Raw genomic sequence first — 57,671 nt, forward strand, 5'->3', positions numbered from 1 at the left:
TAACTCACCCGAAGCACCCTTACTGCAGCACCCCGTGGCATGGCGCGCATTATAGGGCGTTTTGAAACTCGTGCAAGTGGTAAAATACGAAAAACAAACCTTTAGCGTCTGATTGCCTACAAAATCATCTTTTTGCATATTTTAGCAACAAATATGTGGAAATTGGTTGTCTGTTAATGGTTGCGGTTTATTATCCAACCGCTAAGATAAGGCTGCTTTAAGTTGATAAAGCATTCCGATAAATAGAATAAGTGCTTAGGATGTTATTATGTTACCCACTTTACGTGTTTCTTTGCCGTACACACTAGCGCTCGCTGTGTTAGTTTATTTGGGCTTTACTTTCCTGCCTGTACTTGGGCTTGCTCAGGAAATTCTCGTTGTAATAGGTGTATTGTCGGCTGGCATACTTGTGCCACTGTTAGTAGATGTAAAAGGAAATATTAGTGAACCAAGCTCTGAAGCAAAATCAGTAGCTGAGTATAAAGGTGAAACCACCACTTTATATGTAGGTAATTTACCCTACCGTGCTAACGAAGATGCCGTGAAAGAGTTATTCCAACGTTTTGGCGTTGTTATTAATGTACGTTTAATGAAAGATCGACAAACCGGTCGCCGCAGAGGCTTTGGCTTTGTTGAAGTTGCCGCCAAAGACGGAACTAAGATGATTCAGAAGTTAAATGATTTTAATTTTCAAGAGCGTACCTTAAAGGTACGTGAAGCTAAAGAGCGTCAGGATAACGACGACACGGACGAATAACAGCGTTTAACATCTAAAAAAGGAAGCATTTGCTTCCTTTTTTGTCTTTATAAGCCTCAATTGATATTGAAGGTTGGTTCTGGGTTCAGTCTGGCTTAAAATAGCGGTTTTGATTTGGCAGAGTGATACATGAGCGTAGGTCAGGTTTTCCCAGAGCACTATCCACAACAACTGGCAGATAAGGTATCAAGTGTACAACTGCTACTTAATGACTTTAATCACCCTGAACCAGAAGTGTACCCATCTTCTCCCTCAAACTATCGCTTAAGAGCAGAGTTTAGAATTTGGCATGATGCCGATGACATCTACCATGCGATGTTTGATCCACAAAGCCGAGACAAGGTTCGTATAGATCACTTCCCTGTGGCTTGTAAAACAATCGCAGACTTCATGCCAGTGTTATTAAAGCATATTCAGTTTAATCATGAGTTACGATATAAATTGTATCAAGTAGATTACCTTGCCACTCTTTCAGGTGAGTTACTTGTGTCACTTATTTATAAACGACCTCTCACCAACAGTTGGCTGGATCAAGCAAAGCAGCTCACTGACACACTGGCAGATAACTATAACGTGAAGTTTATTGGCCGTTCGCGCAAGCAAAAACTTATGGTAAGCACCGATTACGTTACAGAACAGTTTGATTTAGATGGACAGGTTTTACAGTATCAGCAAGTAGAGGGCAGTTTTACTCAACCAAATGGTAGTGTTAACCTGAAAATGCTTACCTGGGCAAAAGGCATTGCAGCTGGATTATCCGGTGATTTATTAGAGCTTTATTGTGGTAACGGTAATTTCTCTATCGCGCTTACGCCTTTTTTTGACAACGTTGTTGCAACTGAAATATCTCGCACTTCCATTAAATCGGCGCAGTATAATATTAGCTTGAATAATGTGAGCAATTTACAAGTGCTACAAATGTCTGCTGAAGATGTATCAGCTGCATTACAACAAGGAAGCAAGCTTAAGCACATTGATTTAGCCAATATGAATCTCAATACCGTATTGGTTGACCCGCCACGCGCAGGCTTAGACTCCGATACCGTGCAATTAGTAAGTCAGTTTAAAGATATTATTTATATTTCCTGTAACCCCGAGACATTAGCTCAAAACTTAACAACATTAACGACAACGCATGACATTGTAAAATTAGCGGTGTTTGATCAATTCCCTTATACCCATCACATTGAAACGGGTGTTTGGCTGCGTAAACGTTAGTCTTTTAATTTACGGCCGTAACTGGACGCACCATGGGCCAGCCAGCGCAACTGGGTAATAGTGCGGCTGGTCAAATAAGCATATTGATCTGCAGGCGCATCTAAGGCATCTGCTCCGGTATGAAAGACTAAGGTAACCATTGCTTCTGCCTGCGCTCTGGCTAAGCCGTCCGGGCAGGTTGTTTCTTTACGAAGATACTCGGCCAGTTCTGCAACAAAATGTTGTATCTCTCTGGCTACAGCACTTCTAAAAGCAGCAGAGGTGCCTGACCTCTCTCGTAACAATAAACGAAAAACATTACTGTGCCCGGTAACAAACTCCATAAAGGTTTCAATAGATGTACGGATCACACTACCATTTTTCTCTATGCGCTGCCTTGCCTGACGCATTAACTGTCGAAGCATTAAACCCGCCTCATCTACCAACGTAAGTCCAAGCTCATCCATATCTGAGAAATGGCGATAAAATGAAGTAGGCGCTATCCCAGCTTCTCTGGCAACTTCACGTAAACTCAGGCTGGCAAAACTTTTGTCAGCACTAAGTTGAGAAAACGCTGCATTAATTATCGCTCGCCGCGTACGCTCTTTTTGTTCTGCTCTGGACACGGATATCCCTTTTTTCACCGTAAAGCTTTACTTTATACCTTGACCGGAATAATTCGGCCAGTAGAATGAGCGAACACTTGTAAGCTAAGCGGCCCTATATGAAACAAGCACCGATTATCTGGACGAACGTCCTAGTGTTCTCTATTACCACCTTGGTTGCTGCCATCGGCGTACCATGGTACGCATTCACAATTGGCTTCGGTTGGGCCGAAGTCATAGCTACTATTATATGCTTAGGTTACTGCGGAATGTCCATCACAGCGGGATATCATAGGTTATGGGCACATAAAACCTATGATGCACATCCAGCACTACAATGGTTATATGCAATTGGGGGCGCTTTCGCACTGCAAAACAGCGCTTTACACTGGTCGGCAGATCACCGTGTACACCATCGCCACGTTGATCATAATGACAAAGACCCTTACTCTGCAGGACGAGGCTTTTGGTATAGCCATATTGGGTGGATGCTGCGTGATAATTCTGAAGTAAATAAAACTGACTATAATAATGTCCGTGACTTACAGAAAAACCCCATTGTTATGTGGCAACACCGTAATTATCTGTGGTTAACTATTTCAACCAATTTTGGTATCCCGTTGATATTGGGCGTTGTCAGCGGGAATATATTAGGCATGCTATTATCTGCCGGTTTTCTTCGGTTAGTGTTAAGCCATCATTTTACCTTTTTTATTAATTCTCTCGCTCACATATGGGGAAAGCAGCCCTATACAGATCAAAATTCCGCTAGAGATAATGGCTTTCTTGCTTTATTAACCTACGGCGAAGGCTACCATAACTTTCATCATATATTTGAGTCTGACTATCGCAATGGCGTGAAGTGGTATCAATTTGATCCAACAAAGTGGTTTATTAAAACAGCGTCATGGCTGGGTCTAACCCATAATCTTCGCATAGTACCTGAAGAACGTATTGAGCAAGCGAAAGCTAAAATGCAACTTCAGCGCGCCATAGCAAGCGTAAGTAAAAGACCCAACGCAGAGCAGCTGTTGCAAGTGCTTGAACACGAATATGAATTGCTATTAGCAAGAATGCAGGATTACTACCAGCTGAAGAAACAACTGTTGCGACAACGTAAAGAGGAATTAGTTGCACAATACCAAGCTGCAGACTTTAAAGTGCGTTATCGGGAATTTAAACACCATATGCAGATACAGCAACAACACTGGCAGCGACTCGTTACAGCATTTAGTTAACAGTAAAAAAGAGACTTCAGTCTCTTTTTTTGTGGCTGATACCTGATATGCTCAAAGTAACTGCAGTAATAACAGTGAGAATAGTTGCGTGAGCGGAAAGAAGACGTTACCGAAAAAAAACAACTTTGATTTTGATGCTATTGTGATTGGCACTGGGCCGGGAGGTGAAGGTGCCGCTATGTACCTGGCCAAAAGTGGTTTAACAGTAGCTGCAGTTGAACGTTATCAGTCGGTTGGCGGTGGTTGTACTCATTGGGGAACCATACCCTCAAAAGCGTTACGTCACTCAGTAAGCCGCCTAATTGAATTTAAAGAAAATCCATTATTCCAGCTAGATGATCAACATACCAAACTTACCTTCTCTCAAATTTTAAAGCATGCAGCAGGTGTCATTCGTAAGCAGGTTCGTTTAAGAACAGGTTTTTATGACAGAAACCAGGTTAAGTTATATCAGGGTGAGGCTAGATTCCTCGATAAAAATACCTTGCGTATCACCAGTGATGACGGCAGTACGTTTGAATTATCAGCAAAGACAATCGTAATTGCCAGCGGGTCAAGACCGTACCGACCAGCAGAAGTAGACTTCTCTCATAGCCGTATCTATGATTCTGATACAATTTTATCGCTACAACACGACCCCAAGCATATTATTATATATGGGGCAGGAGTTATTGGTTGTGAGTATGCGTCTATCTTCCGCGGCTTAGGCGTAAGAGTGGATTTGGTTAATACCCGTGACAGATTATTGTCTTTTATGGATACCGAGATATCAGACTCGTTGAGCTACCATTTCTGGAACTCTGGCATGACCATTCGCCATGGCGAAGAATTCGACCGTATCGAAGGTACCGATGACGGCGTTGTATTACATTTAAAGTCTGGCAAAAAAATGAAGGCTGATTGCTTTTTGTTTGCCAATGGTCGTACCGGCAATACTGACATGCTAAATCTTGCGTCAGTGGAACTTCAATCTGACAGCCGTGGGTTGGTTAAGGTAAATAACAAATACCAAACCAATGTAGAAAATATATATGCGGTTGGCGATGTTATTGGCTATCCCAGCTTGGCAAGCGCTGCTTACGATCAAGGCCGATTAGCTGGCGAAGCCATTGTGAAGGGTAATCTTGATGGCCACCTTATCGCTGACATTCCTGCTGGTATATACACCATCCCAGAAATGAGCTCGGTAGGTAAAACAGAGCAGGAGTTGACGGCAGCCAAAATTCCGTATGAAGTAGGCAGGGCGCAATTTAAGCACTTAGCACGTGCTCAAATAGCAAATACCAATGTTGGCAGTTTAAAACTGCTGTTCCACCGTGACACGCTAGAAATTTTGGGAATTCATTGTTTTGGTGAACGCGCTGCAGAAATTGTCCATATTGGACAAGCCATTATGATGCAGAAAAATGGCGGAAACACCTTAGAGTATTTTGTTCATACCACTTTCAACTATCCTACAATGGCCGAGGCTTATCGGGTAGCGGCTCTAAATGGGCTAAACCGGCTTTTTTAGGTAACACATTGATATTACTAAAGATAATAAACAGTTATTTGCTGCAATATTTATTTTTGTTTTGCTTGATAAATCGTTGTAAACTCAAATACATAATAATTAAATAAAACGTTTTTTGGAGTTATCTATGGTACAGCTTCGGTACAGTTTGATGCTGTTGTGGTGCGCGCTATCATGGCAAGCTCATGCGGATTTCCCCACGGCAAAAAGCCTGTTCGAGCAGCAGGAATATGCCCTGGCAAAACCTCAGTTAGAAACCTTGGCTGAATTGGGTCACCTGGAAGCCCAGTTTTTAATGTCACGGATGTACGCTGAAGGACTGGGCGTTGAACCCGATGTTAATCTGGCATATGCGTGGGCATTGATTGCGCGAGAACGCAATCATCCGCTTGCAGAAAAACAGTATAGAGAATTGCGAACGAAGCTACCTTCTCGGATGGAAGGTAAGGAAGTATTCACTAGCCTTAATAAACAATTTGGTAAAGATGCATTAGACGGCAATCTATATCCCACGGCTAATCGTTATGTAGTAAAAAATAACCGCGTCAAAGTTATTAGCCAGCAAGATCCCGAATTCCCCAACTATTTCGAGAGAGCGGGCGTATCCGCTTGGGCTGTTGTACATTACGATATTACAGAAGACGGTATAACAGATAATATCAACATTGTTGCATCCTTCCCCGTTGATGCAATCACTGAATATGTGAAGGAAGCCGTACAAAGTTGGCGCTTTGAGCCGCCTAAAGACATCTACGGAGATGCTATAAGGTTGGAAATGCAGTCGCATACTTTCCAAATTAAAGCGTCCTCTGGTAGTAAATCTCGTAAATTTGATAGAGAGAACGAGGAATATCTAGCAGCAATACTAGCAGCCGCAAAGGCAGAGTCGGCTAAGTATCAGTATCTTTATGGGCTTTTGATAGAGAATAGAATCGTGACTGACACCGATGCGTTATCTTGGTATCTGCAAGCGGCAATAAATGGGTATCCTCAAGCCCAATATAAACTTGCCCAATGTCTTGTATCTGGCAACGGTTGTGATCGGGACCAAAATAAGGCAGTAAATTGGCTGGCAATATCGGCAGACAGTGGCGATCCGAAAGCTGCCTATTTGTTGGCGCAGGAATTACTCGACAGCAACAATGTAAATTACAATCCTCGTAAAGCAGCTGGTTATCTGGAAGTTGCCGCGCTGAAGGAATATATGCCTGCTATTGCTGAGTACGCGGCATTACTTGCTATGTCTGACGACCCAACACTTCACGACCCGCAAAAAGCGATTAGATTGGCGGAGCAAGGGCGGACTATTGACGCTAATAATCCAAATTTATTGTCAACGCTAGGGGTTGCCTTTATTGAACTAGGGCAACAAGGACGTGGTGAGTCAATGCTACGTCAAGCAGTAGAAGAAGCCAGAAAAAGAAACTGGACTATAGAGAACTTTGAAGACCTACTGGCTGACTACCAAACGGCTGCAGCTGACAATAACTAAAAAAACACCCCGGCTTTGCCGGGGTTTGTTTATTTATTCGGTAATCTCTGAGCTCATATGGTACATACGGCTGAATGAGTGTACCGCATCAATAAATACACTCACCCGTTCAGGATCTACGTCTGGTGTTATACCATGACCTAAATTAAACACGTGTCCAGAGCCTTGGCCAAAACCGTCCAATATCATTTGAACTTCTTGCCTAATTCGTTCAGGAGAGCCTAATAATATAGATGGGTCCATATTTCCTTGCAGTGCAACTTGGTTACCAACTCTGGCCTTCGCATCACCAATATTAATGGTCCAATCCAAACCCAGCGCATCACAGCCTGTATTGGCTATTGCTTCAAGCCACATTCCGCCGTTTTTAGTAAACAATGTGACAGGGACTTTACGTCCATCAGCTTCGCGAGTTAAACCATCAACAATCTGCTGCATATAGCCTAGCGAAAACTCTTGATAGTCGCGCGGCGTTAATACGCCTCCCCAAGTATCGAAAATCATCACAGATTGCGCGCCTGCAGCAATTTGTGCATTAAGATAAAGCACTACACTCTGGGCTAGTTTATCTAACAACAAATGCAGACTTTCCGGCTCACTGAACATCATTTTTTTTATGATGCCAAATGTTTTACTACTACCGCCTTCAACCATATAAGTAGCCAGTGTCCAAGGACTACCAGAGAAACCGATCAAAGGGACACTACCATCTAACTCACGTCGAATCGTACGTACAGCATCCATTACATACCGTAACTCTTGTTCTGGATCAGGTACTGGCAAGTTAACAATATCGATAAAATCGCGCACCGGTCGCTGAAATTTTGGCCCTTCACCCTCACCAAAATACAAACCCAGCCCCATTGCATCCGGAATGGTTAAAATATCACTAAATAAAATTGCAGCATCCAGCGCATAGCGTCTTAATGGTTGCAATGTCACCTCACATGCCAGCTCAGGGTTTTTACAAAGTGACATAAAATCACCAGCCACTGCCCGCGTAGCACGATATTCCGGCAAATAACGGCCCGCTTGGCGCATCATCCATACCGGCGTGCGATCTACCGGTTGTTTTAATAAAGCCCTGAGATACCGATCATTTTTGAGTTGCATAGTTTGCCCGCCATTCACAAAATTGTAGTCATTTTAGCATCGTGTCAGCGCTGCGCCTATATTTTCACTGTAAATGCTATGTTCAGGTTTTTTGTGTTCAATGCTTGTCTTCAATAATGACATCTGCTATAACATCCCTGCGCTAGTGAAGAATAACAAGTAAGAAGCTCGTTTTAACGGGACCTTGATACAGTTTAGTTAAGCCACATTATGTGGCTTTTTTATTGTCTGCCATCCATGCCACAAACCACTAAGGCAAGTCCCTAGCATTGCAAAAATCTCTGAAAGATTTTTATTTGCCTGCTCTTTGCTTTATCTGGGCAATTATTTGCCCAGATAGCGTTTGCAGGGGAGGTACTTCAGGTAAGTCATCAAGCGCAAACCAGTCTGCCTCTTCAATTTCTTGCGGTTGACAAACAATATCTCCAGCCACGTAATCCGCAATAAAGCCGGTCATTAAAGAATGTGGAAAAGGCCAGGGTTGGCTGCCAACGTATTGCAAATTGGTAATATCGACACCTACTTCTTCTTTCACTTCACGTATTGCTGCTTGTTCCAACGTTTCTGCCGATTCAACAAAACCAGCCAATATAGAGAAAAAACCAGTACGGTGCCGACTTGATCGTGCCAATAAGATTTTGTCATCTTTTACGATACCCACCAGTACACAAGGTGCAATACGCGGATAGCAACGATGCCCACACTTATTACATAGTGCAGCCAATTCCCAGTTGACCAAAGCCATTGCACTACCACATTGGCCACAAAAACGGTGTGTTTGCAAAAATAGTGCAACCTGCACCGCTCTGGCAGCAAACTGAAACAGCTCCTCCTCCATATTCAAAAATTCTCGTGCAGATACCCACTCATCTTCATTAGCGATATGATCGTGATTAATAAGCAAATACACTTCTTCAGCCCCTCGCCGGCCCAACCAACATATCTGCTCAGGCTCAGCTGACAAATTTAAACTGCCATATTCACCCTGGGGAAGTTGACCAACGGCATTTAACCAAATGCGGCCACGGTTAATAACAAACCACAGTCCCTGCTGATTCGGCCTTAAACTAATACTATGTTTGATCATAAGTGCTTCTCTGAGGTAACCTGTCAAGATTGGCTATCATAATGCCGTTCACAGAGCTGACCAATAAAAAAACGGTTGATCTTTGCTGCGAAATTCATTTAATTAGACATTACAGCAGCATGGTCGCTGCACCTAAGGAGAAGGCAATGTACACTCGTGTGCATACAGCGCGACAAAAATGGGGTGGCTCACTTACCGCCATCGACAACTGGTTGGATGAGCGTCAACAGCTTATTGTAAGTTACTGTAAACTTGCTGCCCTGCCACCATTTGACAACAAACGTACCACCTTACCAGATCAAGCAGCTGTGCAGTCTTTTTGTCAGTTATTAGTTGATTATCTGTCTGCAGGGCATTTCGAAGTGTACGAACGTATCGTATCGGAGTGTGCCGTAAATGGTACTGACAGCAGAAAGCTAGCAGACAGCTTATATCCTAAGATAGCGATATCAACCGATTTAGCGCTAAACTTTAATGATTTGTACGCGGATCATCTTAGTACCCGACATAGTGGCGCCTTTGATCGTGAATTATCGGAACTGGGCCAGGCGCTGGAGGATCGCTTCGAATATGAAGATCAATTAATCGATACGTTATACGAAAAGCATACCGATACCACAGTTTCTATGTAGTCTTCGGGCAATAAAAAAGCGGCTGACGCCGCTTTTACTATTTTTACAAACTTATTATTGCGCTTCAGCTGGAGCTGTCTCAACAATTTCCAGTAATTCAACTTCAAACACCAACACGCTGTTAGGCTTAATTACGCCCATATCACGTTCGCCGTAAGCTAGTTCAGCTGGGATAGTGAATTTAAAGCGAGACCCTACATTCATTAACTGTACGCCTTCAGTCCAGCCAGCGATAACGCGATTTAACGGGAACTGAGCAGGTTCACCACGGTCAACCGAGCTATCAAATTTGGTGCCATCAGTTAACGTACCGGTGTAATGTACTTTTACCGTATCAGTTGCTGCTGGTTTAGCACCTTCAGCCGCTTGTAGCACTTCATACTGTAAGCCTGATTCTGTTACCGTAACGCCTTCTTTCTTAGCATTTTCTTCTAAGTAAGTCTTACCAGCTTCAATAGCTTTTGCTGCTTCAGCTTCAACCATAGCGGTTTGTTTTTCACGGAACTTTTCTTCCAGCGCAGTCATCATAGCCTGCACCTCTTCATCCGACAGTGAAGCTTTATTAGCCACGGCGTCTTGTACGCCACGTAAAATTAATTCGCGATCTACAGTCAAACCCAACTTGCTATAGTCTTCCAGTGTGCTGTCCAAATAACGGCCTACAGACACACCTAAACTATAAGATTGTTTTGCTTCATCAGTGTCTAGTACGGCAGGTTTCTGCTCTGCTTCTTTTTGACAGGCAGCAAGAGTCATAACGGCCATGGCGACCAGAGACATTTTTGTAACTAAGCGCATTCGGTTCTCCAATATTTACGCAGCCACGCTGCAAAAGTATGTTTTAATAGTGTCCAATGAACTGGCCTATACTAACGGTTTGTGCTCTGGAGGTTAACACCCGACATGAAATATCCTGCTTTTTTTCTGCTATTACTGCTAACGAGTTGTGAAAAACTCAATTCAGAAGCCCCCTTGCAACAATTTCCGCATGTTGCTCAAGGGAGTTACGCGGCAGCACTATCAGATGATGGCCAATTTGCTGCAGTGTCTTCTATTCAAGATGGTGTAGCACTGTGGGATGTAAAAAATAATGCGTTAAAATTTCAGTGGAAGCATCAGGATAATGCCGAAAATTTAGTCTTTAGTCTGGCTATTAGCCACAATAACAGTCACGTCTTTACTGCTGACCAAAATACCTATGCGCTGTGGAGTATAGCAACAGGCAAAAACCAGGGTTTTTGGCAGCTTGACGCGGCAACTGTGCGGGATATAGCTGTGTCTGACAACGGGGCTCATCTTCTCATTGGTAAAAGTAATGGCGGCGTACAACATATTACGCTCGCATCCGGCAGGCGGTTGGAGTTTTTAGGCCATACCGAACGCATTAACAGTGTCGCGATGTCTCCGAATGGCCGCTATGCACTAACAGGCGGAAATGATTATAAAGCTCACTTGTGGGACACCCAAAGCGCGCAGATTATTTACAGCTTTAGCCACCCAAGCCGGGTTACCAAGGTAGCGTTAGATCCACAAGGGCGTTATGCCTTTACCGCTGACAGCCAAAACTTGGCGCAAATTTGGGATATCCAAACCGGCAAGTTGGTTAGTGCTTTACAGTTTAACGCCCGGCAACAAGTATTTAGTGCGGTTAATTTCAGTGCAGACGGCAAATACCTGGCAACAGGCGCACCAACGCGTAAGTTGGCTTTATGGGATGTACAAACCGGTCTGGAACTACAACAATGGCAAGTATCTGTAAGGCCTGATAGCCGCCCTGCCAGTGCTGTAGTGCATGCCGTGAGCTTTTTAAACAACAATCAACTTATTAGCGAAAGCTCCAGTGGCATAGCCGAAGTATGGGAGATTAAACATGACAGCAAATGAGAAAGACCTGCAGCTACACATTGTAGAGTTGGAAAACAAACTGGCCTTTCAGGAAGATACGGTTAATTGCCTGAGCAATGAACTGTTGGAGCACCAGAAAAAAATCGAACGCTTACATCAGCAAGTTATGTTACTGGCAGAGAAGTTACGTAACTTGCCAGATGATCAAGGCATACTTCGTCCTGAAGAAGAGCCACCACCGCCGCATTATTAATATTTGCATAGATAATGATTAAACAGCCACAGCATTTGCAAAGAAAATAAGCAACGAACAGACGCCCTATGACTCTGGTATGAACTTCATCCCTGAAGTTCTACCTTTGGACTATCAGGATTGTGGAAATTGGCTATCTGTTACTTTTCACCGCCCAAGCTTTTACAGAGTAGGGTAATACGGGACATTTACAACAGAGTGCTATTTACTCTGGCTTAAAAACGCCTATAACTTGCTCGGCAGCACGGCTGGCTTTAGATATTTGTGCTTCGGGCTGTACCATCTGATGGCCACATTCAACACATTCTACCTTTTCAACATTGTTTTCCAAGAACAACATCATCGTGTCCACAGCTTTGCATTTTGGACAGCTTGCGCCAGCTATAAAGCGTTTCTTTTTACGTATTGTCATTGTGTTCACCATCCGTTCGTCGCAGCTATTTTACAGGCCAAGCCTTGGTTTGTTAGCCTTATACGGTTAAATTAGCAGCCTAATTCAGTATTACAGGTAAAAGCATGATTCAGTTACAGCAGGTTGAACTGCGCCGCGGCCCACAGGCCTTATTTAGCAACGCCGATCTTACCGTATTTCCAGGACAAAAAGTGGGAATAATTGGTGCTAATGGTTGCGGTAAGTCCAGCTTGTTTGCCATGTTGCTTGGAAAACTGCATGCCGATGCCGGCAACATTAATATTCCAGAACGTTGGGTCATCTCTACTGTTGCACAAGAAACACCGGCGCTGGACTGCAGCGCCATGGATTATGTTTTACAAGGCGATGAAAAGCTGTTCCCGTTGCTATTAAAAGCCCGAAGCCAGTGTAGTGAAAGTGATTTAGCCACAGTACATTTGCAAATAGAAGCGTTGGATGGCTATCGGGCAGAAGCAAAAGCCGGCATTCTGCTCGATGGCCTTGGTTTTAGCGGTGATGCTCAGCAGAAAGCTGTAAAGTCATTCTCCGGCGGTTGGCGCATGCGCTTAAACCTGGCCAAAGCATTAATGCAGCGTGCTGAATTACTGTTATTGGATGAGCCAACAAACCACCTCGATTTAGATGCCGTGCTGTGGTTGGAGAAGTACCTGAGTAATTATCAGGGCACCTTGTTGCTTATAAGCCATGACCGCGATTTTCTTGATGCAGTAACCGATAACATCGTGCATATCGAGCGACAAACCTTAACGTTATACAAGGGCAACTACAGTCAATTTGAACGTCAGCGTGCTGAACAATTATCACAACATCAGGCTAATTTTGATAAACAACAACGGCAAGTCGCACATCTGCAAAAATTTATCGACCGTTTTAAGGCGCAGGCAACCAAAGCCCGGCAAGCACAAAGCCGGATAAAAGCGCTGGAACGAATGACGATACTGGCGCCAGCCCATGTTGATTCCCCCTTTAGTTTTAGTTTTCGCGAGCCAAAATCGCTGCCAAACCCGCTGCTGAAAATGGAAAATGTGCAGGCTGGTTATGCAGATCACGTCATTTTAAGTCAGATTAAGTTTCAACTACTCCCTGGCAGCCGTATCGGTTTGTTAGGGCGCAATGGTGCCGGTAAATCTACCCTAATTAAACTGCTGTCGGGCAGCATGCAGCCGCAAAGCGGGGATATCTGGTATGCCAATGGCGTAAGCCTGGGGTATTTTGCCCAGCACCAGCTGGAAACCCTGCGCCCGCAAGATTCACCATTGCAGCATTTAGTGCGGCTGGACCCTTTAGTGCCCGAGCAAAAGCTACGTGATTTTCTCGGTGGCTTTGGTTTTCATGGCGACAAAGCACTGGAAGCCTGCGCACCGTTTTCTGGTGGCGAAAAAGCGCGTTTAGTTCTAGCGCTGATTGTCTACCAACGCCCGAACCTGCTGCTACTTGATGAACCGACCAACCACCTTGATTTAGATATGCGCGAAGCCATTGTGATGGCATTGCAGGAGTTTGAAGGCGCTATCGTTATTGTCTCGCACGATCGTCATCTGCTAAGCAGTTGTACTGATGAATTTTACCTTGTAGCCCACGGCCGGGTGGCCCCGTTTGACGGCGATTTAACGGATTATTATCAATGGCTGCAGCAAGATGCCCGGCAAAGCACCAGTAATGCTCAGGTCGATACACCTGCCAGCAGCAATGTTGTTCGTAAAGATCAGAAACGACTGGAAGCCGACTTACGCAATTTACTCAGGCCACTGAAGCAAAAAGTGGAAAAGCTGGAGCAGCAGCAGCAAAAGTTGACCGAGCAATTGGCCACTTTCGAACAGCAGTTGGCTGATGCTGATATTTACAGTGCTGAGCGTAAAGCAGAGCTTACTGCTTTGCTCGCCAAACAAGCTACCGCCAGCAGCAGCCTAATCAGCATTGAAGAAGACTGGTTTATGGCACAGGATGAGCTGGAGCAGCAAACCGAGCTGTTCTGGAAAAACAATGGCTGACAGCGGCAACATCATAACAACAGCACCAACTGAGCAACAGCTATGGCAGTTCAGCCTGGCACTGTATCCAAAAGTACAGCCACTCTGTCTGGAGTGGCAGGATAACTTAGGCGTGAATATCAATTTGCTGTTGCTGTTGTGCTATCTGGAGCAACAGCAGCTTAGTCTCACTCAGCCGCAACTGTTGCAGCTGACTGCAGAACTTGAGCAATTTAGTCGCCAGTTTACCCAACCATTGCGCGCCTTGCGCCGAAAAAGCCACTTAGCAACGCTCTCACTCACCCAGCAACAGCAGCTAAAACAGACCCTGCTCCAAGCTGAATTAGAACTGGAAAAACTTGAACAACAGCTATTACTGCAGCACTGCCCTGCACTAACTCGTGTTACCTCACCACTGCTTGATCACTATCTCGCATTACTTACAGATAACACCATAAGCTATCAGCAGCCTTTATTTGATCTGCGTCAAGCTATCTCCCAACTGGCATAAACCCCTAGCCAATATTTGATCTAAGTCAGTTAATAGTTTACTGCCGTTATCTACACTGAGCATATCAATTTAGTGTGAGGATTTGGCTATGAATATATGGCAGCAGTTTATTAACGACCCGGTAATCTTTATTTCTTTTACCGGCTTAGCCGTTGTAATTGGCTTATGTGCATTTTACGCCATCTACTTTATTTACAAAGTAGAGCACGATACGCCAGACTCGGAGCAAAACTGAGCCTGACGTTAACATTAGGGTACAGACTTTGCAGTGGCATAAAATAATAGCTCGCCCGGACAGGGATCATTGTTTTCCGGTTGCTCAGCAGGCACCAACTGTTGCAAGTTAAACCCCAGATTAACTAACCAACCAGGTAACGCTTGTGGCGTTATACCTGATACGAACCGCTCACCGCTGATTGCCAGCGCCATATCGGCCAACCAGCCCTGCTGTGAAAAGCGGGGCTTGCCATGCTGGTCTAACTGCATCTGACTGGCGACAAGCTGAAGCGGAGCATTCACACTCTGCCGCATTTGCTGTAACAGGTTATTAATTGCCGTCTCTGGCAAGTACATCAGTACACCTTCAGCTAGCATCAGCGTTGGCCGTTCTGCCGAAAACTCGGCAGTATCCGCTAACAGTTGCGCCAGACTGCAACGGCCAAGATCAGCCGCTTTCAAACACAGATTTGGCCGCAATGCATGTAGCTGCCGCAGAACGTCCTGCTTTATATTGATGGTAGCGACTTTGTCAATTTCTACTACCTGTAGTTGCCTGTATTTTGCACTCAACATAGCACCTAACCCATCAAAACCCGCACCAACAATGACTAACTGCTGGGTATTTTGCTGTTCAATTTGTTGTTCAATCCATGACACAATATGCTGTTTTCGCCACCCGTAATGGGCCATAATTCCAGGCAAGCTAAACTGCAACAGGCCAGTGAGTAAAGCTCTGCCACCCCGCCATCCTTGCAGGGCCAGTAGCACTCGGCCACGCCAGCCACTGCGCTGTAAAACCTGCTTAGCCAGCTGCTGGCTAAGACTATTAGCTGGCGATCCTGGCCAGCACTGGCTGGCACAAATAAGTAAACTGGTATTGCTCATGTTAATTCCTCACTGAACAGCGCACTGTAGTGTTGGTACCAGTTACTTTGAAATCGCAACGCCGGATCGTAGCGACGTTTTTGCCGCAAAAATTCAGCAAACTGTGGATAGCAGGCAAGGACTTGCTGCTTAGTCGCAAAAGGATGATATGTCAGGAAGTAACTGCCCTGATAACGGATGGCAATATCAATTAAGCGCCGAAAATGTGTCGCAGCGATAGCCACAGCCTCAGGCTGATGATCAATATGCAAATTAAAGATGACACAGGCATAGTCTTGCTGCGCCCAGGCCAAAGCTGTTTCAGCATCGCGCCGGATAAACCGCACTGTGCCATAAATTAAATCGACCTTGTGTTGTCGAAAATCTGCCGCACAGTCCGCCATAAATTGTTCCAGCGCCGGTAGCGGCACATAAAGCTCGGTAATCATTTCGCTACCGGCACAACCGCGGGCTAACTGTTGGTCTAAGGCTACATGATAATCATCAAGGTAAATACTCAACTGATGACTATCTGACCAGTAGCGCTGATCATTGGATGCCAGATAAAACTCGGAAAAGCGCTTGAAGGCTTCAGCTTTATTCGTATGAGCCAGATACAACAACTGTTGCCAACTGGCTTTACTCAACCTGAGTTGTTGCTTCGCTATCGCGGCTGTCTCTACCGGACGGTAGCAGGAAAATACCCCATGGCGTAAAAAGCCAGCAGAATCAGGAGCAGTCTCAAACTGAAAATCGCCATATAAATATCCAGATGCTTTTCGGTGCGGTAACGCCTCGATCATTTCAGCCAAGCTACACAGCTCAACCTCACGAACAACCTGTTGACGCGGTGCCAATTGCAGGGTTGCGGTGACAACAATACCAAATAAACCATAGCCGCCAACCACTAGCCGGAATAACTCAGCGTTGCTCTGCCGGCTACAATGCAATAGCTCGCCATCAGCATTAACCAACTCAAAGCTGATAACATCCGCTATAAAAGGTGCCATATCCAACCCCCGGCCATGGATATTTGCCGCTATTGCACCGCCAATACTTAAACGATCCGCACCGGTTTGCTTCTGCCTTATACCCCAGGGGTTGGCACAGCCATGTTGCATAACATGCAGTTTACGCATTAAGTCCGGCCATTGAATACCAGCCTGTACGCTGACCTGCCCCAGTTCAGCGTCAAAATGCTGCAACTGATTTAACTTGCTCAGGTCCAGCAGCACACCACCAGTTACAAATTGCTGCCCCCCCATGGCATGCCGGCCACCTGCGACACTTATCATGCTGCCATCTTTATTTGCTTGCTGCACAACCTTGATTACCTCTGCTATGGTTTCTGGCTGGATACAGCGCTGCATAACTGTTGAATTGAGTTTGGCATGCACATCATTAACCCTGATTACGTGTTCTGGCTTTTGGCACATAAAAATAAGTCCTGCTGCTTGTTTGTGGGCCAACACTAGCTGACAGGCATTACATTATGCTATACAAATAAACAGAGTATTATATTACGCTACCTATAGCGGCAGATAAGGCGACTTTGATGAACCAGACCAGTCAATTGATTACAGCATTAAAGCGCAGCCTTAAAACTAAAGGCATGAGTTATCGTCAGCTCGCCGAGCAACTTCAATTAAGTGAGGCCAGCGTTAAGCGTATATTTGCCCAACAGAATTTTACCCTGAGCCGGCTGGAGCAAATTTGCCGGGTTTTGGATACCAACCTGTATGAACTGGCGAAAAGCAGCACATTGGCAAAGAACAGTCTGCCAAGGCAATTAAGTATGCCGCAGGAGCAGGCGCTTGCAGATGACCCAACGCTACTGACGTATTTGTACCTGCTGTTAAACGGTTGGCAATTTGAAGATATTAATAGCCAGTACCAGCTGGACGAGCTTAAAGGCATCCGGCTGCTGGCCACACTGGACCGCTTGAAATTGATAGAACTTCAGCCTCATAACAAAGTGAGGTTGCTGGTAGCACGCGATATACAATGGCGACTAAATGGCCCGGTGCGACGGCGCTATGAACAGCAGATAAAAATGATGTTTATTGATAATAGTTTTACCGCCCCCGAACATTGGTTACGATTGGAAACAGCCGAGTTATCCAGTGCCTCTATCAGTATTCTGCAGCGCCGCTTAAACCAATTAAGCGAGCAGTTTGCCGAACTGGCAGAGTTAGATATGACAACCGGGCCAGCAGATAAAAAAGGGGTAGGATTACTGGTAGCATTAAGGCCCTGGGTATTTGATATGGTACTAGCACCACCTGCTAAGCGCTAACCGGGCTATTCCAATTCCAGATATTGCAGTTTATCAGGCACGCCATTCCAACTATCTGCATCAGCAGGCGCCGCTTTAACGTCAATGATATTTGGCCAAACGTCTGCCAATTCAGCGTTAAGCTGAATAAAGCCATGCTGCTCTGGCGGCACCTTATCTTCCTGCACTATGGCATTGGCAGGGCATTCTGGCTCACATAATCCACAATCAATACAAATGGTTGGGCTTATTGCCAGGAAGTTAGGCCCTTCAAAAAATGCATCTACAGGGCATACCGCCACGCAGTCGGTGTATTTACACTTGATGCAATTATCCAGTACCACAAAAGCCATAAAGTCACAGTTTCCAGACGTTTTAAGGTGAGGATCATACTGCAGCACAAAGAAAAATCAAATAGCTGAAAAAACCTTTACGGACAATCAAGCTAGCTTGGCGTAAAATAGCGCCATCTTGTGAGCTACTGGCCTGATGCCAGTATGCAATGACACCGATACGGAACCCTTATGCTGCGTCTTACCGAAATAAAACTGCCGTTAAACCATGACGAAAATGCGATTAATAGCGCCATTGTCGAAAAGCTAAAAATTAAACCGGAGCAATTACACAGCGTTAATGTGTTTAAACGCGGCTTTGACGCCCGCAAAAAAACCGATATTCATCTTATATATACCTTGGATATTGAAGTAGATAACGAAACCGCATTACTGAACAGCTTTGCCAAAGATCAGCATGTTAAGCCAGCACCGGATACCAGCTACAAATTTGTTGCCAAGGCGCCAGCCACGTTAACCGAGCGCCCTATTGTTATTGGTCTTGGCCCCTGCGGCTTATTTGCCGGTTTATTGTTAGCGCAAATGGGCTTTAAACCGATTATTTTAGAGCGTGGCAAAGAAGTACGCGAGCGCACCAAAGACACCTTTGGCTTCTGGCGCGGCAAAGAACTGAACACCGAGTCTAACGTACAGTACGGCGAAGGTGGCGCGGGTACTTTTTCTGATGGCAAGCTGTACAGCCAGGTAAAAGACCCTAAACACTATGGCCGCAAAGTAATGAGCGAGTTTGTTGCTGCCGGCGCACCAGATGAAATTATGTACGTGAGTAAACCGCATATCGGCACCTTTAAACTGGTGGCAATGGTAGAAAAAATGCGGGCTAACATTATTGCCTTAGGCGGCGAAATACGTTTTAGCAGCCGGGTAGATAAACTACACATCGACAATGACCACTTGACAGGTTTAACCCTCTCAAGTGGTGAGCAACTTAACAGCAAACATGTGGTGCTGGCAGTTGGCCACAGTGCGCGGGATACCTTTCAAATGCTGTATGACGAGGGCGTTTATGTCGAAGCTAAACCATTCTCAATTGGTTTTCGCATTGAGCATGAACAATCAATGATTGATGAATGCCGTTTTGGTCCCAACGCCGGTAATCCTATTTTAGGAGCGGCCGACTATAAACTGGTGCATCATTGCAATAATGGCCGCACCGTTTACAGCTTTTGCATGTGTCCGGGCGGTACAGTGGTCGCAGCAGCATCGGAACAAGGCCGTGTTGTTACCAACGGTATGAGCCAGTACTCCAGGCATGAACGCAATGCCAATAGCGCCATCGTGGTGGGTATTGACCCTGAGCGCGATTATCCTGGCCATCCATTGGCAGGTATTGAGTTACAGCGCCAGCTGGAAGCATTGGCCTTTAAACTGGGCGGCGAAAATTATCATGCGCCGGCACAGTTAATTGGTGATTTTTTATCTGGCAAGCCTTCTGCTGAACTGGGTGATGTTAAACCCTCTTATACTCCTGGTATTACACTCACAGACCTAGCACAAGCATTACCTGACTTTGCCGTTACCGCCCTGCGTGAGGCCATACCGGCATTTGATCGACAAATTAAAGGCTTTGCCAAAGCAGACGGTTTACTTACCGGAGTTGAAACCCGCACCTCTTCACCTATTTGTATTAAGCGCGGTGCCGATTATCAAAGTGTTAATATCAAAGGTCTTTATCCTGCGGGCGAAGGCGCAGGTTATGCTGGCGGTATTTTATCAGCCGGTATCGATGGCATTAAAGTAGCCGAAGCGCTGGCATTGGCTATGCTGGATGCCAACAGCGCGCCGTCAGTTTAAAAACTGTGTCCGCCGCACTGCGCAAACAATACTATCGTAACGGCCCGCCACACCGGGCCGGTGCTGATGTCAGCTTTGGTGATTTAGTTAAAATATTTGGTTTTAACAGTATTCATATTGGCCGCTGGGTTAACGCCGCTGAGCAGCAACACGCGGCGAATTTGTTTTTCGATGCGCTTTGTGACCTACAGTTATTGTTGCAAGTGCCTGAACAAGTTATTTCACTCAACGGCAGCCTGGCATTAACTTTCGGCATAGGGGGCCAGCGTGGGGTTTGCGCCCATTACCAGCCACAGGGCCGTATTTTAGCCTTAGCAAAAAATGCCGGCGGCGGTAGTTTGGTCCATGAGTGGTTTCATGCGTTTGATCACTATATCGCCAGCAAATTGTTTCGCCAGCAGCCGCCCGCCAATCAATTTGCTACTCGCTGTTGGCTGGAGTCCATGCCAGTGCATCCTCATCCATTAAATAACCTGCTTGAGCAAGCGTTTATGGCATTATTCTTATCTGAGGATGGTAAAAGTGAGAGTGCTTTTTTCCGCCATTGTCGACAGCTTGATGAAAAACGCAAGCAATTTTATTTGGCCATGCCGGAAGAAATAGCCGCACGCGCTTTTGAAAAAGTGCTTCAGTGCCAACCTGTTAAAAACAGCTTTTTAGTCGCGGGCACCTTAAAAAGCGAGGCTGCCAAATTGGGGATATACCCTGATGAACATATCACTACAACGCTAAGTACGTTGTGGCTACGTTATTTTCAACACTTAGGCCAGAGCTTACGCAAAAAAACGATTTAACGCCGACACTAGCGTGTTTCAATCCTCCCTGCACTAAGCACAACCTGGTTACCACCAGCATTTTTTGCCAAATACATCGCATTATCCGCACAGGCTATTAAGGTTTTAGCGGTGGCACCGTGCTGTGGATATAAAGCTACACCAATACTAGGCAACACCGTTAACTGCTGCCCCGATAAATAAAAAGGTTTGCTCAGAGCGTCGCGGATTATTTCAGCAAGTTGCAGTACCACGGCGTCAGAATCAGTATCTGGCAGTAAAATAACGAATTCGTCACCACCAAAGCGGGCAACTGTATCCGTTTGTCGCAAACAAGCCTGAGTACGCTGCGCCGTATGTTGCAATAATTCGTCACCCATGTGGTGGCCGAAATTATCATTTACTTGTTTAAAGTTATCTAAATCTAAATACAGCAAAGCAAACTTGTGCTGCTCCCGCCCGGCATGCATCATTGCTAAACGTAACCTGTCATGAAATAACTCACGATTGGGCAGCTGTGTTAACTGATCATACAGCGCACTTCGCTGCAATCGCTCTAGCACTTGCTTACGCTCTATCGCCACAGCAACCTGCACAGATACAAACTCCAGTAACTCTACTTCACTGTTACTGTAAGCATTAGCATCACCTGCGTTTTGCAGCATAAGTACCCCAATAACAGCGCTATGGGATTTTAGCGGTACGCCTAGCCAATTCGTAGCTTGCTTGGCTATCAAAGGCTTCACTCTCGCGGGTAGGTCACTGACATTGTTGTCTGATATCAAGATCGTTTCTGAGCGACGGATAACTTCCGCACACAAGGTCAGTACATCCAAATTTGCAATATCGTCTGTTAGCGTTTGTAACGCCGCATTGTGGCCAAAAATCAACTCATCTGTATCGCCATCTTTTAGCACGATAGCAAAGCGCCACATTGGCATTAATCCGGCAATAATATGTTGAATACTTTGATACAACGCCTTTAGGTCATCGCTGGCAAACGCCGCTTCAGAAATGGCATACACCGCAGACTGGCGCGCTTCTATTTGCTTACTACAGCTTATATCTCTAGCTACGGCTACACGGCGCTGATCAATGTCCGACCAGCGCGCTGACCACAACAAGTGCACTATTTGGCCATCTTTGCGAATATAGCGGTTCTCAAAATCCACTTTCAACACACCGGCATTTATATCATTAGCGGTATTTAAAGTGCGCTCACGATCATCCGGATGAACGAATTCAATCATTTGCCGCCCCAGCATTTCTGCCGGTGTATAACCAAAAATACGTTCAGCGCCAGCACTGACAAAATCAAACCTGCCATGTCTGTCTACAACACAGATGGCATCTAGCAGTAAGTCTATGTAATTACTTAACGATTCGTAGCTTTTGGCATTCATAAAACAGTAAACGCACTACAGGAAATATACTGGCTAAACTTTAGCATGCTTCTGTCGCTATAGCCGATATTATTAACTGATTTTCTTATCAAAAATGGGGGTACTAACCAGCCTTCATCCTAACGACTACTATCCACGCTGGTATTGAATTTGTTAAGCAATAAATGGCAATTGCGCCACACCAGCGCATAGATCGTGAGCTGCGGGTTTGCGCCCAAACTGGTGGGTAAAATAGAGCCATCAAATACTGATAAATTTTTCAGTTGATGATGACGGCCATCCTGGTTTACGACACCTTTCGTTGGCTCTGCGCTCATATTACAACCGCCCATCACATGCGCCGACACCACGGTTTGACGCAGCTTTTCCATCGGCAGTGCGGCAATAGCCGCTTTTGCTTCTGGCCAGCTGTTATAGAGTTTGGCATCGTGATGAATAGGCAGTACTTGTTTTGCTCCGGCGGCAAATTGCAGTTCAGCCATTGATAATAATGCCTCGCGCATACCCTGCCAGACATAGTCACTGATAGGATAATCTAATACCGGTTGTTGTTGCTGATCTAACTGCACTGTACCGCCCTGGCTTTGCGGATGAAAACCGTCGCGCTGCAAGGCAATAACAACCTGTAACTGATTAAAATTTTGCATTAGCGCCGCGTGTTCTGCCCCGGTGCCAATAAGTTTGGTTGCCATTAGCACGGGGTGCAACGGCGGCACCTCCAGTTTATACCCTGGCTTGTTGTCAGTGTCTGGCCAAACAAATTGGTCGGAGTAAATACTTTGTGGTGCGCCACTATGGCCGTTAATGTCATCAGCAAACAACGCACCAGAAATCACCGTAGGGTGCAAATACGTGTGCTTACCTAAACGGCCTGAGGGGTTGGGTACTTTTGAACGCAGCAATAAGGCAGGTGAACCAATAGCGCCAGCTGCAACAATATAGTGTTTTGCCACGATGCTGACATGAATATCCTGCCGTGGCTGAAAATGACTATCAACCGGTACCGCATCAACGCCGGTTATACGGTCGTTTTGCCAGTGCAGCTTGCGCACCGAAAGCCGCGAAATCAGTGTGGCTCCCTGCGCCAGCGCCGCAGGTATGGTACTCACCAGCATCGACTGTTTAGCATTAATCGGACAGCCCATACCGCAGTAACCCAAATTGGCACAGCCATTAACATTGCGTTTTATTACCGTATATTGCCAACCCAGCTTTTCACAGCCTTGTTGCAGCTTGGCGTTGTTAGCATTGGGTGGTACTGGCCATTGATGAATATTTAACCGTTGCTCGGCTTTTTCAAAAAACGGCGTTAAGTCGTTTTCATTGCTAAAATCTAAGCCAAATTCACGCTGCCAATACTCTAATGTAGGCTGGGGGGTGCGAATTGATGTGGTCCAGTTAACGGTGGTAGAACCGCCTACGGTGCGACCTTGTAGAATACCAATGCTTTTATCCAACGTTTTACGCGCAGCACCTTCCTGATATAAGTTGGGATAGGCCCAGCGCTCTTCCATGACAAAATTATCGCGGGTGTAATAAGCCCCTTCTTCGAGTAATAACACCTTATAACCGGCTTGCGTGAGTTGCTCTGCCGCAATACCGCCACCGGCACCAGAGCCAATAATAACAATGTCGGTTTCAAAATGTCTGTCGCGGTTAAATTGGCTGGCGTCAAGCTGGTTAGTCGTCATGACGTATTCTCATTAGCGAAATTTAGGCGCAGTATACGCCAGCGGTTGCCAGTGTTCTGGCTGGCCATAATAAGCGCCGTACAATAGCTCTCTAAGGCCATGATAGGCCTGCTGCAACGTAGTAAGATAACTGTCACGCCACTGTTGTAATATGGCTAAGCGCTGGCTGATACTCAGTGCAGGCAGGGTTGTAAAGTGCCCTGTAAAAGCTAATTCAGTGATGCGCTGCGCTAACAAATTAAACAGTTGTTGCAGCTCTTGCTGCTGACTCAGCGGTAAAAAAGCGATAAAGTCCGTTATGGCGGTTTTACTGCGCTGTAGTTGGGCCATAGCCAGGGTCGTATCTTCTGGCAAAGCGTCGTACAATAGCGCTGGCAATATTGCTGACAGCACCCAATCGCGGTTATCACTGTTAGGCTGAACACTGTAATGCCAGCCAGCAACACCCAAGCTTGCTGCTGCGCCTAAAGCAATGCCGCTGATTAGAAATTGTCGTCGATCCATTTAACGCTGTCCGCTGTAAAACGTTAACCCATTGTTTATCAGGAAAACCTAATTTGCAAGCTCAAGTCAGACCAGTGATCTCGTCCTCTTTTAAGCCCGCCTGGTGGCTAAAGCACCCGCACTTGCAAACTATCTTTGCCAAATACCTGCGCCCGCGTAAAAAGCAGAAGACGGTTGCAGAAATATTTACCTTGCCTGATGGCGATGAGTTGCAACTTAACTGGATGCAACCTTCACGTGTCGTCCCCGATGCCCCTTTGGTAGTGCTGTTGCATGGATTGGCTGGTGACATTAATAGCCATTATGTGCAAACGATGTTGGCGAAATGCCGTCAACTGCGCTGGCCCGCCGTACTGATGCATTTTCGCGGCTGCAATGGCCAGCCAAACAAACTCCCGCGGGCTTACCATAGTGGTGATACTGCTGATTTAGCAGCAGTGCTGGTTGAAATTGGTCAGCGTTTTCCAGAGCAAAAACTGGTCGCCGTTGGTTATTCGCTAGGTGCCAATGTGTTGTTGAAATACTGTGGCGAAAATAATGGCGCCAATCCGTTATCTGCGGTAGTTGCGGTTTGCCCTCCGCTAGATTTATCCGCTTGTGCAAGCCGGATTAATCAAGGCAGTAGCAAGCTTTATCAACATTATTTACTTGGCCGGTTAAAACGTAGCACCCTGCTAAAGCTAAAACAGTTTCCTCAGTTTCCAATCCCGTTAACGGCCCGTAAAATAAGAAGACTTAGCAGCATTGAACAATTTGACGATGTTTTTACCGCACCTATTCACGGCTTTTTAGACGCACAAGACTATTATCAACAAGCTAGCGGCAAAGCTTTTTTGCAGCATATTGATATTCCGACACTGATTATTCATGCCAAGGATGATCCATTTTTATCAGATGCTGTTATTCCGACTGCAGATGAGCTTAACCAGCATATTCACTATGAACTGACCAGCGGCGGTGGCCATGTCGGCTTTGTGAGTGGCAGTGTATTCAAACCCACTTTTTGGCTAAATCAACGCATACCCGAGTTTCTGCAAGAGCAGTTAGACGCATGATTATTCCCTACACCGACATTGCCGAAGCTACGCTAAACAACCTGATTGAATACTATGTTTTGCGTGAAGGCACTGATTATGGCGAACAAGAAATGGCTATGGCAGAAAAAGTTGCGATGGTACAGCGTCAACTGCAAAGCGGTGAGGTGGTGATTGTCTATTCAGAACTGCATGAAAGCATTAACCTGATGCCTAAACAGCTGTTTTTACAGCAACAGGATACCTTGTAGTACGTCATAAAATCGTCATGATGGTTTCATTAAAACGTCATCCTTGAAGACGACACTGATTAATTAATTGCATTAATTTCAATCAACTAATCAGGAATGATACCCATGTTTAAACGATCTCTGCTGGCGCTTACTGTAATGGCGGCCTTGTCTGGTTGTTCACTGGATGGCGATGATGGTGCACAAGGCGCAACAGGCCCTGCTGGCCAAGCTGGTGCGCCAGGCCAAGCAGGCGCAGTAGGCCAACCTGGCAAAAACTTACCCCGTGACTTAAACGTTGAAGTGGTAGGCCGCTTTAACACTGGCATTTATGGTAAGTCCGCCGCTGAGATTGTGCAGTTCCACAAAACCTCTAACTCAGCGTTTGCCATTAACTCAGCAGAGAACCAAATTGACGTTATTTCTCTGGCAAATTTACCCGTAGCTGCGGTAGGTAATGGCGTAACAGACAACAGTTTAACCTCAGTTCCTTTTACTTTTCCTGCAAACGTAAGCGTTAAAGACGCGAACGGTGCTGATATCACTGTCACGTTAGGCGAAGCCAATTCCATTGCTATTTATGGTGATATGTTGGCCATTGCGGTGGCAGCACCGGTAAAAACCGACAATGGCGCTGTATTGTTTTATAGCTTAAGTGCTACCGGAGTTGGCAGCTTTATTAAAGCGGTGGCAGCAGGTGCGTTACCCGATATGCTGACGTTTACTCCTGATGGTAGCAAAGTGTTGGTTGCCAACGAAGGCGAACCGGATACGGATTATCTGGTTGATCCGGAAGGCTCAATATCGGTTATTAGCTTGGTAAACGGTGTGCCTGCAGATACTGCTGAAACCATCAATATGACCAGCGATATGGTGTTTAGCTCAGATTTACTTAAAGCCGCTGACTACAACACCGACGCCAAGCGCAAGGCATTATTGCAAACTGCCGGCGTTAAGTTTGCCGGCCCGGATGGCATGACGGTGGCGCAAGAGTTAGAACCGGAATACATCACGGTGGCTGCCAACGGTAAAACCGCTTATGTGTCGCTACAAGAAAGTAATGCTATTGGGATTATTAATCTTGAAGATATGAGCATAGAAATAAAAGCCCTGGGTTTTAAAGATTGGTCACAATACGGCATCGACTATACCAATGAAGATGAAGTGGCGTCATTCCAGCACTTACCTAACGTGTATGGCATGTATCAACCAGATACCATTGCCTCATATCAATGGAACGGCGCAACATTCATCGTATCTGCTAACGAGGGTGACTCTCGTGACTGGGATGCTTATTCCGAGGATATCCGTGTTAAAGACATTATTGACGTAGATGAGCTAAATAAAACCTTTAGCACTGAGTTACAGGCTTTATATGACGCTACCGGCGGAGACGACGGTTTAGGCCGGTTAAAGGTTACCGCCGCTTTAGTAGACCCGGACGACGATGGTGTAGTGGATAAACTCTACGCTTATGGCGCGCGTTCGTTCTCTATTTGGGATCAGAACATCAACATGGTTTACGACTCAGGTGATGACTTTGGCCGTATCTCAGCAGCAGTATTAGGCAATAACTTTAATAGTGCACACACTGAAAACAAAGGTGATAACCGTTCTGATGACAAAGGCGGCGAGCCTGAAGCGGTTGATGTAGGTGCTATCGAAGGCCGTACTTATGCCTTTATCGCCCAAGAACGCTCTGGTGACTTGTTTATCTACGACGTAACGAACCCGTTTCAAACGGCTTTTGTCAGCCACTATAACAACCGTGACTTTAGCACCAACTTTGAACTGGATGATGACCTGGACAACCCATGTGATGTAGCAGAAGGGATGGATTGTACAGAAGTCCCCATGTCGGGTGACCTTGGCCCGGAAAGCGTGAAGTTTGTTGCGGCAGAGCATAGCCCTAACGGCAACCCACTATTGATTGTAGGTAACGAAGTCAGTGGTAGCGTAACGGTATATCAGATAACAGAAAAATAAGCTGTTGGCAGCAACAAAACAGGCCGCAATTGCGGCCTGTTTTTTGTTAAAAAAGACTACACCTTAAACTTACTGACTAAGGTATTTAGCTGTATTGCTAAGCGTGACAATTCCGTTGCGCTGGCTGTAGTTTGGTTTGAACCCTCTGCCGTTTGTGCGGCTAAATCGCTTATGGTAACAATATTGCGGTCAATTTCCCGCGCCACTTTCGACTGCTCTTCTGCCGCACCCGCAATAACGTGATTCTGATCACTGATCGCCATAATATTTTCGGTAATAAGCTCCAGTGCATCAGCCGCCGATTTCGCCACACTTTGTGCGTTGTCAGCATTACCACTAATTAACTGCATAGCCCCAACAGCTTCTTTGGCTGACGCCTGCACCTGCTGAATCATTTGCTCTATTTCACCGGTTGAGGTTTGTGTGCGATGCGCCAAACTGCGCACTTCGTCTGCTACTACCGCAAAGCCACGCCCGGCTTCACCGGCCCGGGCCGCTTCAATGGCCGCATTCAGTGCCAACAAGTTAGTTTGCTCAGCTACGCTGCGAATAACCTCCAACACCTGATTAATTGACGATACCTTGTCTGCCAAGGTATTAATAACGCCAGTACTCTGGCGCACATCCGCATTCATTTTTTCAATAACTTTACTGGTTTGCGATACTTTCTGCGTACCATCTTTGGCCAAACTGGCTGATTGCGAAGATGCTTCTGACGTTTTTAGTGCCGTGCCTGCAACTTCGTCTACAGCAGAGCTCATTTCTGTAATGGCTGTTGCGGCCTGCTGTACTTCATCATTTTGCAATTGTAATGCTTTGGCAGATTCGTCTGTAACCACATTAAGCTGTTCTGCAGCAGAGGCTAATTGGCTAGACGAACTTGAAATATGGCTGATGGCATCGCGTAACTTCTTCTGCATTTGCACCAACGCAGTAGATAACTGTGTTAGTTCATCATTGCCTTCAGTGGTTAGTGGTTGGGTAAGATCGCCATCGGCAATATATTGTGCCGACATTACAGCTTGGGAAAGTGGCTGGCTGATGCTACGGGCAATAACCGTCGCGATAAGCAGTGCAATTACAACTGCAATGACAATCAATACAATAACCGCAAGTTTTGCCGAGCTGTATGTCGCTATAGATTCGGTGCGCGCATCTGCAGCAGCCTTGTTATTTAGATCGCTCAGCTCCAACAAGTAGCTTGTCATCTGTGCACTAATAGGGTTAATTTTATCCAGCAAATCTGTTGCAGCACCCACTTCGTCGGCCTGCAAAAGCTTAATAGCCTCTTCTTGCAGCTGATAGTACTCTAGCTTCTTCGACGTAAATTGCTCAAATAGCTTACGTTCAGCATCAAGCAAAATAGTGTCGGCATATACTTCGGCACTGCTATCAAGCTGCTTCCTCAAATCATCAATTTGCTGAATTGTTGGCCCTTCCTGAGTAATATCCAATGTCAGCAGTAAACGCAGTGTCAGCACCCGGATACGCGTAATACTGAGGTTAACATCCCCCAATTTACTGATGGCAGGTAACAGGTTGCCTTCAATTAAATCTGCCCGCTGCCTGATTTCTGACATACTCTGCAGACTGAACAAGCCGGTGGCTGCCAATAGCAGCGCCAAAGCACCAAATGCCAGCAACAAACGTTTTTGGATTGAAATCAGCCTTAACATTCTATCTCCTCAACAGCCTAAAAGCCTTGGTAGTTATACAGCGTCACTTCTAATGGACCACGATACAACAGCTAACGTGTGGCAACAAATAAAAATCTTTATTCAACTTTAGCTAGAGCTGCTCTAACCTGCCAGTTTTACTACGTTTTTCTTTAATTAAAGTTTTCCGTGAATAAAAAAGGCCGCAATAGCGGCCTGTTTCATTCATGGCAAAGACTACAGCTGAGGGCCAGCTGCGACTAATGCCTTACCTTCGTCATTGTCCGTAAACTTAACAAAATTGTCGACGAAGCGTTTTGCCAGATCTTGTGCTTTAACATCCCAATCTGTCAGATTTGCATAAGTATTTCGCGGGTCTAATATCGACACATCGTCTACACCGTTCAAGGCTGATGGCATTGCCAGGTTAAAGTATGGCAACTGTACAAATTCAGCATTCTCAATGCTGCCATCTAAAATGGCATCAATAATAGCGCGGGTTGCTTTAATAGAAATACGTTTACCTGTGCCGTTCCAACCGGTGTTCACCAAATAGGCTTCTGCACCCGAGGCTTCCATACGCTTGCCAAGTACTTCAGCATACTTAGTTGGGTGCAAACTTAAGAACGCAGCACCAAAACAGCTGGAAAAGGTCGGGGTAGGTTCGGTAATACCACGCTCTGTGCCTGCTAACTTTGCAGTAAAACCTGACAGAAAATGATATTTAGCCTGTTCTTTGGTTAACTTTGATACCGGCGGCAATACACCAAACGCATCAGCCGTTAAGAAGATCACCTTTTTAGCATGACCCGCTTTAGATACAGGCGTAACAATGTTATCGATGTGATAAATTGGGTATGACACACGGGTGTTTTCGGTTTTAGACCCATCATTGAAGTCAATTTCACCATCTGCCAGCACCGTCACATTTTCCAGCAATGCATCTTTGCGAATTGCCTGATAAATATCGGGTTCATTTTCTTCAGACAGATTAATGGTTTTCGCGTAGCAACCACCTTCAAAGTTAAACACCCCGTCGTCATCCCAGCCGTGTTCATCATCACCAATTAACTGACGCTTTGGATCGGTCGATAAAGTGGTTTTACCGGTACCCGACAAACCAAAGAATACAGCGACATCGCCCGCTTCACCAACGTTGGCTGAACAGTGCATAGACGCAATACCCTGCAGTGGTAAAAAGTAGTTCATCATTGAGAACATACCTTTTTTCATCTCACCGCCATACCAGGTACCACCAATTAACTGAATACGCTCGGTGAGGTTAAATGCAACGAAGTTTTCTGAATTTAAACCATGTTGTTGCCAATTGGTATTGGTACACTTGGCGCCGTTCATTACGATGAAATCAGGTTGGTAAGTTTCCAGCTCTGCATCCGTTGGGCGAATAAACATGTTTTTAACGAAATGCGCCTGCCAGGCTACTTCAGTAATAAAACGCACCGCCAGCCGGCTATCAGCGTTGGCACCGCAGTATGTGTCAACAACAAACAAACGTTTACCTGAAAGCTGCTGTGTTACCAAAGCTTTAAGGTCTACCCAAACTTCTGGCGTAATGGCTTTGTTGTCGTTTTTACCTTGATCAGACCACCACACGGTGTCGCGGGTAGTGTCATCGCGGACAATATATTTGTCTTTCGGCGAGCGGCCAGTAAAGATACCGGTATCGACTGAAACCGCGCCCAGTTTGGTCAGTTTGCCTTGTTCATAACCTTGTAAATCAGCACGGGTTTCTTCCGCAAACAACTGATCATACGAAGGGTTATAAATAATTTCCGTGACATCTGTGATGCCGTATTGGCTCAGATCCAGATCGGACATGATGTAACTCCTAAGGGTACTGTAGGTAAGGGTGCAGTCTCTGGCGGACTTAATTTCATGGTGTTTTTGTCAGAATTTTTTGTTTTTCTGCGCAAAAACCCGGCGGCATGATAGCTTTTTTTCTCGCTAAAAGATAGTTAGCGATTTGCCTGATTTGGCTAAAAACCGCGTCAGCTCTGGCATCTGGCAACGCTATGCAGTTTTTTTAGATAGTTATGCTTATTTTGTTGCCGTAGCTAAAACCTTTCAGTGCTAGGCTGAAAGGTCACGCTCTGTTGGTCGTGATTTTACTAAATCGGACCAAGGAATGCTGGCCTTACCCATTACCATAAAGTCCGGGTTGGCTAAGGTGGTGCGTTGATTATAGCTAAGCGCGGTAAATTCGCTGTCTAAAATTTTGCCACCTGCTTCTTCTACAATCACATGTACGGCGCCGGTATCCCATTCGCCGGTTGGTCCTAAACGCAAGTAGCAATCTGCTTTGCCTTCGGCAACCAGACAACTTTTTAAGGAGCAACTGCCCAGCGCAATGTATTCCACCTTCTCAGCGTGCTGCATTAAATCGATAATGGGTTGCAAGGGTTGGCGACGGCTTATGGCTATTTTTAAAATATTACCTGCCTGATGCGTATTTACATGGATGCGGTTAATCAGGTTATGCTGCTGTTTAAAAGCGCCATTACCGCGACTGGCGTAATACATTACATCTTCTTTGGGCCAATAAATTACCCCCAGTGCAGGCCAGCCCCGCTCAACTAAGGCAATACTTACCGCAAAGTCACCACTTCTGGCAACAAACTCCTGCGTACCATCCATGGGGTCAATTAACCAGTACCGCGGCCAGTTTTGACGTTGCGCCAGCGGCACTTGATAAGACTCTTCTGAAATGATCGGTATATCGGCGGCAATTGTCGACAGTCGGTCGATAATTATACTGTTAGCTGCAAGATCGGCGCTGGTTACCGGGCTAGCATCAGCTTTTTGCTGTTGCTGAAAATCGCCGGTTTGATACAGTCGCCATAACTCTGCTCCAGCCTCACGGGCCGCCAATTTAACAGGGTCAAGCAGTCTGCTTAAAAACATCTGGGTTCGCTTCCAAATATTGCTGCGCTAAAAACAGGGCGGCGACACTTCTGGCCTCAGTAAAATCTTCCTGCTGTAACAGAGACTGACTTTGCTGACGCGACCAACTTACAAGTTCAAGCGGTTCCGGCTCGTCGCCTGCCAAGCTTTCTGCATATAAATCAAGGGCCAGAACTATATGCATTGTAGCATTAAAATAGCCTGGAGCTAATGCCAGTGATTTAAGTTGTATAAATCGACGCGCACCAAAGCCAATTTCTTCTTTTAATTCTCGGTTAGCAGCAGCAATAGCATCTTCACCCGGATCAATTAAGCCTTTGGGGAAACCTAATTGATAATCATGGGTGCCAGCGCAGTATTCACGCACTAAGTAAAAATGCTCATCATCCGGGCAAGCGATAATCATCACAGCACCACGGCCACCACCACGCATGCGTTCATAGGTTCGCTGTACCCCATTACTGAACTGCAATTCCAGTTGTTCTATTTTAAACAGACGACTTTGTGCCACGATGTCAGCACTTAATATTTCCGGCTTTTGCTTGTTGTTAGGTTTATCATCCTGCCGCTGCGTCATGCTGCTACCTCTGATACAATCCAAGACTGTTACTATAAAACGATTAACAGGAAAAACCTATGCTGAACTGGGCTGAAATTGATACTGTGCTACTGGATATGGACGGTACTTTACTGGACTTGCACTTTGATAATTATTTTTGGCTACAGCATTTACCAAAGCGCTGGGCCGAAATTAGCGGTATTAGTATTAATGAAGCACAGACGCAGTTAAAAGCAGAATACGCCGAATTGACCGGCAAGCTGGAATGGTATTGTCTGGATTATTGGGGTAAACGTTTACTGCTACCCATTACTGAATTAAAACGTGAAGTAATGCATAAAATTGCCATGCGCGCAGACGTTCCTGATTTTCTTACCGCTTTAAAACAAAGTGGCCGGCAAATAGTACTTGTCACCAATGCCCACCCAGACAGCTTGTCTTTAAAAATTGAACGTACCGAACTTGCCAACTACATTGACACGTTAATTTCAACCCACGAATTTGGTGTAACCAAAGAAAACCAGGATTTGTGGAAAAAGCTACAGCAGCGGCTCGGATTTAACGCTGAACGCACGCTTTTTGTCGATGACAGCTTGCCTATATTAACTGCAGCACAGGATTACGGCATTAAACACTTACTGGCTGTAGCAAACCCGGACAGCCAGCAATTAAGCCGGCAAATCACCGAGTTTCCAGCGATTACCGACTACAGTGTACTACTGGATGATATACGCAAAGCGAACCATTTAGCCGATTAAAGTTTAATCGCGTAACGGCCCTGCTCATCAGGCCTGCCAAGGAATTGCATCGCCTGATGTACTTCTTTTGGCATGCTGGCATCTGGTTTCAATGTGCCGTTCACCAAAAGCTGCTCAGCGTTAATCACGGCTTTGATATCTAAACCCAGTAAATTGTTGCCATCCGTTGTCAAGGTAACGGTGCCATTATCACAACTTAACTGGGCAAATAGACTTTGCAGCTCAAGCCAGGTTGCGGTTGGGGTTTGTAATCGGGCGTTTTGCCAGCTTGCGCTGCCAGCCAACTGCTGACACCAGGGTTGGCCTTGACTAAAGCGCTCTACATCCAGCACCAGTTCACCTGTGGCATCTACCGGTAAAGGCAGCGACAGCATAGGGAGAATTTGACTAACGGGTAATTTTAAAAAGGTACTTTGTAACCCCATGCCGCCAATACCATAACTGGCTTTGCCTTTTAAATACGGCTGAGTTGCATTTTGCACACTGCCACTGAGTACATCAAATTGAAATTTACCGGTGAATAATTGCCAGCCATTCAACTGCCAACTTAGTGTGTCAAACTGCAATTGCTCGTAACGCACGCCAGCAACATTGCCTTGCCACAAAGTACCTGAAACACTACCCAGCTGCAGCTTGGGTGGCAAGGTAGCCAGCTTTAACCACCAGCTGGCAGGTGTTAGCAACAGGCTAAACAGCAAATAGCTCACAACTCCGATAATAATAAGTTTTAACTTTGACATACCGCCTGCTTACTCCACTACCATACGACGCACCCGCACGATGCCTGGATCATCTGCCGTTGCTATATCTAGATTCTGCAATTTCACACCATGCTGATACTGTAGCGCATGTAACCAGCCCAACAACTGGTCAAAGCGCATGTCGTCCAGCACCAAGGTTAGCTGTTCATTCTGCGGCTGCATCCGGCTTACATTTATACCAAAGTTACGCGCACTGGTGCTTACCACCTGAGACAAACTTCCACTGCGCTGTATTGTTGCACTACCAGCAGCCTGTAACTGAGGTAACGCCTGCTGCAACAGGCTAAGCTGGCGCTGAGCAAGCTGGACGTTCTGCTGCTGTGTCACTTTTGACTGATGCAACGGCTGCCAAATCAACCAATAAAACATACCAATAGTCACCACCGCTGCGGCTATGGCAACCAACTGTTGCTCACGCTGCTGTAAACCGGACCACCAGCTTATAATTTGTTGTTTCATACTTTGCCCCGCATAGCGACACTACCCTGCACTTTGCCGCCATCATTACTAAGCGCACCCTGGTCAACGCTAAACCCAGCGGATTCCAACGCGTTTTTCAGTTTTTCAAAACTTTGAAAGCCATCGGCCTTAGCCTGAAAGCGCAATTCTGAACGCTTGCCATCATAGCGCAAGCTTTCCAGACTGACGTCAGGTACTGTCGCTAGCTGTTGTTGTAAGCTTTGTAACAACAGCAAAAACCCCTGCTCATCATCGCCACCTGCCGCTGCCAGTTTCTGTTGCAATTGCAGCTTTAAATTGACAATACGCTCATTAGGAAATGCTTGCTGATATACCGCTAAACTTTGCTGTTGCAAGGCGTCACTTTGTTTACTCAGTTGCCAGTTGCCTAAGCCAAGCTGTAATAAATATACGCCAAAACATACACCCGCTATTGCCGCTGTGCTACGCCACATTTGCGTTTGTGTACTAACCTGACGTTTAGGTTTGTACTCACCTTGTAGCATGTTGAAATCATTGTGTGGTAGTTGGCTGGACAGCAGTGCCAAGGGTAATTCAGGCTCTGCCAACTGATGGCTTTGCATCAGCTCTTCTGGCCAAGGGCTGTAACTGGTTAGTACCGGCAGCGCGGCGAGCTGTAAATAATCACCCCACCAACTGGCTTCAATGGCGGATACCTGCCAGCTACTTTGTTTAATCAACCACTGGTCTTGCAATTGAATACAGGCTGGCAGCTGCTGTTCTGGTAACAATAAGGCGTCAGGTATCATGCGGCTAACGCTAAAACCTGCGTCCTTTAACCATGTCAGCCAGTTTTCCAGGCGTTGCTGCTGGCATACTGCAACCTGCTGACGGTAATGCCCATCGTGCAATTCAACCTTACCCAAGGCCAAAAACAAATGCTCAATGTCTTCAGCCTGATCTTCCTCGAGCATATAGGGTAATGCCTGCAGCAGTTGCCGGTTTGGCTTAGCGGGCAAATTAACCAACTTCAACACAACGTCGGACGCCGGCACCAAGGCGACAACCGGCCGCTTACCCAGCCTATCAGCAAGCTCAGCTAACTGCTCAGCGCCTGACAACTCGCCACTGGCGATGATTTCCTGATTATGGCTGGCCCACACTAGCCAGCTAATACTTTGCTCTGCCCGGCTACCTAACCGGATCACCAATTGCTCACTCACCCCTGGCCTCCAAATCGCCGCGCCAATACGCTAACCTGATTATTATCATTTATTTTAAGTACCGACGTTAATATGAAACCACTTTCCAGATAAGCCGCGGTGGCCGTAAGTTGAAAACTGTCAGATTTTACTGTCAGCATGTTTTTTACATCGTCCTCAACCGTCATTCCTGCTAGTGCTGGTAAAGCAAACAGCTCATCGACTGTCCCAAATCCTTGCTCTGGTCTATCCGCTATAATCTCTTGCGCACTTTGCTCTGTAAGTTCAGGAATTAACGCCGCCAACAATACCGCGGTATCTGCCGTTAAGGTATTAACATTAAGCAACAACTGACCGTCCTCCGGCACAACGCAAACAAAAGGCAGCAATAACTGATAATCTGCCGGCGTCATATCCAGGATAACCCGTAACTCCGACACACTGGCCATTAAACCGTTGGCACTATAGTACGGAAATAACAACGAGGCATAGTCGTCTTCTTCAGCACTACCTGCACCACTTAGCAAGCTGTCTTCATCCAACCAATCACCAATGCGTGATGTGAGATACTCAGCGGGCATGGTCAATTCACCGGCTTTTAACTCCAATAACCGTTGAAACGCTTTTTGCGCCGCACTTTGCTCTGCCCGACCACCATTATCTGGCGCGGTATTTTGCAGCGCATTAATATTAAAGCAGCTACGTAAATCACGGATGTCGCCAGCAATAGTGCCGTTTTCAACCGGGAATGTTGCACCTTCTAATGCCCAGTCCTGCGACAAATTAACCGTTTCCTGCCCAGCCAGAGCACGGGCTAATAATACCCGGGCAAATTGCTCTGCGCCCATGGCATACCAAAATGCTTGCTGCTGCTGCTGCACATTTTGCTGACGCTGCAACTGCAATTGCAAACGCCCCGTCATACTGACTGCAATCACTACAATGATGGCTATCACCATCAACACAGCGACTAGCGCCACGCCACGCTGACGACAAGGCATTATCGGCCCCCCGTATTTGCTACTGCGCCATCAGGCAATATAAATACCCGCTCTAACCGACCAAGGTACTCATCGGTTAGGGTAATACGCACCGCTTTGGGGAAGTTGCTGTCTTGCCAGCGTTCCAACCATTCTTCGCCTTTTAAGTACTGTATTTCAAAGCCTGTCAGGCCATTTAACAGCATTTGTACTTTAGGCTCAGTGCCAGTTACGGCATCAGGATATAAAGTAAAGAGCCGCTGCAAATTACCCTCTTGTAAGCGGTAAGCGACGGTCTGAATTTCACTACGCGGCAAAATCATCCCCGGGTTGCGCCACCCCTGACGCGTAAAGCTCACACCGTGATCTTCACTTTCCAACAAAAACTTTTCACCATATAAGCGAAACTTAGACGGTGCCTCACCGTCAATACGCACATGCCGAACACTTATCTGCATAAAATCACGTTCTAACATCAGCATCGATCTTTGCAACTGCACCAAACGCTCAGTCGCTTCTACCGACAAGGCGTCACTTTGGGTAACACTGCTAAGCACGGCTACCGAAGCCATACCCACCATGGCAAAAATAGCCGCCGCTAGCAGCATTTCAATAAAGGTAAAACCACGCTGCCGCTTAACCACTGGGTCGCCCTTTATAACTTTGCAGTTGGTATAGCACTTGTGTCGGCTGCTCAGCCAAACTTACGCTAATTTCGACAAGACGAAGATCGTCATCCGTCAGTTTGCTAATTTGTTGTTGCCAAATCCATTTGCGATTTGCCATTTCTACCTGGCCTTGCGATTTATCTTTGCCTGGCCATTCATCATCTATCATGGCCAGTTGCATTTGATTGGATGCAATGTAACTGGCTAAGGTTAATTCTTCTAACTGGGTTAAATGTCGAATATGGGCAGAGCTAGTTTGCATAATGGCCATGCCTGCAGTGGCAAATATCGCCAGCGCCACCAGTAACTCCAGTAAGGTAAATCCGCGTTGTTTCATGGCAATTGCTCTGCGGCCAAGGTGCGTGTTAACGGGATAGCAAACTCGGTACTTACACTACTGTACAGCGGCGTTAACTCCGACTTTTCGGTAAATAACAGCTGAAACGGGCTAATTTCACCCGAAGACAACACGAACACTTGAGGTAACACCGGGATTTCACTTTCCTCATCAGTTTCATCCTGGTCGTCCAGCACCCAATCTAGCTGGCTAAGTAAATTTGTGTCGGCACCGGGTAGCCCCTCTAATTCAAGCGAAATAGTGATATCTTCAGGCAATATATGCTGCTGTAAACCGCGCGGCTCTGTTGCTTCCAGCCACTTAGCATCGTTGTTACTGTAATACAAAAAGCCGTACCTATCCGGCATGACATACAGCCCCCACTCTTGCTGTTTTAGCATTGCCGTTTCTGCGGCAAAGTGAAACAACTGTTGGAACCGTGCAGCTTCGTCGTCAAGTCGCTCTTTACGCGACTCTCCGGCAAAGTTAATTACCACAACACTGGCAAGCAAACCAATTAATAGTATGACTAACATCAGCTCCAACAAGGTAAAGCCTAGTACTTGCTGACGTTGGACTTGCCGGGTATTCATTAACGGTTCGCGTTATCGTCTGTCGTTGTCCAGTTGCCAATATCGTCATCGCTGCCAGCAACCCGGTCAGGGCCCTTGCTTAAAATATCGATTTGGCCCAACTGACCCGGGCTCACCAGAATATAGTCTTCACCCCAAGGATCTTTTGGCAAGCGTTTGATAAAACCGCCCTCTGGAAAAATACGTGGCGTCGGCTGAGACGTTGGTGCAGTAACCAGAGCTGACAAACCCTGCTCTGTGGTAGGGTAAAAGCCATTACGTAGCTTATACATATCCAGAGTGCTTTCTAACTGCTGAATATCAACCATGGCTTTTTGCTGGTCAGCAACTTCTTTATTGCCTAGCAAATTAGGTACCACCATACTGGCAATAATGCCCAGTATGACAATGACCACCATGACTTCAAGTAAGGTAAAACCAGCGGATTTTTTCATGTTATCTTCCTATCATATTATTTAATGCAAGTATCGGCAGCAGGATGGACAGTACAATCATAAACACCATCGCAGCGAGGATAATTACTACTGCAGGTTTAAATATTTCCAACGATACAGTCATGGTCATTTCAAACTCACGGTCCAGTGTATTGGCCGCGCGTTCCAGCATGGTATCAAGCTGTCCGCTTTTCTCGCCGCTGGCAATCATATGCAGCATCATTGGCGGAAACAGCTTGGTTTGTTCTAAGGCATTTTTCAGCGATGTACCCTCGCGCACCCGCGCGGTTGCATCAGCAACGCTTTGCTTCATATAGGTATTATCTAACACGTCTGCACTAATACGCATGGCCTCTAACAGCGGTACACCACTGGCATTGAGTATGCTTAAGGTGCGGGCAAAGCGGGCAGTGTTAATGCTGGATACAATGCGTCCAATCACCTTCACCTTCAGCAAGCGTCTGTCATAGTTCAGTCTGATTTGTGGCCGCTGTAATAAACGTTTCCAACCAATTATGGCCAACGCAATGCCGACAACTAGCGCTAAGCCGTAACTTTGTACGAATTCGCTGGCGCCAATCATAAATCGGGTTAATGCGGGCAACTGCTGCCCCATGTATTCAAACTGCTCGGTAATTTTAGGCACCACAAACGACAGCAGAACCGCAATAATCGCTACCGCAACCACCACCATAACCACCGGGTAAATTGACGCCATCAGAATTTGATTACGCATATGCTGACGTTGCTCGGTGTAGTCCGCCAGCCGGTTTAACACCTGATCCAAATGCCCCGATTTTTCTCCCGCCGCCACCATGGAGCGAAACAGGTGATCAAACACATGCGGAAACTCAGCCAGGCCTTCAGCTAAGCTGTAGCCCTCAACCACTTTGGACCGCACTGTCATAACCATATTTTTCAGCCGGGGCTTGTCGCATTGCTCTGCTACCGCGAGCAAGGCGCTTTCTATTGGCAAAGCTGCTTCAACCAGCGTAGCTAACTGTCGGGTTAGTAATGCCAGCTCAGACGCCGATATTGACGCTTTAAACCACTGCTTACCGGAAGCGAGCATTTTTTCCTGCTGTGACGCCACCGCAACACTCACCGGTGTGAGTTTTTGTTCCCGCAGTAAAGCCCGGGCGTGGCGCGCATTGTCCGCTTCAAGCACCCCTTTACTGGATTTGCCTCTGGCGTCTAGTGCCTGATACTCAAACGCTGCCACTACAAGTCCTCACGCGTAACACGAAGTACTTCTTCCAGCGTGGTCTCGCCGTTTAGCACCTTACTAAAGCCGTCACTACGGATACTCGGGCTGTGTTGGCGCACGTACTTCTCAATCGCCTGCTCGCCTTTGCCATTATGGATAAGCTCACGAATGTGCTCATCAACCATTAATAATTCATGGATACCGGTGCGGCCACGGTAACCGGTTTGGTTGCAGTGCTCGCAGCCAACAGCACGATAAATGATAACGCCTTCTTTTTTCGCAACACCAAGCAGATTACGCTCTTCTTTATCTGGCTCGTGCGCCGCTTTACAATGTGGACATAACGTACGTACCAAGCGCTGCGCCAGCACGCCCAATAAACTGGACGACAGTAAAAACGCTTCCACACCCATATCTTCTAATCGGGTAATCGCGCCAGCGGCAGTATTGGTGTGTAACGTAGATAATACTAAGTGGCCGGTTAAACTGGCCTGTACGGCAATTTGTGCGGTTTCAAGATCGCGTATCTCGCCCACCATCACCACGTCCGGGTCTTGGCGTAATATGGCACGTAAACCACGGGCAAAGGTCATACTCACTTTGGTATTTACCTGGGTTTGGCCTATACCTTCCAGCTCGTATTCAATGGGGTCTTCAACGGTAAGAATATTGCGATCTTTGGTGTTAATTTCGGTTAAACCAGCATACAAGGTAGTACTTTTACCCGAACCGGTAGGGCCGGTAACCAAAATAATACCGTGTGGCTTTAATATCAGTTGTGAAAAGGCTTCCTGAACTGACCCGGTCATGCCTAAGTCGACCAGGTTAAGGTGCGAGTTGTTTTTGTCCAATAAGCGCAAAACAACGCGTTCGCCATGGCTTGACGGCATCGTCGACACCCTCACGTCCACAGCACGGCCAGCTATTCGCAAGCTAATACGACCATCCTGAGGTACCCGTTTTTCAGCAATATCCAGCTTGGCCATAACTTTAATACGTGATACCAGTAAGCTGGACAAACGCCGGTTCGGCCGCAGCACTTCCCGCAAGATCCCGTCTACCCGAAACCGCACAATCAAGGCTTTTTCAAAGGTTTCGACATGAATATCAGACGCACCCAGCTTTATAGCTTCACCCAACATAGCGTTAATAAGCTTAATAATGGGCGCGTCATCTTCGTTTTCCAGTAAGTCTTCGCTTTCCTGAATATCGTCTGCTAATGAAGCCAGATTAACTTCGTTACCAATATCTTCCATTAGCTGTTGTGCTTCAGACGAGTCGCGCTGGTAACTGGCTTCAAGCATGGCTTCAAATTCAACGGCCGACAACCGCGCTATCTGAAACGGCTCGGCCAACATCCGCCGCACCTCAAGCACCGCGGCGGGTGCCGTAGCAGTATGAATATATAACTGCCAGCCATGCGACTGTTGTTGCAGCAACACGCCGTGACGTTTCGCAAAACCAAAAGGCAAGCGGATACGGCTGCTAGCAGGCTTAACCTGTTCGGCTTCCAGCGCATCCATTAATCTTGCTTCCCTTCGTCAGTGCCAACCTCGGCCGGTTGTTGCTTGTTAATATACTCTTCGAAAGTAGGTGGTAATGACAGTGAGTCGTCCCATTCTGGCAATACAACCTGATCTGTCGTCGGCATTAAGCGAATACCTTCTTCCTGCCGTTTTAACTGCTCGGCACGAATATGGTTGTATTTGGTTTTTGAGATACCGGAAAGAGCCGAGCCTTCCTTCAATATTGTGGCTTTAATAAACACCATTAAATTGCGCTTTTGTTTAGTGACACTGGTCGATTTAAATAAATGCCCCAGGATTGGAATGTCACCCAAAAGTGGTACCTTAGACTCACTTTCCTGTACGTCTTCATCAATTAAGCCGCCCAGCACTACTGTGGCACCATCATCTACCATCACCGTGGTTTTTAATTCACGCTTGTTAATGGTGATATCCACCGCTGTCGCACCGCCAATGCTGGACACTTCCTGTTCGATGGTTAATTGCATCGCGGTGCCTTCGTTAATTTGCGGTGTTACTTTGAGCTTAATACCCACTTCCTGGCGCTGCACCTGCTGAAACGGGTTAGTGTTATTGGCACCAGTCGTAGAGCCGGTAATCACAGGCACTTCCTGACCTACCAAAAAGAACGCTTCCTGATTATCCATGGTAGTAATATGTGGCGTGGCCAGCACGTTGGAATTAGTACTGGTGCGCACTGCTTGTACAATGGCTGCCCAATCACCTTTGTAAAAACCGAGCATGGCGCCGTTTAACCCACTAAGCACTTGTGCCAATACTGAATAATCGCGGTTTGAGTCAGGTGTGGTATTGGTCACAGTAGTACCATCAATCACTGACACGTTTGTTGTTCCCTTAGTGATTTGTGAAGCTACCGCCGCACCACCGGCAACACTGATAATCGGTATGGTATTGCCATTGCTAAAATTAGTGCCGCCACCGTTGGCATTTAGCCACTGCACGCCAAAGTCGGTGCCGTCACCTTCAAATACCTCAACAATAATCGCTTCTACCAATACCTGGGCACGGCGAATATCCAGCTGACGCAGCACTTCTTCTAAAGAACGCATCATATCGGGTTGGGCGGTGATCACCAGCGAGTTGCTGTCAGCGTGCGCTTCAATACTAATAGCCCGGCCCTGATTAGCGGCAGCACCACGACCACCTTGAGCACCGGCCGCACCTGTAGCCCCTTGCACTTCAGCTACAATAGATTCACTAACGCCTTTTAATACCTGTACCAGTTCTTCGGCTTTGGCATACTTTAGATAAAACACCCGGGTATTGCCGCTGGTTTGCAGTTCCGAATCCAGCCGTTTTGCCAGTTCTATTACACGCTGACGGGCTTGTAACTCGCCGCTGACAATTACACTGTTAGTGCGATCATCGGCCACAATTCTTGGCACCAAAAAGTCGGGTTGGTCACCACGGCCCTGGCTTTTATAAATGCTTTCCAAAATACGCACAATTTCCGGCGCTGAAGCAAACTGTAATTTTACAATCTCCAGCTCCTGATCGCCGGCTTTGTCAACACGCTGAATAATATCCACTAAGCGGTTTACCACTGCCGCCGGGCCGGTCATCATAATCACATTAGACGGGTCATAGTGCACGACATGGCCACCACCAGCCTGGTTGCTAAACTGGCGCAGCAATGGCGCTAGCTCACGTACAGATACGTTGCGAACCTGTACCACCCGGGTCACCATTTCGTCACCCTGGCCCGGAGCTTCATCTGTTACAACCGGAATATTGCTGGTTTTGGCGTCTTTATTGCGCACTACTTTTAATATGCCATTTTCCATTTCAACCACGGCGAAGCTATACACTTCAAGCACGTTGAGAAAGAACTGGTAATACTGTTGCTCGTTGAGCATTTCATAGCTGCGTACGTTAATACGCCCACGTACCTGTGGGTCAACAATAATGGTTTTTTTCAGGTTCATACCAACAATATTGATAAACTCATTTATGTCGGTGCCTTTAAAATTCGGCGAATACATTACCTCTTCCTGCGCTACCACAGAGGCAGCGGGAATAATTGCGGTAAGTGCAGCGGCCACCAGCATACTGGCCAGTGAGCGGCGGGAGAAAAAAGAAGATTGCCCTGATTTCATTAGTGAATAACCAATTAGTTTTATTATTTATTGTGACAGGCTTACCAGAATATCTCTGATCTCACCATCGCGTTCTATTTTAATAGCGGCTTCTTTAGCATCACGTAATTCATTAATTACGCTCATTGCCTGCTGCATATCGTTCAATGCTATACCGTTTATTTCTACCGCTAAATCATTTGCCTGCAGCCCCATTTGCGTAAACAAGCTGGGATCTTTCCCTGGCATCAACCGGTAACCCGCCAACTGGCCGTTGGCGCGATAAGGCGACACCCGGATATAGTCGAAAAACTTCATTGGCTCCGCCATCAGCTCTTCGCGCGCCGCCTCAAATTGCTCACTCACTTGCAACGGCTGCATTTCCATTGGTTCTGCAGCGGGAGCCATATCTTGTTGCACCGGCTCTTCGTTATAAGGTTCGTCAGCGCGGCCTAAACCGGCGTTGGCTTGGGCTATTTTGGTATACTCCATACCGTCAAGCATCAAGGTTTCATAACGACCGGCTTGTTGTAATAACACCCGGTCTGACAACACCTGCTTTAGAACTGCATTAGTACCGTCTATTTTGTCATTAACCGCATAAGTAGATTCAATTCCACGGCTTTCAATAATGGCACTGCCTTGATCCGGATCTGCAGCCACAGCCACTAAGCCCGTTAGTTTTACGTTGAGTTGCGTCTTAGGTGCCTCAGTAATAACCGGTACCACTTCTTTTTTCTCTGCCTCAGCGGAGGCTTTACCAAATAGCGCAAAACCGGTTAAAGCCGTCAGCTCTACGTTATTACGATTATTTGCTTTCGCCATTGGGGTCATGGCTGGTGGCAGAGTCATTGATGCAGGCTGCGGCAACACTTGCCAGCTTAAACGCGCCAGCAACCATGCCAGTATAATAACCAACACCAAATTCAGCGCTTGCTGCACCCGGTTTAATGGCACTTTCTGCAGTTGCTTGGTCAATTGCTGCGTGTTTAATAACGACTTCATTGCGCACTTCTATTTTATGAGAATAAATTATCTTACCCAGTTGTCTGTCAACCAACAAGCGTGGCCAAACATTTTACAAGGTATTAACCAACTTTTTTTTGACTTTCACGCCAAATTACCTGCTTTGGCCCTATAATAGCGGTCTTAGTTCGACAACCGCAGTTATATATTATGTCGTCAGTAAAATCATCATCGCAATCTAACAGCCCAACGTTACGGTTAGATAAATGGCTATGGGCTTGCCGCTTTTATAAAACCCGCGCTTTGGCGAAAGAGATGATCGAAGGCGGTAAAGTACATTATAATGGCCAGCGCTGCAAAGCCAGTCGAACAGTAGAACCTGGAGCAATGGTTAGATTAACCCAGGGAACAGATGAAAAAATTGTCACTGTGTTAGCATTATCGGAAAAGCGCTTAGCCGCGCCACTGGCACAAGCGTTGTACGAAGAGACTGCCGATAGCATAGAACAGCGGTTAAAAAGAGCGGAACTGAGAAAGACTAATAGCCTGTTTGCACCGCACCCCGACACCAAACCTGACAAAAAAGAGCGGCGTAAACTACTCTTGTTAAAATCGCAGCAGTAATAGAGAACAGCATGAATGTAGATAATTTATATCGATTTTTATTTCAGCACAAAAACGTACGCGGCGAGCTGGTACAGTTGTCATCCAGCCTCGACCAGATGTTACTGCATCACGATTATCCATTACCCGTAAAGCAGCTGTTAGCTGAACTGGTTGCCGCAACCAGTTTACTTACTGCAACGCTAAAATTTGAGGGCGATATTGCCTTACAAATTCAAGGTGATGGCCCGGTAAAGTTTGCTGCCGTTAACGGTACCAATGCGCAGCAGTTTCGCGGCGTGGTGCGGATGCAAGCCGAAATCTCTGGTACCAGTTTTCGTGAACTAATCGGCGAAGGTTACTTATTAGTAACCATTACACCGCAACAAGGTGAGCGCTATCAGGGTATAATTCCATTAAGTGGCGACAGCTTAACCAGCACACTAGAAGCCTACTTTGCCCAATCTGAGCAACTACCTACGCGTTTGTATTTGTATACCGATTTTCATTCAGAGCAATGCCGCGCAGCGGGTTTTATGTTGCAGGTATTACCGGTAGACCAGCAAAAAGCCAAAGCCGATTTTGACGAGCTGGTAATTTTGGCAGACACGCTAACGCAAGACGAAATGATTAACCTTGAAGCCGAACAGCTACTGTATCGTCTTTTCCATCAGGAAGAAGTTGAGCTGTTTACTCCGCAAACGGTCAGTTTTGTTTGTGGTTGTTCCAGAGAAAAATGTAGCTCAGCCATAGTTAGCTTGGGTAAAGACATAATTAACGAACACATTGCTGAGGGCAAGTTAGACATAAGCTGCGAATACTGTAATAGCACCTATCATTTTGATAGTGCCGACTTAACAACCCTATTGCAGCAATTGTAACCTGCCCCGGCTGTAATTATGAAAGAGTTACCGATATGTCGGTAACTCTTTCTCATTTCAAAGCCCTACAAATTCCTCACCGCACTCTCCCACACAAAAAATAAGTTAAAATACAACAAGTTAAATTAGTTCAGAGATTTTGGCACACCTTTCGCTTAACCGAATAAGTGATATTAACTATCTGTGCGTAACCGCACTAAGGAGAACATTATGCTGGGCTGGGCTGCAACATTTTTAATTATTGCACTGATCGCTGGCGTACTGGGGTTTGGAGGCATCGCAGGTGCAGCAGCAGGTATAGCAAAAATTATTTTTTTTATTTTTATCGTGTTACTCGTTATTTCATTACTGGTAAACGCGCTGCGCGGTAAAACGCCCAAACTGTAATTTCAAAAAACACAAAGAGGAAAATTTCTATGACATTGACCAACGTAATTGCTCGATTAGCTATTGTAACAATGCTGGCACTGTTCGTGATGGCCTGTGAAGATAATCACGCTGAAGAAGCTGGCGAAACCATCGACGAAGTAGTAACCGATGCTGGCGACAAAGTTGAAGATTTATGTGAAGATGTAAAAGATAAGGCAGATGCTAAAGACAAAGACTGCTGATTTGTAGGTGGTAACAATCAAGTGTTGTTACCACCTTAATTCCCTGGAGCCATTTCTGATATGATTCAAGCCTCAGTTTACACCTTACTGGCACTGCTCAGTGCCACTGCCAGCTGGCTGATACCTTCTTTGCTGTTAAAGCTACTATTCGCTTGGACCGCCTTGTCTTTAGCTGTAGTGAGTTCTGCCTATTGGTTTAATACCGCAACAATATTTAGAAAAAGGCATGATGGCAGCCTGCCTTGGTTCAGTCGCTGGTTATTTATACCCTTTTTACTTGGGGCAGGACTATATAACAAACTCGCCAGACGCTTTGACACTGTGCCATCAATACAACAGGTAAGTCAGGGGCTATATTTAGGCGCGCGTTTAACGGCCACCGATATGGACCGCCTGCAGCATCAACGCATAACCGCCGTGCTGGATGTGACTGCAGAGTTTGCCGCTCTGGATCAACTAACTCAGTTACCCGATATGTATTACCTGAACATCCCGGTGTTAGATCATGCCAGCCCAACAACCAAACAGTTAAAACAAGCGGTAGAATGGCTGCAAAAACAGCGAGCAGCAGGACGAACAGTACTGGTACATTGCGCCTTAGGCCGTGGCCGCTCGGTTTTAGTATTAGCCGCCTTTTTACTTAGCCGGCACAATAGCCGCAACGCTGAACAAGCCGTGGCGCTTATAAAGCAAATTCGCCATACGGCGCGGCTTAACAAGCGCCAGCTTTCAACATTGCGCCAATTTGCTAACAACTTTGAAAACCAACCGCCAAAACCGGTGTGGTTAATTGCTAATCCGGTTTCTGGCGGTGGGAAATGGGCCGCGGCAGAATCTGAAATTGTCAGCTTATTATCGCCTTTTCTGCAGCTTAGCATTCACACTACCAGTAAAGACTGCACCGCAGAAGCGCTGGCCCAACAAGCGTTGCAAGCCGGTTGCCAGTTGGTTATTGCCTGCGGGGGTGACGGTACAGTGACAGAAGTCGCGTCAGTATTAACCGGCAGCAACGTTCGGCTGGGCATTATTCCATTAGGCACAACCAATGCTCTCAGCCATGCGCTGTGGGGGCTGAAAGCGAAATTACTGCCAGTGCATTCAGCCTGTTTAAACATCATCGATGGCCAAAGTCGCGCCATAGATACTGCCCGCTGTAATAATAAGTTGATGTTGCTGTTGGCCGGTGTTGGCTTTGAGCAGCAAATGATTGCGGCTGCTGACAGAGACAGCAAAAACCAGCTTGGTCAGCTGGCTTACCTAAACGGGTTGTGGCAAGCAGTACAGGCCAACCATATTCAAACCTTGCTGGTTCAGTTTGATCAACAGGATGAACAACTGCTAAATACCGGCAGCCTGGTGGTTGCTAATGCTGCCCCGCTTACCACTGTGCTCGCACAAGGGCGCGGAGCACCTAACCTCGCAGATGGTATGCTGGATGTCACCTGGTTAACCAGCGGCAGCAATGACAACAGCTTGCTTAGCCTGACAGAGCTGGCACTGGCAGGGTTAACTGGCGTTAGCCTGAATGCCGCCAGCCAACATTGTCAGGCCCGCCGAATACAAATCCGCCGAAAGGACCAACAAGCATTACACTATGTTATTGACGGTGAGCTATACAGCGATAGTCGTTTAGATATTACTATTGCGCCCGCGTCTTTAAATGTGATGTTGGCAGACGTAGAAGAAAAGGAACACGTTGCTTAAGGCTCGGTCTGCTGGTATTTTTCCAATTTGTTATACAGTGTTTTAACACTGATGCCCAATTGCTGTGCGCTGTCTGTTTTATTACCGGCATTCTGCTCAAGGGTATTTAATATAGCGGCTTTTTCCAGCTGTTCCAGCGGCACACCGGCAGGGACCTCGTTCAACTCGGTTTCTGTTGTATCTGCCAGCGCCATCTCCAGCAACAAATGATCTGGTTCGATCATTTTGTCTGCCAAAATATAGGCCCGTTCAACAGCATGCTTTAACTCCCGCACATTACCCGGCCAGCGATGCTCTGCTATCAGCTGTAGCGTTGCCGTTGATAGCTGTTTTTGTTGCTGTTCCTGAGCATTGCGATAGGCAAGAAAGTGTTGCGCCAAGCCGACAATATCGTCATTACGGTCACGCAGCGGCGGCACAACAACCGGAAACTGTGCCAAACGAAAATACAGGTCTTCCCGCAGTAGCCCATCACTAATAGCCTGTTGTGGATCCCGGTTGGTTGCCGCCACAATCCGCACATTAGCTTGTCGACATTTATCACTGCCTACCGGCCTATACTCACCGCTTTCTAACACACGCAACAGCTTAACCTGTTGCTCAATCGGCATCTCTGTAACCTCATCGAGAAATAACGTGCCACCTTCTGCCTGGGCAAACACCCCCTGATGATCCCGCAGCGCACCGGTAAATGCGCCTTTGGTATGGCCAAATAACTCACTGTCAACTAACTCCGGGCTAAGTGCGCCGCAATTAATAGCAATAAAAGGCTGTTCTGCACGGTAACTGGCTAAATGCACTGTATTTGCAACCAACTCCTTGCCGGCACCAATTTCGCCTACGATCAAGATATTTGCTTCGGTTACCGCCACCTTACGCAAGGTACGGTAAAGTTTAAGCATCGATCGGGATGAGCCCACCAGCAGGCCAAATTGATCTAACATACTGTTATTGGCTTTAACCTGCTGTTGCGTTTTACAGGCAGAACTGATTGCAGTACAGCTCTGGTATCAACATCAACATACAACGTTAACCACAGAGACTGCACAACCGCTTGCCTTATTTGAACTTTACAGCCTGTTACAAAAACAACTTAGTGCGTTAAAACAGCTTACCTTATTAATGCGCAGCTATAGCGCCAAAATTAGCTTGGCGCATCTTACTGCAGCATTACAAATAGCCTGCGACCAATTACCTGCACGACTGAAAGTTTTACCGGTAGACGGGAAAAATATACAAACAAAAAATTAACATAAAATGAATGCAAATATTATTCTCTTTAAAAACATAAAGATAAAAACTGGCATTGAATTAGCATTAGTTATTTCGTCTTACAACAAAGGAGCGACAATATGAAACGTACAACGTTAGCAACGATAATGACTCTGGCGTTAACCACAACAGCAGTAACAGCAAACGACTGGCAAGACAGCGCCAAAGATGCGTGGATTGACGGTAAAGCCGAAACCACCTTGCTGTTAAACGGCAATCTGAATTCTTTTGACATTAACACCGACGTACAAAATGGCACCATAACTCTGACAGGTGTAGTAGAGAGTGACGTTGACAAAGCGTTAGCGGAAGAATTACTGGAAAACCTGGATGGTGTTAGCTCAGTTGACAACAAACTAACGGTGAAAAACCATGCAAAAAACGCTGATAATAGCAAAACCAGCGCGCTAAAAGATGCCAAAATCGCAACCGTGGTTAAAACCCGCTTACTGTTTGAAGCAGAAGTTAGTGGTACTGCTATAAACGTGGATGCAAAAGATGGTGTAGTGACCTTGCAAGGTAAAGTGGATTCTGCGGCAGAAAAAGATTTGGCTGCAGCCATCGCCAAAAATACCGATGATGTTAATCGCGTCGTCAACAAACTGGACGTTGCTGAATAAATATTCTGCCGTCTGGATCGTCAAGGCCGATCTGCCCCTTTAGGGCCAGATCGGCCTTTTGCTAGTTGCTGCTATCCGGTATGCTTTGCGCAAAGTTAGTTAGTGGCAACCTTTCATTATGCGCATTTTGCACACGTCAGATTGGCACCTGGGCCAAAATTTTATGGGCCGCAGCCGTGCAACAGAACATAAGGCTTTCCTGCGCTGGCTTGCCAACGAAGTGACAACACGTCAGATTGACGCCATTGTTGTTGCCGGGGATATTTTCGACACCGCCACGCCACCAAGTTATGCCCGGGAAATTTATAATCAGTTTATTGTTGAGCTTCAAAGTAGCCAATGTCAGCTTATTATTTTAGCCGGCAACCATGATGCTGCAGCGGTATTAAACGAAAGTAAAAACCTTCTACAGTGCCTCAACACGCAAGTCATTGCCAGTAGCAGTAGCAAGCTAAATGAGCAATTACTGGTACTACACAACAGAAAACAACAACCGGCAGCGCTATTATGTGCGGTGCCCTTTTTGCGTGCCAGAGACATGCTACAAAGCCAGGCGGGGCAAAGCGCAGGGGATAAACAACGCAGTTTGCAACAGGCTATTGCGGCGCACTATCAGCAGTTATTTGCTCTGGCACAGCAGTACAATACTGAACATAAGCTGGAGCTTCCCATCGTAATGACCGGCCATCTAACCACTTTGGGTGTCAGCCGTTCAGAGTCGGTTCGTGATATTTATATCGGTACACTCGAAGCTTTCCCGGCTGATGCTTTTCCACCGGCTGACTACATTGCACTGGGGCATATTCATCAGAGTCAGCGCATCAATGCTAATACTGATATTCGCTATAGCGGCTCGCCCATTGCGCTTAGTTTCGATGAAGCACGCCAGCAAAAGCAGGCGTGGCTAATAGAATTTGCCGTCGACGGCAAAACGGTATCCAGCCTGCCTATTCCCTGCTTTCAACCACTTATCAGCATTAAAACCACTCTCGATACTATCACCACGCAAGTACAGCAAGCACTGAGTGACATTACCGCTGAGCAAATATTATGGCTGGAGTTGGTTATTGCCGAAACGGATGCCTATCTTACCGACTTGCAGCAACGTGTTGAAACACAATTGCAAGATTTGCCGGTAGAGTTGTTACGCCTGCGCCGCCAACGTACCAACCAGGGCAATGGGTTTGCTGATGCCTCATACACCAGTCTGGCGGAGTTAACCCCGCAACAGGTTTGGCAGGCCAGACTAGCGACAGAGCAGCTAACTGAACAGCAACAGCAGCAGCTAACAGCGTTACATCAACAGATCCTGGCAAAAATGGAGCATGCAGAGTGAAAATTTTGTCGGTCAGGCTGCAAAATCTCAACTCCTTACGCGGTGAATGGCTTATAGACTTTCGCCTGCCGCCTTTTAATGACACCAACCTTTTTGCGATTACCGGCCCTACTGGTGCAGGTAAAACAACCCTATTAGATGCAATTTGTCTGGCGCTTTATCACCAAACTCCCAGGTTAAAAACGTCTCCTACCAGCAATGAACTGATGACACGCAATACCAGTGAATGCCTGGCTGAAGTAGAGTTTGAAGTGGCCGGTGTTGGTTATCGCGCGTTTTGGAGCCAGCGCCGCGCGCGCGGCCAAAGTGATGGCAATCTGCAAGCGGCCAAAACGGAACTGGCCAAACTGGATGGCAGCATATTGGCCGATAAAACCAGTGACAAGCTACGTTTAGTTGCCGAAATCACCGGGCTGGATTTTGGCCGGTTCACCAAATCAATGCTTTTGGCTCAGGGTGGTTTTGCGGCATTTTTAAATGCCGATGCCAATGAACGGGCAGAATTGTTAGAAGAACTTACCGGCACCGATATATATGGCCGGATTTCGGCGCAGGTATTTATTGATTGTCGTGAGCAAAAAAATCAGCTGGAATTAATGCAAGCCCGAGCTTCAGCCGTTGAATTACTCACTGACGAACAACAACAACAGCTTAATACCACGCTCACTGCACTGCAGAGCACCCTTACTGCGCAACAACAAGCATTGGCAGAACAGCGAAAAATACTTAACTGGCGCGAACAACTTGAGCATGCCGAACTAGCGTGTCAGCAAGCGGCACAGCAGCTTGAAACGACAAAGGCTACCAGCGCAGCGCATCAGACGGAGTTGGCAAAATTAGCCGCCTGGCAGCCTGCCAGCAAACTTGCGCCACTGCACAATGCACTGCAGATAGCGCTTAGCCAACAGCAACAATGCCAGCAAGAGCAGTCTGCCATAGAGCAAAAGTTACACAACGCGTCTTTGCAACAGGCGACGTTATTATGGCAAGGCATACTTCATATAAAGCAACAACAGCAGCATAATCTTAGCCAAACAGAGCAGAAAAAAGCCGAACAACAAAATCTTAAACAACAAGATGCTGATTTAGCAAAAGAACAACAACAACGACAAGCACAACAACAGTTGCTTATTACGCAACTGGGTGACACCGACCTGACACAGTTACGCCAACACCAACAGCAACGGCGTGACCGACAGTTCAAATTACAACACTTGCAGCAGCAACTGCAGTTACAACAAAAGTGGCAGCAAAAACACAATTCATTGCAGCAACAGCTGCAACAGACCGAGCAGGCTCTGGCACCACTAAGCTTGCAATTACTCACTCTGCGCCAACATTACAAAGCGCTGCAAGAACACATTAGCGATAAAAAGCAGTTGTTAAAACAGCAGCAGCTTATTATGCAGCTATCTGAGCATCGGGCACATTTACAACCAGAGCAACCCTGTCCTTTGTGTGGCGCCACTCAACACCCGGCAGTAGCACAGTATCAACAGCTAAGCAGCTCCGCGACAGAGCAACAACTGCAGCAAAAAGAAGTAGAACTGCAACAAACTCAGCAGCAAGGGGAAACGCTAAAGCAGCAACAGTCTGCTTTACACGCCCAGCGCGAGCAATTGCAGCAGCAACTGACACAGCAACAGCTCGAATTGGCGGAGATAAATACCGACATTGAACGACTGTTGCATGAAGAGCCTTCAGCCGCTGTCGCGGCAACATTGCAGCAAGTTCAAAAGGAACTCGCCGCAACAGACTCTCAATTACAGCAGCTTGAACACAGTCAGCAACAACTGCAGCAACAAAAAGAGCAGCTGCATACACTTGCGCAGCAACAGACAGAAAATGCCTATCAGCAACAAACCGTGCAACAACAGATACAACGCTTACAAGAGCAACATGACGACTTAACACAACAACTGCATAGCTGGCAGCAGCAATGGCAAGCCATGCAGCAAGCCGCCCCCCATGCGCAAAAGCCCGGGCAAGATATCGCCGTGTTAACTGAACAACTGCAGCAACTACAGCAGCAGATACAGCAATGGCAAGGACAGCAGCAAGTGTTACAGCGCCAGCAGCAACAGCTAACAACCACAGCACAACACGCCGGGCAACATTGGCAGCAAGCGTTAGCTCAAAGTGAATTTGCTGACGAGACAACGTTCAAGGCCGCATTACTTAGCGACGATGAACTTCAGGCAATTCAACACTTACAACAACGACTGCAGCAAGCCGAAATAGAAGCAAAGCGGTTGCATACTGACTGGATACAACGCTTAGAGCAGTTAACACAACAAAAGCTTAGCTCAATGTCTGTGACAGAAATTACTCAGACCGTAAAGCAGCTTGAACAAGCCGTACAACAACTGCACACAGAGCAAGGGCAGCTGCAGCAACAGCTCAGCAGTGACACATTGCGACGCAAAGGGCAGCAGCAACTGTTGCAAGATATCGCTCAGCGCCAACAGCAATTTGAGCTGTGGCAACGGTTAAACAGCCTGATTGGTTCTGCAGATGGTGCCCGTTACCGCCGTTTTGCGCAGGGATTAACGCTGCAACAGCTAATCGTATTAGCCAACCAGCAATTGGCGGTACTACATAACCGTTATCAGCTGGCACGACATAGCAGCGCTGAACTGGAGCTAGTGGTGCTCGATACCTGGCAAGCCGATAGTGCGCGTGACACTAAAACCTTGTCTGGTGGCGAAAGCTTTCTGGTTAGCCTGGCGTTAGCGCTGGCGTTATCGGATTTGGTGAGTAGTAAAACCCGTATCGACTCACTGTTTCTCGATGAAGGTTTCGGCACTCTGGACGCCGACACCTTAGATAGCGCTTTAGGTGCACTGGATAACCTCAATGCGCGCGGCAAAATGATTGGTATCATTAGCCATGTTGAGGCATTAAAACAGCGTATCAGCGTGCAAATAAAAGTAGAGAAGCAACAAGGGTTAGGCTACAGCCAAATTAAGGTAGTCAGTTAGGCTGCGATAGAAGCAAGGCAATAAACTCCTGTGCTGGTAGCGGTTTACTAAAATAAAAACCCTGGTAGTAGTTGCAGCCTTGCTCACGTAAAAAAGCCAGTTGCTCGGCTGTCTCAACACCTTCTGCTAACACTTTGAAGTTCATAGTATGCGCCAGAGCAATAATCGCACTGGCAATCTGCTGGTCGTCAATGGCTTGCGGAATGTGTTCCACGAAACGTCGATCTATTTTCAGCACGTCCAGCGGCAAACGTTTAAGATATGACAATGAAGAATAACCGGTGCCAAAGTCATCAATTGCCAGCCTAATGCCCATAGCTTTAATTTGGTGCATAGTGGCGACAACTTTTGCCTCATCAATCATTAACGCACTTTCAGTTACCTCCAGTTCAAGCAACTCTGCCGGTACAGCACTTTCTGCCAGCACTTGTTTCAGTTCATCTAATAACTGGTCTTTATTAAACTGTTGTGCTGACACATTAACCGCCAGACTAAATGGCGGGATACCTTGATCTAACCACTGTCGTAATTGCTGGCAGCTGCGTTGTAACACCCATTTACCCAACGCATGTATAAGGCCGCAACTCTCCGCTATGGGTATAAATACCGAAGGAGCGATAAAACCATACTCAGCGTCATGCCAACGTAATAAAACCTCAGCACCGATAATCTTGCCGCTAAGCACATCAAGTTGAGGCTGGTAATAGCACTCCAATTTATCCAGTTTTAACGCACTGCGTAAACGTGTTTCCAGCAACACCCGCTGCCGAGCCTGCGCGGTAAGGTCATCGGTATACACCGCAACATGGTTACGACCTTCACTTTTTACTTTGTACATAGCGACATCCGCTGCGCGGATCAAATCCTCTGCACTACTGGCATGGTCAGGATAAAGGCTAATACCAACCGATAGTGCTGTGATAATTTCACTGCCATTTGCCAGCAGAAATGGCGATTGTAGCTGTTGCATCAATAACTCTGCCAGCGCGGTGACCTCATTGGTTGATTGCACCGATTGCACCAGCACGCCAAACTCGTCACCACCAAGACGGGCAAGGGTATGCTCCGGTGCACAGCAGGCCTGCAAGCGTTGACTGACCTGCATCAACAACTCATCTCCTGCACTGTGACCAAAGCTGTCGTTAATATCTTTAAAGTTATCCAAGTCCATCAACAACAGCGCACATTGTGTCTTGTGCTGAGCTGCCTGCTCAATCGCATTACTAATAGATTGATTAAAGTGTTGCCGATTCGGCAATTGAGTAACAGCATCAAAATCAGATAAAAATGCCAATTTCGCGGCCTGCTTCTTACGCTCGGTCAAATCGACATCTATACAAAAAATCTGCGCTTCTGTATCAGGCAATTTCACCACTGCATGCCCGGAAAAAACCGGCACCAAAGAACCATCTTTTCGGCGTAACACTAGCTCTTCCGACGATACGGATATGCCCGTATCAGCCATATGTAACATCGCCTGAGACACTTGTTCCTGCATGTAGGAAGGAATGATTAATTCAAGAAGATTCTTGCCTATCGCTTCTTCCTTGGTGTAGCCGTATATCTGTTCACTGGCTTTATTCCAATAAAATGTTGAGCCATCGGCATAATAACCTTGCACTGCTATCTGCGGCGTATTGTCTAGCAATGTTCGAAACCGCAGCTCACTTTGCGCTAGTTGCTGCTGCGTATGCTTTTGCTCGCTAATATCTTGAATAACTGAAATAAAGTAACATTGGCCAGGCGAAGTAAATAAGGCAACAGATAACCGCGTCCATAATATTCGACCATCTTTGCATAGGTAGCGTTTCTCAATATCGTAATTATTTATTTCACCCCCTTGTAATCGTTGCAATTCCATAACGTCCATTGCCAGATCGCCAGGGTATGTTAACTGCTGAAAGTTCAATAGCAACAGCTCAGCTTCACTGTACCCCAGCATCTGACACAACACTTTGTTAGCACGAAGAAACTGACCACTCAACGAAACATGCGCAATACCGATGGCAGCATGAGTAAAGGTATCCGCAAATGCTCGCTCAGATTGATTCAAAGAATGCACAAAAGAACGCTTTTGTCGTAGTAAAAACCAGGCAAAAAATGCGGTCAAACCGACATAAAAGTAGCCTTTATAGCTCTGGTACTTTATTAACGTATCACGATCCGAAACCAACCAGTCTAGTAAGTGGTCGCTACTGCTAATCCAAAATAGTCCCAGCAGGAAATAAAGCAACGCTCCGCATAACGGATGTTGCAGTAAATAATGCCAACTGTGGCTCCGGATGGGTATCATGGCGGCTGCGTAATTTGTGATGGTTGAATACGTAATAATCAAAGCATAGCGTAAATATGCTTCAAGCCAACTTATATCACTAATAACAAGGTATTTAGTAAGAAGCCTGCGAATCGCAGGCTTCTTTAAACGTTAGAAAGAATACACTAGGGTTAAGGATGTTTGTGTATCTGTGCGCTTTTTACCCATAGGTACCTCAGAGTCACTTTGTATCCGAAATGCCGCTTTCATCTGTAGGGAGCCGTTAATCTTAGCTAATAATGACGTCTCGGCGAGTGTACGTGTATTGTCTTCACCGTACTCAACACTAAGCGTTTGCGCAAAACTTGCCGCTTCACTAATAGTCCAGTTAAAAACCGCAGCACCACGCGCGATGATACCTTTTTCAGTTTCCCCTGTTGAACGTTCACCACTAAAGTAACCCGGACCCACTTCGACATCCAATGACTTGTCTTCCGCATTATAAATTCGGGTGCCATAACCCACAGCTAACGTGGTGTATTTGGTGTAAGCA

General features: G+C 46.4%; 56 protein-coding genes (1 of these 56 running past the window's edge). 26 read left to right on the forward strand and 30 right to left on the reverse strand.

What is annotated here, in order from left to right:
* Positions 1 to 268 precede the first annotated feature (268 nt).
* Positions 269 to 757 (forward strand): RNA recognition motif domain-containing protein, encoded by a 489-nt coding sequence (locus ORJ00_RS12290; protein WP_027672188.1) that lies wholly within the window; start codon positions 269 to 271, stop codon positions 755 to 757.
* 129 nt (positions 758 to 886) lie between these two features.
* Positions 887 to 1,975 carry a tRNA (uridine(54)-C5)-methyltransferase TrmA gene (trmA, locus tag ORJ00_RS12295; protein ID WP_306140010.1) on the forward strand — a complete coding sequence of 363 codons (1,089 nt, stop codon included), beginning with the start codon at positions 887 to 889 and terminating at the stop codon, positions 1,973 to 1,975.
* Here trmA and fabR read toward each other — a convergent pair.
* Entirely contained in the window at positions 1,972 to 2,580 is a 609-nt protein-coding gene (gene fabR, locus ORJ00_RS12300) for an HTH-type transcriptional repressor FabR (RefSeq protein ID WP_027672190.1), read from the reverse strand. The genes trmA and fabR overlap by 4 nt on opposite strands.
* A gap of 98 nt (positions 2,581 to 2,678) precedes the next feature.
* Here fabR and ORJ00_RS12305 point away from each other — a divergent pair, with 98 nt between their 5' ends.
* The 3 genes from ORJ00_RS12305 to ORJ00_RS12315 all read left to right on the forward strand — a co-directional run bounded on the left by ORJ00_RS12305 (position 2,679) and on the right by ORJ00_RS12315 (position 6,802).
* Positions 2,679 to 3,797, forward strand: coding sequence for a fatty acid desaturase (locus ORJ00_RS12305; protein ID WP_306140011.1), 1,119 nt, complete (start codon positions 2,679 to 2,681; stop codon positions 3,795 to 3,797).
* Between the two features lie 88 nt (positions 3,798 to 3,885).
* Positions 3,886 to 5,310 (forward strand): Si-specific NAD(P)(+) transhydrogenase, encoded by a 1,425-nt coding sequence (gene sthA, locus ORJ00_RS12310; RefSeq protein ID WP_027672192.1) that lies wholly within the window; start codon positions 3,886 to 3,888, stop codon positions 5,308 to 5,310.
* Positions 5,311 to 5,437: 127 nt separating this feature from the next.
* On the forward strand, positions 5,438 to 6,802 hold the full coding sequence (locus ORJ00_RS12315; RefSeq protein WP_027672193.1) for an energy transducer TonB: 1,365 nt from the start codon (positions 5,438 to 5,440) through the stop codon (positions 6,800 to 6,802).
* A gap of 33 nt (positions 6,803 to 6,835) precedes the next feature.
* Here ORJ00_RS12315 and hemE read toward each other — a convergent pair whose 3' ends face one another.
* The gene (gene hemE, locus ORJ00_RS12320; RefSeq protein WP_027672194.1) at positions 6,836 to 7,915 is read right to left on the reverse strand and encodes a uroporphyrinogen decarboxylase; all 1,080 of its coding nucleotides are present in this window, start codon (positions 7,913 to 7,915) and stop codon (positions 6,836 to 6,838) included.
* Between the two features lie 292 nt (positions 7,916 to 8,207).
* On the reverse strand, positions 8,208 to 9,002 hold the full coding sequence (gene nudC, locus ORJ00_RS12325) for an NAD(+) diphosphatase (RefSeq protein ID WP_305974107.1): 795 nt from the start codon (positions 9,000 to 9,002) through the stop codon (positions 8,208 to 8,210).
* Positions 9,003 to 9,148: 146 nt separating this feature from the next.
* Between nudC and ORJ00_RS12330 the strand changes: the two genes are divergently transcribed.
* Positions 9,149 to 9,634, forward strand: coding sequence for an Rsd/AlgQ family anti-sigma factor (locus tag ORJ00_RS12330; protein ID WP_027672196.1), 486 nt, complete (start codon positions 9,149 to 9,151; stop codon positions 9,632 to 9,634).
* Positions 9,635 to 9,688: 54 nt separating this feature from the next.
* On the opposite strand, the gene fkpA is transcribed toward ORJ00_RS12330, so the two are convergent.
* Positions 9,689 to 10,432, reverse strand: coding sequence for an FKBP-type peptidyl-prolyl cis-trans isomerase (fkpA, locus tag ORJ00_RS12335; protein WP_027672197.1), 744 nt, complete (start codon positions 10,430 to 10,432; stop codon positions 9,689 to 9,691).
* 105 nt (positions 10,433 to 10,537) lie between these two features.
* On the opposite strand from fkpA, the gene ORJ00_RS12340 reads away from it, so the two are divergent.
* Together ORJ00_RS12340 and ORJ00_RS12345 are read left to right on the forward strand one after the other, a co-directional pair.
* Positions 10,538 to 11,518 (forward strand): WD40 repeat domain-containing protein, encoded by a 981-nt coding sequence (locus tag ORJ00_RS12340; RefSeq protein ID WP_027672198.1) that lies wholly within the window; start codon positions 10,538 to 10,540, stop codon positions 11,516 to 11,518.
* Positions 11,505 to 11,732, forward strand: coding sequence for a SlyX family protein (locus tag ORJ00_RS12345; RefSeq protein WP_027672199.1), 228 nt, complete (start codon positions 11,505 to 11,507; stop codon positions 11,730 to 11,732). The genes ORJ00_RS12340 and ORJ00_RS12345 overlap by 14 nt, the downstream gene beginning before the upstream one ends.
* Before the next feature lie 205 nt (positions 11,733 to 11,937).
* On the opposite strand, the gene ORJ00_RS12350 is transcribed toward ORJ00_RS12345, so the two are convergent.
* Positions 11,938 to 12,144: a YheV family putative zinc ribbon protein gene (locus ORJ00_RS12350; RefSeq protein ID WP_027672200.1), complete on the reverse strand. Its 207-nt coding sequence runs from the start codon at positions 12,142 to 12,144 to the stop codon at positions 11,938 to 11,940.
* A gap of 104 nt (positions 12,145 to 12,248) precedes the next feature.
* Here ORJ00_RS12350 and ORJ00_RS12355 point away from each other — a divergent pair, with 104 nt between their 5' ends.
* The 3 genes from ORJ00_RS12355 (at position 12,249) to ORJ00_RS12365 (ending at position 14,881) form a co-directional block, all read left to right on the forward strand.
* A complete protein-coding gene (locus ORJ00_RS12355) occupies positions 12,249 to 14,156 on the forward strand; it encodes an ATP-binding cassette domain-containing protein (protein ID WP_306126615.1) in 1,908 nt (635 codons plus the stop codon).
* Positions 14,149 to 14,646: a TIGR02444 family protein gene (locus tag ORJ00_RS12360; RefSeq protein ID WP_305974101.1), complete on the forward strand. Its 498-nt coding sequence runs from the start codon at positions 14,149 to 14,151 to the stop codon at positions 14,644 to 14,646. Before ORJ00_RS12355 ends, ORJ00_RS12360 begins: the two co-directional genes overlap by 8 nt.
* An 88-nt stretch (positions 14,647 to 14,734) precedes the next feature.
* Entirely contained in the window at positions 14,735 to 14,881 is a 147-nt protein-coding gene (locus tag ORJ00_RS12365) for a DUF3149 domain-containing protein (RefSeq protein ID WP_306126614.1), read from the forward strand.
* Positions 14,882 to 14,895: 14 nt separating this feature from the next.
* Here the strand turns inward: ORJ00_RS12365 and ORJ00_RS12370 are convergent, their stop codons facing one another.
* Positions 14,896 to 15,750: a class I SAM-dependent methyltransferase gene (locus tag ORJ00_RS12370; RefSeq protein ID WP_305974097.1), complete on the reverse strand. Its 855-nt coding sequence runs from the start codon at positions 15,748 to 15,750 to the stop codon at positions 14,896 to 14,898.
* Positions 15,747 to 17,165, reverse strand: coding sequence for an FAD-binding oxidoreductase (locus ORJ00_RS12375; RefSeq protein ID WP_306140012.1), 1,419 nt, complete (start codon positions 17,163 to 17,165; stop codon positions 15,747 to 15,749). Before ORJ00_RS12375 ends, ORJ00_RS12370 begins: the two co-directional genes overlap by 4 nt.
* 119 nt (positions 17,166 to 17,284) lie before the next feature.
* On the opposite strand from ORJ00_RS12375, the gene ORJ00_RS12380 reads away from it, so the two are divergent.
* Positions 17,285 to 18,025, forward strand: coding sequence for a helix-turn-helix domain-containing protein (locus ORJ00_RS12380; RefSeq protein WP_306140013.1), 741 nt, complete (start codon positions 17,285 to 17,287; stop codon positions 18,023 to 18,025).
* A 5-nt stretch (positions 18,026 to 18,030) separates the two neighbouring features.
* Here the strand turns inward: ORJ00_RS12380 and fdxA are convergent, their stop codons facing one another.
* Entirely contained in the window at positions 18,031 to 18,357 is a 327-nt protein-coding gene (fdxA, locus tag ORJ00_RS12385) for a ferredoxin FdxA (protein WP_027672205.1), read from the reverse strand.
* A 171-nt stretch (positions 18,358 to 18,528) separates the two neighbouring features.
* On the opposite strand from fdxA, the gene ORJ00_RS12390 reads away from it, so the two are divergent.
* The gene (locus tag ORJ00_RS12390; protein WP_027672206.1) at positions 18,529 to 20,151 is read left to right on the forward strand and encodes an NAD(P)/FAD-dependent oxidoreductase; all 1,623 of its coding nucleotides are present in this window, start codon (positions 18,529 to 18,531) and stop codon (positions 20,149 to 20,151) included.
* Between the two features lie 5 nt (positions 20,152 to 20,156).
* The gene (locus ORJ00_RS12395; RefSeq protein WP_306140014.1) at positions 20,157 to 20,945 is read left to right on the forward strand and encodes a CLCA_X family protein; all 789 of its coding nucleotides are present in this window, start codon (positions 20,157 to 20,159) and stop codon (positions 20,943 to 20,945) included.
* 8 nt (positions 20,946 to 20,953) lie between these two features.
* Here ORJ00_RS12395 and ORJ00_RS12400 read toward each other — a convergent pair whose 3' ends face one another.
* The 3 genes from ORJ00_RS12400 to ORJ00_RS12410 form a co-directional block, all read right to left on the reverse strand.
* Positions 20,954 to 22,327, reverse strand: coding sequence for a sensor domain-containing protein (locus ORJ00_RS12400; protein WP_306140015.1), 1,374 nt, complete (start codon positions 22,325 to 22,327; stop codon positions 20,954 to 20,956).
* A gap of 119 nt (positions 22,328 to 22,446) precedes the next feature.
* On the reverse strand, positions 22,447 to 24,018 hold the full coding sequence (locus tag ORJ00_RS12405; protein WP_306140016.1) for a GMC family oxidoreductase: 1,572 nt from the start codon (positions 24,016 to 24,018) through the stop codon (positions 22,447 to 22,449).
* A 12-nt stretch (positions 24,019 to 24,030) separates the two neighbouring features.
* The gene (locus ORJ00_RS12410; RefSeq protein ID WP_306126609.1) at positions 24,031 to 24,522 is read right to left on the reverse strand and encodes a hypothetical protein; all 492 of its coding nucleotides are present in this window, start codon (positions 24,520 to 24,522) and stop codon (positions 24,031 to 24,033) included.
* Between the two features lie 53 nt (positions 24,523 to 24,575).
* Here ORJ00_RS12410 and ORJ00_RS12415 point away from each other — a divergent pair, with 53 nt between their 5' ends.
* From ORJ00_RS12415 to ORJ00_RS12425, 3 genes are all read left to right on the forward strand, one after another.
* Positions 24,576 to 25,577, forward strand: coding sequence for a hydrolase (locus ORJ00_RS12415; protein ID WP_306140017.1), 1,002 nt, complete (start codon positions 24,576 to 24,578; stop codon positions 25,575 to 25,577).
* A complete protein-coding gene (locus ORJ00_RS12420; RefSeq protein WP_306140018.1) occupies positions 25,574 to 25,807 on the forward strand; it encodes a YheU family protein in 234 nt (77 codons plus the stop codon). Before ORJ00_RS12415 ends, ORJ00_RS12420 begins: the two co-directional genes overlap by 4 nt.
* A 105-nt stretch (positions 25,808 to 25,912) precedes the next feature.
* Positions 25,913 to 27,772 carry a choice-of-anchor I family protein gene (locus ORJ00_RS12425; protein WP_305974072.1) on the forward strand — a complete coding sequence of 620 codons (1,860 nt, stop codon included), beginning with the start codon at positions 25,913 to 25,915 and terminating at the stop codon, positions 27,770 to 27,772.
* A gap of 56 nt (positions 27,773 to 27,828) precedes the next feature.
* Here the strand turns inward: ORJ00_RS12425 and ORJ00_RS12430 are convergent, their stop codons facing one another.
* The 4 genes from ORJ00_RS12430 to nudE form a co-directional block, all read right to left on the reverse strand.
* Positions 27,829 to 29,448, reverse strand: coding sequence for a methyl-accepting chemotaxis protein (locus ORJ00_RS12430; protein ID WP_306126605.1), 1,620 nt, complete (start codon positions 29,446 to 29,448; stop codon positions 27,829 to 27,831).
* A gap of 216 nt (positions 29,449 to 29,664) precedes the next feature.
* Positions 29,665 to 31,266 carry a phosphoenolpyruvate carboxykinase (ATP) gene (gene pckA, locus ORJ00_RS12435; RefSeq protein ID WP_027669346.1) on the reverse strand — a complete coding sequence of 534 codons (1,602 nt, stop codon included), beginning with the start codon at positions 31,264 to 31,266 and terminating at the stop codon, positions 29,665 to 29,667.
* Positions 31,267 to 31,518: 252 nt separating this feature from the next.
* A complete protein-coding gene (gene cysQ, locus ORJ00_RS12440) occupies positions 31,519 to 32,349 on the reverse strand; it encodes a 3'(2'),5'-bisphosphate nucleotidase CysQ (RefSeq protein ID WP_305974070.1) in 831 nt (276 codons plus the stop codon).
* Positions 32,327 to 32,926 carry an ADP compounds hydrolase NudE gene (nudE, locus tag ORJ00_RS12445; protein WP_306126604.1) on the reverse strand — a complete coding sequence of 200 codons (600 nt, stop codon included), beginning with the start codon at positions 32,924 to 32,926 and terminating at the stop codon, positions 32,327 to 32,329. Before nudE ends, cysQ begins: the two co-directional genes overlap by 23 nt.
* A gap of 59 nt (positions 32,927 to 32,985) precedes the next feature.
* On the opposite strand from nudE, the gene yrfG reads away from it, so the two are divergent.
* Entirely contained in the window at positions 32,986 to 33,666 is a 681-nt protein-coding gene (gene yrfG / locus ORJ00_RS12450; RefSeq protein ID WP_027669349.1) for a GMP/IMP nucleotidase, read from the forward strand.
* Here the strand turns inward: yrfG and ORJ00_RS12455 are convergent.
* The 12 genes from ORJ00_RS12455 to gspC are packed head-to-tail and all read right to left on the reverse strand — an operon-like array spanning position 33,663 to position 44,895.
* A complete protein-coding gene (locus tag ORJ00_RS12455) occupies positions 33,663 to 34,406 on the reverse strand; it encodes a type II secretion system protein N (protein ID WP_306126603.1) in 744 nt (247 codons plus the stop codon). The genes yrfG and ORJ00_RS12455 overlap by 4 nt on opposite strands.
* A 9-nt stretch (positions 34,407 to 34,415) precedes the next feature.
* Positions 34,416 to 34,886 carry a type II secretion system protein M gene (locus ORJ00_RS12460; RefSeq protein ID WP_306126602.1) on the reverse strand — a complete coding sequence of 157 codons (471 nt, stop codon included), beginning with the start codon at positions 34,884 to 34,886 and terminating at the stop codon, positions 34,416 to 34,418.
* The gene (gspL, locus tag ORJ00_RS12465; protein WP_306126601.1) at positions 34,883 to 36,070 is read right to left on the reverse strand and encodes a type II secretion system protein GspL; all 1,188 of its coding nucleotides are present in this window, start codon (positions 36,068 to 36,070) and stop codon (positions 34,883 to 34,885) included. The genes ORJ00_RS12460 and gspL overlap by 4 nt, the downstream gene beginning before the upstream one ends.
* Positions 36,067 to 37,050: a type II secretion system minor pseudopilin GspK gene (gene gspK / locus ORJ00_RS12470; RefSeq protein WP_305974061.1), complete on the reverse strand. Its 984-nt coding sequence runs from the start codon at positions 37,048 to 37,050 to the stop codon at positions 36,067 to 36,069. The genes gspL and gspK overlap by 4 nt, the downstream gene beginning before the upstream one ends.
* Positions 37,050 to 37,673 (reverse strand): type II secretion system minor pseudopilin GspJ, encoded by a 624-nt coding sequence (gene gspJ, locus ORJ00_RS12475; protein WP_306126600.1) that lies wholly within the window; start codon positions 37,671 to 37,673, stop codon positions 37,050 to 37,052. Before gspJ ends, gspK begins: the two co-directional genes overlap by 1 nt.
* Complete coding sequence (gene gspI, locus ORJ00_RS12480; protein ID WP_027669354.1) at positions 37,666 to 38,034, reverse strand: type II secretion system minor pseudopilin GspI; 369 nt, start codon at positions 38,032 to 38,034, stop codon at positions 37,666 to 37,668. Before gspI ends, gspJ begins: the two co-directional genes overlap by 8 nt.
* Positions 38,031 to 38,627 carry a type II secretion system minor pseudopilin GspH gene (gene gspH, locus ORJ00_RS12485; protein ID WP_305974057.1) on the reverse strand — a complete coding sequence of 199 codons (597 nt, stop codon included), beginning with the start codon at positions 38,625 to 38,627 and terminating at the stop codon, positions 38,031 to 38,033. The genes gspI and gspH overlap by 4 nt, the downstream gene beginning before the upstream one ends.
* Complete coding sequence (gene gspG, locus ORJ00_RS12490) at positions 38,627 to 39,061, reverse strand: type II secretion system major pseudopilin GspG (RefSeq protein ID WP_027669356.1); 435 nt, start codon at positions 39,059 to 39,061, stop codon at positions 38,627 to 38,629. Before gspG ends, gspH begins: the two co-directional genes overlap by 1 nt.
* A 1-nt stretch (position 39,062) precedes the next feature.
* A complete protein-coding gene (gene gspF / locus ORJ00_RS12495; RefSeq protein WP_027669357.1) occupies positions 39,063 to 40,283 on the reverse strand; it encodes a type II secretion system inner membrane protein GspF in 1,221 nt (406 codons plus the stop codon).
* Positions 40,283 to 41,791, reverse strand: a complete 1,509-nt coding sequence (gene gspE, locus ORJ00_RS12500) for a type II secretion system ATPase GspE (RefSeq protein WP_306126599.1) — start codon at positions 41,789 to 41,791, stop codon at positions 40,283 to 40,285. Before gspE ends, gspF begins: the two co-directional genes overlap by 1 nt.
* Positions 41,791 to 43,911 carry a type II secretion system secretin GspD gene (gene gspD, locus ORJ00_RS12505; RefSeq protein ID WP_306126598.1) on the reverse strand — a complete coding sequence of 707 codons (2,121 nt, stop codon included), beginning with the start codon at positions 43,909 to 43,911 and terminating at the stop codon, positions 41,791 to 41,793. Before gspD ends, gspE begins: the two co-directional genes overlap by 1 nt.
* Before the next feature lie 27 nt (positions 43,912 to 43,938).
* Positions 43,939 to 44,895: a type II secretion system protein GspC gene (gene gspC / locus ORJ00_RS12510; RefSeq protein ID WP_027669360.1), complete on the reverse strand. Its 957-nt coding sequence runs from the start codon at positions 44,893 to 44,895 to the stop codon at positions 43,939 to 43,941.
* Positions 44,896 to 45,066: 171 nt separating this feature from the next.
* On the opposite strand from gspC, the gene hslR reads away from it, so the two are divergent.
* From hslR to ORJ00_RS12535, 5 genes are all read left to right on the forward strand, one after another.
* On the forward strand, positions 45,067 to 45,480 hold the full coding sequence (hslR, locus tag ORJ00_RS12515; protein WP_027669361.1) for a ribosome-associated heat shock protein Hsp15: 414 nt from the start codon (positions 45,067 to 45,069) through the stop codon (positions 45,478 to 45,480).
* Positions 45,481 to 45,491: 11 nt separating this feature from the next.
* Positions 45,492 to 46,340: an Hsp33 family molecular chaperone HslO gene (hslO, locus tag ORJ00_RS12520; RefSeq protein WP_305974049.1), complete on the forward strand. Its 849-nt coding sequence runs from the start codon at positions 45,492 to 45,494 to the stop codon at positions 46,338 to 46,340.
* Positions 46,341 to 46,550: 210 nt separating this feature from the next.
* Positions 46,551 to 46,727 carry a DUF1328 family protein gene (locus ORJ00_RS12525; RefSeq protein ID WP_027669363.1) on the forward strand — a complete coding sequence of 59 codons (177 nt, stop codon included), beginning with the start codon at positions 46,551 to 46,553 and terminating at the stop codon, positions 46,725 to 46,727.
* A 29-nt stretch (positions 46,728 to 46,756) separates the two neighbouring features.
* The gene (locus ORJ00_RS12530; RefSeq protein ID WP_306140019.1) at positions 46,757 to 46,951 is read left to right on the forward strand and encodes a hypothetical protein; all 195 of its coding nucleotides are present in this window, start codon (positions 46,757 to 46,759) and stop codon (positions 46,949 to 46,951) included.
* 60 nt (positions 46,952 to 47,011) lie between these two features.
* Positions 47,012 to 48,655 carry a diacylglycerol kinase family protein gene (locus ORJ00_RS12535; protein ID WP_306140020.1) on the forward strand — a complete coding sequence of 548 codons (1,644 nt, stop codon included), beginning with the start codon at positions 47,012 to 47,014 and terminating at the stop codon, positions 48,653 to 48,655.
* Here the strand turns inward: ORJ00_RS12535 and ORJ00_RS12540 are convergent.
* On the reverse strand, positions 48,652 to 49,599 hold the full coding sequence (locus tag ORJ00_RS12540) for a sigma-54 interaction domain-containing protein (protein ID WP_306140021.1): 948 nt from the start codon (positions 49,597 to 49,599) through the stop codon (positions 48,652 to 48,654). The genes ORJ00_RS12535 and ORJ00_RS12540 overlap by 4 nt on opposite strands.
* Before the next feature lie 408 nt (positions 49,600 to 50,007).
* Here ORJ00_RS12540 and ORJ00_RS12545 point away from each other — a divergent pair, with 408 nt between their 5' ends.
* The 3 genes from ORJ00_RS12545 (at position 50,008) to sbcC (ending at position 54,864) form a co-directional block, all read left to right on the forward strand.
* On the forward strand, positions 50,008 to 50,547 hold the full coding sequence (locus tag ORJ00_RS12545) for a BON domain-containing protein (RefSeq protein ID WP_027669368.1): 540 nt from the start codon (positions 50,008 to 50,010) through the stop codon (positions 50,545 to 50,547).
* Positions 50,548 to 50,665: 118 nt separating this feature from the next.
* Entirely contained in the window at positions 50,666 to 51,883 is a 1,218-nt protein-coding gene (gene sbcD / locus ORJ00_RS12550; RefSeq protein ID WP_027669369.1) for an exonuclease subunit SbcD, read from the forward strand.
* Positions 51,880 to 54,864, forward strand: a complete 2,985-nt coding sequence (gene sbcC / locus ORJ00_RS12555; protein ID WP_306140022.1) for an exonuclease subunit SbcC — start codon at positions 51,880 to 51,882, stop codon at positions 54,862 to 54,864. The genes sbcD and sbcC overlap by 4 nt, the downstream gene beginning before the upstream one ends.
* On the opposite strand, the gene ORJ00_RS12560 is transcribed toward sbcC, so the two are convergent.
* Both ORJ00_RS12560 and ORJ00_RS12565 read right to left on the reverse strand, forming a co-directional pair.
* Positions 54,857 to 57,157, reverse strand: coding sequence for a sensor domain-containing protein (locus tag ORJ00_RS12560; protein WP_306140023.1), 2,301 nt, complete (start codon positions 57,155 to 57,157; stop codon positions 54,857 to 54,859). The two genes, sbcC and ORJ00_RS12560, sit on opposite strands and share 8 nt — an antisense overlap.
* Before the next feature lie 132 nt (positions 57,158 to 57,289).
* Positions 57,290 to 57,671: the 3' portion of a DUF481 domain-containing protein gene (locus ORJ00_RS12565; protein WP_306140024.1), read on the reverse strand. Its footprint extends 365 nt past the window's final position; only the last 382 of its 747 coding nucleotides appear in the window; its start codon lies off the right edge, out of view — the gene reads right to left on this strand; its stop codon occupies positions 57,290 to 57,292.

Source organism: Rheinheimera baltica (assembly GCF_030731985.1).
Classification (GTDB): Bacteria; Pseudomonadota; Gammaproteobacteria; order Enterobacterales; family Alteromonadaceae; genus Alishewanella; species Alishewanella baltica.

Bases quoted from the DNA above. Each gene is read 5' to 3' on its own strand.
- gspE (WP_306126599.1), bottom strand. From the start codon at position 41,791: ATGGATGCGCTGGAAGCCGAACAGGTTAAGCCTGCTAGCAGCCGTATC.
- hslR (WP_027669361.1), top strand. From the start codon at position 45,067: ATGTCGTCAGTAAAATCATCATCGCAATCTAACAGCCCAACGTTACGG.
- ORJ00_RS12365 (WP_306126614.1), top strand. From the start codon at position 14,735: ATGAATATATGGCAGCAGTTTATTAACGACCCGGTAATCTTTATTTCT.
- nudE (WP_306126604.1), bottom strand. From the start codon at position 32,926: ATGACGCAGCGGCAGGATGATAAACCTAACAACAAGCAAAAGCCGGAA.
- gspG (WP_027669356.1), bottom strand. From the start codon at position 39,061: ATGAAAAAATCCGCTGGTTTTACCTTACTTGAAGTCATGGTGGTCATT.
- ORJ00_RS12360 (WP_305974101.1), top strand. From the start codon at position 14,149: ATGGCTGACAGCGGCAACATCATAACAACAGCACCAACTGAGCAACAG.
- ORJ00_RS12305 (WP_306140011.1), top strand. From the start codon at position 2,679: ATGAAACAAGCACCGATTATCTGGACGAACGTCCTAGTGTTCTCTATT.
- ORJ00_RS12355 (WP_306126615.1), top strand. From the start codon at position 12,249: ATGATTCAGTTACAGCAGGTTGAACTGCGCCGCGGCCCACAGGCCTTA.
- ORJ00_RS12400 (WP_306140015.1), bottom strand. From the start codon at position 22,327: ATGAATGCCAAAAGCTACGAATCGTTAAGTAATTACATAGACTTACTG.
- gspC (WP_027669360.1), bottom strand. From the start codon at position 44,895: ATGAAGTCGTTATTAAACACGCAGCAATTGACCAAGCAACTGCAGAAA.
- ORJ00_RS12540 (WP_306140021.1), bottom strand. From the start codon at position 49,599: ATGTTAGATCAATTTGGCCTGCTGGTGGGCTCATCCCGATCGATGCTT.
- ORJ00_RS12535 (WP_306140020.1), top strand. From the start codon at position 47,012: ATGATTCAAGCCTCAGTTTACACCTTACTGGCACTGCTCAGTGCCACT.
- ORJ00_RS12370 (WP_305974097.1), bottom strand. From the start codon at position 15,750: ATGAGCAATACCAGTTTACTTATTTGTGCCAGCCAGTGCTGGCCAGGA.
- ORJ00_RS12410 (WP_306126609.1), bottom strand. From the start codon at position 24,522: ATGGATCGACGACAATTTCTAATCAGCGGCATTGCTTTAGGCGCAGCA.
- gspK (WP_305974061.1), bottom strand. From the start codon at position 37,050: ATGCCTTGTCGTCAGCGTGGCGTGGCGCTAGTCGCTGTGTTGATGGTG.
- cysQ (WP_305974070.1), bottom strand. From the start codon at position 32,349: ATGTTTTTAAGCAGACTGCTTGACCCTGTTAAATTGGCGGCCCGTGAG.
- ORJ00_RS12525 (WP_027669363.1), top strand. From the start codon at position 46,551: ATGCTGGGCTGGGCTGCAACATTTTTAATTATTGCACTGATCGCTGGC.
- fdxA (WP_027672205.1), bottom strand. From the start codon at position 18,357: ATGGCTTTTGTGGTACTGGATAATTGCATCAAGTGTAAATACACCGAC.
- pckA (WP_027669346.1), bottom strand. From the start codon at position 31,266: ATGTCCGATCTGGATCTGAGCCAATACGGCATCACAGATGTCACGGAA.
- ORJ00_RS12375 (WP_306140012.1), bottom strand. From the start codon at position 17,165: ATGTGCCAAAAGCCAGAACACGTAATCAGGGTTAATGATGTGCATGCC.
- hslO (WP_305974049.1), top strand. From the start codon at position 45,492: ATGAATGTAGATAATTTATATCGATTTTTATTTCAGCACAAAAACGTA.
- ORJ00_RS12460 (WP_306126602.1), bottom strand. From the start codon at position 34,886: ATGAAACAACAAATTATAAGCTGGTGGTCCGGTTTACAGCAGCGTGAG.
- ORJ00_RS12315 (WP_027672193.1), top strand. From the start codon at position 5,438: ATGGTACAGCTTCGGTACAGTTTGATGCTGTTGTGGTGCGCGCTATCA.
- gspH (WP_305974057.1), bottom strand. From the start codon at position 38,627: ATGAATACCCGGCAAGTCCAACGTCAGCAAGTACTAGGCTTTACCTTG.
- gspI (WP_027669354.1), bottom strand. From the start codon at position 38,034: ATGAAACAACGCGGATTTACCTTACTGGAGTTACTGGTGGCGCTGGCG.
- ORJ00_RS12560 (WP_306140023.1), bottom strand. From the start codon at position 57,157: ATGATACCCATCCGGAGCCACAGTTGGCATTATTTACTGCAACATCCG.
- sbcD (WP_027669369.1), top strand. From the start codon at position 50,666: ATGCGCATTTTGCACACGTCAGATTGGCACCTGGGCCAAAATTTTATG.
- ORJ00_RS12290 (WP_027672188.1), top strand. From the start codon at position 269: ATGTTACCCACTTTACGTGTTTCTTTGCCGTACACACTAGCGCTCGCT.
- ORJ00_RS12455 (WP_306126603.1), bottom strand. From the start codon at position 34,406: ATGTCAAAGTTAAAACTTATTATTATCGGAGTTGTGAGCTATTTGCTG.
- ORJ00_RS12350 (WP_027672200.1), bottom strand. From the start codon at position 12,144: ATGACAATACGTAAAAAGAAACGCTTTATAGCTGGCGCAAGCTGTCCA.
- nudC (WP_305974107.1), bottom strand. From the start codon at position 9,002: ATGATCAAACATAGTATTAGTTTAAGGCCGAATCAGCAGGGACTGTGG.
- ORJ00_RS12345 (WP_027672199.1), top strand. From the start codon at position 11,505: ATGACAGCAAATGAGAAAGACCTGCAGCTACACATTGTAGAGTTGGAA.
- hemE (WP_027672194.1), bottom strand. From the start codon at position 7,915: ATGCAACTCAAAAATGATCGGTATCTCAGGGCTTTATTAAAACAACCG.
- gspD (WP_306126598.1), bottom strand. From the start codon at position 43,911: ATGAAATCAGGGCAATCTTCTTTTTTCTCCCGCCGCTCACTGGCCAGT.
- ORJ00_RS12390 (WP_027672206.1), top strand. From the start codon at position 18,529: ATGCTGCGTCTTACCGAAATAAAACTGCCGTTAAACCATGACGAAAAT.
- ORJ00_RS12530 (WP_306140019.1), top strand. From the start codon at position 46,757: ATGACATTGACCAACGTAATTGCTCGATTAGCTATTGTAACAATGCTG.
- yrfG (WP_027669349.1), top strand. From the start codon at position 32,986: ATGCTGAACTGGGCTGAAATTGATACTGTGCTACTGGATATGGACGGT.
- trmA (WP_306140010.1), top strand. From the start codon at position 887: ATGAGCGTAGGTCAGGTTTTCCCAGAGCACTATCCACAACAACTGGCA.
- ORJ00_RS12330 (WP_027672196.1), top strand. From the start codon at position 9,149: ATGTACACTCGTGTGCATACAGCGCGACAAAAATGGGGTGGCTCACTT.
- ORJ00_RS12340 (WP_027672198.1), top strand. From the start codon at position 10,538: ATGAAATATCCTGCTTTTTTTCTGCTATTACTGCTAACGAGTTGTGAA.
- ORJ00_RS12425 (WP_305974072.1), top strand. From the start codon at position 25,913: ATGTTTAAACGATCTCTGCTGGCGCTTACTGTAATGGCGGCCTTGTCT.
- ORJ00_RS12420 (WP_306140018.1), top strand. From the start codon at position 25,574: ATGATTATTCCCTACACCGACATTGCCGAAGCTACGCTAAACAACCTG.
- ORJ00_RS12545 (WP_027669368.1), top strand. From the start codon at position 50,008: ATGAAACGTACAACGTTAGCAACGATAATGACTCTGGCGTTAACCACA.
- ORJ00_RS12405 (WP_306140016.1), bottom strand. From the start codon at position 24,018: ATGACGACTAACCAGCTTGACGCCAGCCAATTTAACCGCGACAGACAT.
- ORJ00_RS12380 (WP_306140013.1), top strand. From the start codon at position 17,285: ATGAACCAGACCAGTCAATTGATTACAGCATTAAAGCGCAGCCTTAAA.
- ORJ00_RS12430 (WP_306126605.1), bottom strand. From the start codon at position 29,448: ATGTTAAGGCTGATTTCAATCCAAAAACGTTTGTTGCTGGCATTTGGT.
- fkpA (WP_027672197.1), bottom strand. From the start codon at position 10,432: ATGCGCTTAGTTACAAAAATGTCTCTGGTCGCCATGGCCGTTATGACT.